The following is a 52,154-nucleotide window of genomic DNA, read 5'->3' as shown; positions in this document are numbered from 1 at the left end:
GCGATCCGAGGCCCGCCGTACTGAAGCCGCCCTGGGGGACGATCCGAGGCCCGCCGTACTGAAGCCGCCCTGGGGGACGATCCGAGGCCCGCCGTACTGAAGCCGCCCTGGGGGACGATCCGAGGCCCGCCGTAATGAGGCCGCCCGGGGCCGCGCCTCGCTCGCGGCCTCCTATTCCCTCCCCCCGAACACCGGCGCCGCCCAGTCCGGCGGTGGTTTCGGCCGTCCCTCCCCCGCCGCCCCGGGGTCCACCCGGGTCCGCGGGTGGCCGGCGCCCGGGCCGCCCGCCGCGGCCGCCCTCAGGTCGGCGACGAAGGCGAGGCAGGTCGGGTGGCGGGCGTCGGGGTTCTTGGCCAGGGCCCGGGCGAAGACCTCGTCGACGCGTGCGGGCAGGTCGGGGCGGGCCCCGGTGAGCGGGGGCGGGTCGTCGTACCGGTGGGCCCACAGCAGGGCCATGTCGTCGTCGCGGCGGAAGGGCGGACGGCCCGCGAGGGTCTCGTGGACGACGCAGGCGAGGCTGTAGACGTCGCAGCGGCCGTCGACGGGGCGGCCGGAGATCTGCTCGGGCGCGACGTAGTCGAGGGTGCCGACGAACCGGCCGACCTGCGTGAAGCCGCTCAGGGACAGCGACTTCTTCGTCAGGCCGAAGTCGGTGAGGTAGACGTGCTCGGGGTGGTCGCTGTCGGTGCCGCGGTCGACGAGGACGTTGCCGGGCTTGACGTCCCGGTGGACGAGGCCGTGCTCGTGGGCGGCGTCGAGCGCGGAGGCCACCTGGGCGGCGATGCGGAGGGCGGCCGGCAGCGGCAGCGGGCCCCGGCTGTCGAGGAGGTGGCGCAGGTCGCGGCCGGCGACGTGGCGCATGGCGATGTACAGGACGCCGTCGGTCTCGCCGGCCTCGAAGACCGGCACGATGTGCGGGTGGTCGATCGCGGCGGCCGTCTTCGACTCCTGGACGAAGCGTCTGCGGAAGGTGTCGTCGCGGGCCAGTTCCGGGGCGAGCAGTTTGAGGGCGACGGTGCGGTCCAGGCGCAGGTCATGGGCGCGGTAGACGACGGCCATGCCGCCGCGGCCGATCTCCTGCTCGATGCGGTACCCGGCGATGCGCCGCCCGGTCAGTTCGCCGGGCGGGCCGGAGAAGAGGCCGGCCTCCCCTGCCATCAGGGGTCACCGTCGGAGGCGACGGTCCGGGTCTGGGCGGGCCCGTCGTCGGGCGGGCCGTCGTCTCCCGCCGTACGGGGCGGACCGTCGGCCGGGTGGGGCGGATCGTCGGCCGCGTAGGTGCTCAGGCGGGTGCCGTCGCCGTACGCCCACCGCCCCCGGTCGGCGTCGTAGAGCCACATGGACTCGCCGTCGACGACGACCCCGATGCGCAGGCCCTGGGTGCGGCGGTGGAAGGTCTCGCCGTCGAGGGCGCCGCCGGCGAGGTCCTCGACGGCGGCCCGGTAGCGCGCGAGGGCCCGTTCGGCACCGCCGAGGAGGGGACGCGGGTCGGTGACGGCCGTGAGGTCCTCGGCGAGCGGCGGGTCCTGGGGGACGGCCACCAGGTACCGGCCGTCCACCCAGGCCGACCAGCCGTTGGCGCACAGCACGCGTCCCCAGTCCCCGCGCCGTTCGACGAGCCGGACGGGCAGCAGCGGGTCGAGGGGCACGGTGGGGCGGGCGGGGTCGGGGGCCTCCCAGGAGGGCATGCCCCGCCGGGGGACGACATGCGTGGGCCGGAAGCCGGGGATCGTCATGGTGCGCCTACTTCCGCATCACGGCGGGTTCGTGCCGGCGCAGCAGCCGGGCCACGACGTGGCAGAAGACGGCGGAGAGCACCACGAGCATCCCCACGTCCAGCAGCCACGTGCCCGCCGTGTGCCGCAGGAGGGGATCCGCGGTCACCTCGCCGGGCACGGTCCGGGCCAGGTCGAGTGTGCCGGCCATCGCGCCGAACGCCCAGCGGGAGGGCACCAGCCACGCCACCTGCTCCAGGCCGGGCACCCCGTCCAGCGGCAGCAGCGCGCCGCAGAACACCACCTGGACGACGGCGAGCAGCACCAGCAGCGGCATCGTCACCTCCTCCTTGGGCACGAGCGCGGAGATCACCAGGCCCAGCGTCATCGCGGTGAAGGCCAGCAGGGCGACCGCCACGGTGATCTCGGCCAGCGGCGGCATCAGCACGCCGTCGCCGCCGGGCGCGCCGAGGTCGACGCCGGCCAGGGCGACCAGGGTCAGCACGACGGCCTGCACCACGGTCACCGTGCCGAGCACGACGATCTTCGACATCAGGTACGCCGATCTGGACAGGCCGACGGCCCGCTCGCGCCGGTAGATCACGCGTTCCTTGACGAGTTCGCGCACGGCGTTGGCGGCTCCGGTGAGGACGCCGCCGACGCACAGGATGAGCAGCGTGTTCATCGCGGTGTCCCGGGTGAGCGCGCCGCCGGCGAGGGCGCGGGCCATCGCCCCCATCACGAACGGCAGGGCGATCATGACGGTCAGGAAGGTGCGGTCGGCGCCGAGGGCCGCGGTGTAGCGGCGGACCAGGGTGCCGAGCTGGGCGAGGCGGCTGCGGGGCCGGGCCGGCGGCGGCAGGATCACCGGGCCGTAGCGGGGCGGCGCGGGCTGGGCGCCGGAGTCGGTGACGTACCGCCGGTGGAAGGGCGAGTGGGCGTACTCGCCCGCCCAGTCGCGGTCCGGGTCCCGGTCGAAGGCCTCGAAGGCCTCGGGCCACTGCCGGAACCCGAAGAAGGGGAGGGCGTCCTCGGGCGGGCCGTAGTAGGCGACCTTGCCGCCGGGGGCGAGGACGAGGAGCCGGTCGCAGACGTCCAGGCTGAGCACGCTGTGGGTGACGACGACGACCGTGTGGCCGTCGTCGGCGAGGCCGCGGAGCATGTGCATCACCGAGCGGTCCATGCCGGGGTCGAGGCCGGAGGTGGGCTCGTCGAGGAAGAGCAGGGACGGTCTGGTCAGGAGTTCCAGGGCGACGCTGACGCGTTTGCGCTGGCCGCCGGAGAGGCTGTGCACGTGCTGCCCGGCCCGCTGTTCCAGGCCCAGCTCGCGCATGACCTCCTCGACCCGCCCGCGGCGCTCGGCGCGGGCGGTGTCCTGCGGGAAGCGCAGTTCGGCGGCGTAGGTGAGGGCGCTGCGCACGGTGAGCTGGGTGTGCAGGATGTCGTCCTGCGGTACGAGGCCGATGCGCTGGCGCAGTTCGGCGTAGTCACGGTAGAGGTCGCGCCCGTCGTAGACGACCGTGCCGTGGTCGGCGGGGCGCTGTCCGGTGAGGGCGCGGAGCAGGGTCGACTTGCCGGCGCCACTGGGTCCGACGACGGCGAGCAGGCACTTCTCCCCCACCGGGAACGACACGTGGTCCAGGAGGACGGTACGGCCCCGGTCGACGGCGACGGTGAGGTCCTCCACGTCGAGGGAGACCTCGCCGGTGTCGACGTACTCCTGGAGGGTGTCGCCGACCAGGCGGAACGCCGAGTGGCCGATGCCGACGACGTCGCCCGGTCCGATCGGGGCGGTGGTGACGGGCCGGCCGTTGAGATAGGTGCCGTTGTGGCTGCCGAGGTCGGCGATCTCGTAGCCGCCGTCGGGCAGGGCGTGCAGTTCGGCGTGCCGGCGCGAGACGACCAGGTCGTCGAGGACCAGTTCGTTGTCGGCGGCGCGGCCGACGTGGACGGTGCGGGCGGGCAGCGGGCGGACGCTCGTGGGCTGCCGGAACGTCCCCGTCACGAGGGGGCCGGACACCACGGACGGGCGCTGCGCCGACGGCGGACGGCCGCTCAGGACGGCGTAGGGGCCGTCGTCGGGGTGGCCGAAGCGGATCACGCTGCCGGGGCCGACGGGGTGCGCATGGACGCGGCGGCCGTCGGCGTAGGTGCCGTTGGTGCTGTGGGCGTCGTAGAGGGTCCAGTGGTCGCCGTCGGGCCACAGGACCGCGTGGCGCCAGGAGACACGGTCGTCGTCGAGGACGATGTCGCTGAGGGGGTCCCGGCCGATGTGGTAGGCCCGGGTCGGGGTCATCACCGTGGAGCCCGTCTCGGTCTCCAGTCCGAGCTCGGGCGCCGTCGGGGCGGCCGACCGCTCCACCATGCCGGAATTCTATCGATTCGCCCTCTTCCGCGCCCCGCCGGGGAGCGCCGGTGCCCCACCCTGTCCCGCGTCAGCCGATGTCCCGTGTCGGCCGATATCACGTGTCAGCCCATGTCCCGTGTCAGCCGACGGGAAGGACGAGCGCCGGGACGACGCGCTGCATCCGCAGGGCGTCGACGGACTCGGCGAGCAGTTCGTACTCGGTGGTGTCGTCGCTGGCGGCGATCCGCACCAGCCGTCCGCCGGCCAGTTCGTCGGCGACCCGTTCCTGCTGCTCCACGTCGGCGCACCAGGCCCGCAGCAGGACGGGCACGTCCGGCACGGTGTCGGCGACCGGCACGAGGGCGCCGGTCGGGAAGGGCGTTCCCTCGGGCCGCGGGTCGAGCCGCTCGGCGATCCAGGAGGCCCGGTCCCGCAGCCACCACAGGGCGAGGGCCAGCGTCGGCGCACGGTAGGTGCCCAGCGGCACGCCGATGCGGCGGCCGTCGCAGACACCGTACGCGGTGACATGGCACAGGAATTCGTCGTGCACGTTCTTCTCCCCCGGTCGCTCTCCTGCCGGTGCGGCCTCGCTTTCCGTGCGGCTCGAGTGGGATGAACTGCCCCTGACATCCGAGTATGTTGACTACTGAAACACTGTCACCATGGATTTCCGGCCACTCTCCTGGCATATTCCGCGCCGTTCATGGCCGAATTCCGGCGGGGGTCCCGGACGTCATGACGCCGTCCGCCGCTTCCGGGGAGCCGGCGGTGGACGCACATCGGCCCGGCGCGCGCGACGAGGTCCGTCACGCGCGCCGGGCCGTCGGAAGCCGGGAGCCGCGTCGATCCAGGGCTCAGCCGTCGATCACCGCGCCGGTCCAGGGCTCAGCCGCTGATCACCGCGCCGGTCCAGGGCTCAGCCGTTGATCACCGCGTCGATCCGCTTCAGCTCGTCCGCGTCGAAGTCGAGGTTGTCCAGCGCGCCGACGCTGTCCTCGATCTGCCGGGCACTGCTCGCGCCGACCAGGGCGGAGGTGACCCGGCCGCCGCGCAGCACCCAGGCCAGGGCCAGCTGGGCCAGCGACTGGCCCCGGGACCTGGCGATGTCGTCGAGGGCGCGCAGCCTGCCCACCAGTTCCTCGGTGACCGCCTCGGAGTTCAGGAAGGGGCTGTCGCTCGCCGCACGCGAGTCCTCCGGGATGCCGTCGAGGTAGCGGGCGGTGAGCAGGCCCTGCTCCAGCGGGGAGAACACGATGGAGCCGACCTCGAGCTCGTCCAGGGCGTCGAGCAGGCCCTCGCTCTCCGGGCGGCGGTCGAGCATCGAGTAGCGCGGCTGGTGGATGAGGAGCGGGGTGCCCAGCTCGCCGAGGATGCGGGCCGCTTCCCGGGTCTGCTCCGCCGAGTAGTTGGAGACGCCGACGTACAGCGCCTTGCCCTGCTGGACCGCGGAGTGCAGGGCGCCCATCGTCTCCTCCAGGGGAGTCTCCGGGTCGGGGCGGTGCGAGTAGAAGATGTCGACGTAGTCCAGTCCCATCCGCTTCAGGCTCTGGTCCAGCGAGGACAGCACGTACTTCCGGGAGCCCCACTCACCGTACGGGCCGGGCCACATCAGGTAGCCCGCCTTGGTGGAGATGACCAGCTCGTCGCGGTACGCCGCGAAGTCGGTCCGCAGGAAATCGCCCAGCGCGGACTCGGCGGCGCCGGGCGGCGGGCCGTAGTTGTTGGCGAGGTCGAAGTGGGTGATGCCGAGGTCGAAGGCGCGGCGCAGGATGGCGCGCTGGACCTCGGCCGGGCGGTCCGGGCCGAAGTTGTGCCACAGTCCGAGCGAGAGCGCGGGGAGCTTGAGGCCGCTGCGTCCGGTGCGCCGGTAGGGCATGTCCGCGTAGCGGTCGGGGTGTGCGGTGTACAACGCGACTCCAGGAGGGGGTGGGCTCGGCGGATCGGTTTCACGGGAACCGCCGACCACTCTGGCCCTACCTGCGGGTAGTGGTCCAACAGAAGAATGCGATGGGATTCAGCGGCTACGCTTCTCAATCATGGAACTGCGCCATCTCCAGCACTTCGTCGCGGTCGCCGAGGACCAGCATTTCACCCGGGCCGCCGAACGCCTGATGGTCTCCCAGTCGGGCCTGTCGGCGTCCATCCGGACCCTGGAGCGGGAGCTGCGGGCACCGCTGTTCGTGCGCACGACCCGCCGGGTGACGCTCACCGAGGCCGGGCGCGCGCTGCTGGCGGAGGCGGAGCGCATCCTGGCGCAGGTGCGGGCGGCGCACGAGGCGGTGGCCGCCGTGCAGGGCGTGGTGCGCGGCACGCTCTCGGTCGGCACCGAGCAGTGCATCGCGGGCGTGCACGTGGCGGGGCTGCTGGCCGCGTTCCGGCGGCGGCACCCGGACGTGGAGATCCGGCTGCGGCAGACCGGCTCGGGGGCGCTCGCCGACGAGGTCGCGGCCGGCCGCCTCGACCTCGCCTTCGCCTACCGAACCCGCGGGGACGGCGACCAGCCGCGCTCGGTGCCCCTGGCCGGCGAGCCGATGTACGTGCTGTGCCACCCCGACCACCGCCTGGCCGGAGCGGCGGCCGCGCTCACCCCCGCCGACGTCGCCGGCGAGGTGTTCGTCGACTTCCACCCGGACTGGGGCCCGCGCCGCGCCACCGACACCGCCTTCGCCGCCGCGGGCGCCCACCGCACGGTCGCCCTGGAGGTGAACGACGTGCACAGCCTGCTGGACCTGGTGGACGAGAACCTCGGCATCGCCGTCGTGCCGCGCCACTTCCGGCACAAGCGGCAGGCGCTCACCGCGCTGCCCCTGAAGGGGGTCGGCGAAGTGGTCTACGAGACGGTCGCCCTGCTGCCGCCGCCGCAGGCGACCAGCCCGGCGGCCCGGGCGCTGATGGCGCTGCTGGAGGCGGGGGACGCCGCGTAGGGTCCGGCGGTCCGGCGGTCCGGCGGTCCGGCGGTCCGGCGGTCCGGCGGTCCGGCGGTCCGGCGGTCCGGCGGGCAAGGGTCCCGCCCCAGCGGGTAGGAGTCGGGCGGTCTCGGTCGCCGAGGGCCGACCGAACGGCCGACGGGGGCGGGTGGCCGACGGGGGCGGGTGGCCGGTGTCGGCCGGAGAAGCGGCACGCGGGCGCGGGGTGCGCCATGGTGGACGTATGCATGCCAAGGACATCCTCATCGACGGGTACGACCGCATCCGGGAAGAAGTCCACGCCGCCGTCGAGGGCCTGGACCCCGACGACCTCAACGCCCGGCCCACCGCCGAGACCAACTCGGTCGCCTGGCTGGTCTGGCACCTCACCCGTGTCCAGGACGACCACGTGGCGGACGCCTTCGGGCTCGACCAGGTGTGGCTGTCGCAGGACTGGGAGAAACGCTTCGGGCTGGACCTGCCCCGCCGTGACACCGGGTACGGGCACAGCGCGGCGAAGGTCGCCCGGGTGCGGGTCGACTCCGCCGGCCTGCTGACCGGCTACCACGACGCCGTCCACGCGCAGACCCTCCAGGCGCTGCGCGGGGTGAGGGCGGCGGATCTGGAGCGCGTCGTGGACGAACGGTGGGATCCGCCGGTCACGCTGGGCGTCCGGCTGGTCAGCGTCCTGTCCGACGACCTCCAGCACGTGGGGCAGGCGGCCTATGTGCGCGGGCTGCTGGCGAGCTCGGGCGCGTAACCCGGCAGTACGACGTCCTCGATGAGCGCCCGGCGCTCGTCGAACGGGATGAACGCGCTCTTCAGGGCGTTCACGGTGACGGTGCGCAGGTCCTCGGCCGTCCAGCCCGCCTCCGCCACCAGCAGGGACATCTCCCGGGTCATCGTCGTGCCGGAGACCAGCCGGTTGTCGGTGTTGAGGGTGACCCGGAAGCCGAGGTCCTTCAGCGCGGTGATCGGGTGCCCGGCGATGGACGGGGCGGCCCCGGTCTGGAGGTTGGAGGTCGGGCACATCTCCAGGGCGACACGGCGGTCGCGCACCCATCCGGCCAGCCGTCCGAGCTTGCCGTCGACGATGTCGTCGGTGATCCGCACGCCGTGGCCGATGCGCTGGGCCCCGCACACCTGGAGGGCCTGGTGGATGCTGGGCAGGCCGTGGGCCTCGCCGGCGTGGATCGTGAACGGCACGTTCTCGCGGCGCAGGTGCTCGAAGGCGTCCAGGTGGTCGGCGGGCGGGAAGCCGTCCTCGGCGCCGGCGATGTCGAACCCGACGACGCCCGCGTCCCGGAAGGCGACGGCCAGATCGGCGGTGGCCCGCGTGCGGTCGAACATGCGCATGCCGCAGAGCAGGGTGCCGACCCGGACCGGGGTGCCGGCCGCGGCCGCCTTCGCCGTACCGGCCGCGAGCCCCTCCTGGACGGTCTCGACGACCTCCGGCAGGCTCAGCCCGCCCTTCAGCATCAGCTCGGGGGCGTAGCGCACCTCGCCGTAGACCACGCCGTCGGCTGCCAGGTCGAGCACGTACTCCTCGGCGGCGCGCAGCAGGCCCTCGCGGGTCTGGAGGACGGCGAGGGTGTGCTCGAAGGTCCCTATGTAGCGGACCAGGTCGCCGGAGCCGGCGGCCTCGACGTACCAGGCGGCCAGCTCTTCGGGGTCCCTGGTGGGCAGGGCGTGGCCGGCGTCCTCCGCGAGCTCGACGACGGTGGCGGGGCGCAGGCCGCCGTCGAGATGGTCGTGCAGGACGGCCTTGGGGAGCCGGCGGAGGGTGTCGGTGTCGAGGCGGGGGGCGGTCATCGGCGGTCTTTCCCGGCTTTCTTTCTCGGAGGTCTGTGGAGGGGTGTGGAGGTCTGGAGGTCTCAGTGCCGGGCCGGCTGGAGCAGGTCCCAGCGGTTGCCGTACAGGTCCTGGAAGACGGCGACGGAGCCGTAGGGCTCGTGGCGGGGCTCCTCCAGGAAGGTCACCCCGGCGGCCAGCATCCGGGCGTGGTCGCGGGCGAAGTCCTCGGTGTGCAGGAAGAAGCCGACGCGGCCGCCGGTCTGGTCGCCCACCCGGGCGCGCTGGGCGTCGTGCGCGGCGCGGGCCAGGAGCAGTCCGGTGCCGTCCTGGCCGGTCCCCGGGCGCACGACGACCCAGCGCGAGCCGCCGGGGCGGGGCTCGTCCTCGGCGAGGCGGAAGCCGAGGGCCTCGGTGTAGAAGCGGATCGCCTCGTCGTAGTCGTCGACGACGAGGGTGACCAGGTCGATGCGGGGCATGGGGGCCTTCCGGGAAGCCGGCGGGGGTCGGAGGACCGGGCGCGGCGGGGGTGGTCAGGGGTGATGGCGGGAGAGGTTATACGTAAAACGTCACGGACGCCAACGTCGGTGCCGGCCGGGCGGCCCCGGCCACGTGGTGCTGGGCCCAGTGACCGAGGGGGTGGTCGGACCCGGGCCCGAGGAGGGGGTGGGATCACCCGCGGCGTCCGCGGTGGTCCTCGCGGTGGTCATCCGTGGAGTGTCGTTCCACACACCGCGGACGCCGGCACGGGCAGGCCGTGGTCCTTCACACGGGCAGGCCGTGGTCCTTCACACGGGCAGGCCGTGGTCCTTCAGCAGGCCACGGTCTCCTCGCACCTGCGCAGCGCCTCCTGCACGTCGCGGCTCCAGTGCCGGGCCGTGCGGGGGGTGGCCGACGACACCGTGTGCACGGCCGGCTCCCGGCGTGAGGGCAGGGAGGCGGACCGGGCCCGCCGGCGTTCCCCGGCGGGCGGTGTGCCGCGCGCGACGACCTCCTCCACGATGTCGGCCAGATCGCCGTCCGGCAGGGGGAGTTCGAGGTCGTCGTCGACGAAGCCGACCACCGCCGGCACGTACTCCACCAGCGCCCGCAACGCCTTGGGCAGCCCCCTGCGGCCGCGTCGCAGCCCGCGCAGCACGTGCAACGCCGTGGCGATCTCCAGCTCGGTGGCCTCCCTGCTCAGCGTGGCGGGAGTGATCTCGGTGTGGCTCAGCCACCAGTCGGCCTCCTCGTCCTCCCCCGTGGAGCGGTGGTGGAGGTAGAGGCAGTACGAGGAGACGGTGTCGGAGGCGCCGGCGCCGTACTGCCACCAGAAACGGGCGCTGTCCTCGCAGCCGGCCAGGTAGAGGATGCCGCCGAGGAGGCGCGCGCCCGAGGGCTCCGGCAGCGCGCTGCCGAGGAAGTTGCCGAGGTCGTGCAGGGCGCCGGTGTGGGTCAGCAGCGCCTCGCACAGCGCCCGCAGGTCCCGGGCCGCGGGGTGGACCCCCGGGGCGTGGCGGGTGGTCGCGGTGTGCCGGGGGCAGGCTCGGGCGGCGACGGGCTCGTCGCCGGCGCGGGCCGCGACCCGGGCGGCGACACGGGCCTCGGCGGCCTCGATGTCCGAGCGGCTGTAGGGGGCCGTGGGCACGAGGCGCGCCCTGGCCAGCAGGGTGTCCATGTCGCTCGCGGTGTCGAAGGTCATGAGTGCTCCGCCTCCTCCTCGGCGCACGATGCGTAGATCTCCCGCAGACGGCGTTTGGCGTAGCGCTCGGTGGAGCGCACTCCGGCTTCGGTGATGCCCAGGTGGAACGCCACGTCGGCGGTGCTGTAGCCCTCGCAGTAGCGCAGCCGGATGACGTCCCGCTGGCGCTCGGGGAGGCCGGAGATCGCGCGGAACAGCCGGAGGTTCTGTTCGATCACCTCGAAGGCGTCCTCGGCGCACTGGAGGGTGACGGTCTCGAAGACCGCGGTGTCCATGAGGGTGGGCCGCCGCCCGCGGGCGCGGGCGTGGTCGATGACGCGGTTCTTCATCACGCGCCAGGCGTAGGCGGCGGGGTTCTCGGCGCGCAGTATCTGCTGCCACTCCCGGGCGAGTTGGACGAACGCCTCGTCCACGGCCTCCTCGGCGTCCGCACGGCTGCGCAGACAGCGCTCGGCCTCGCGGACGTAGCGGGGGCGGTGCATCTGGTGGAAGGCGGCGAAGTCCAGGGGCAGTTTCTCCGGCGCCCGTGGCCTTCCGGCCGGCCGCAGCTCCTCCTGGGTCACCGATCGCCTCCCGGGAGCCGGTGGTCCATCTCGCGGACGCCCACCCGCACGAGCGCGGCGGCGACCCGGCGCGCGAGGGCGACGGCGGCGGGCCCGAAGACCCGCAGGGCGAGCAGGGACAGCGCCATGTCCCGGACGAGCTGATCGAACTGGTCGTTCACGGACCCTTCGGTCCTCTCCGCTGGCTGTGCGGGGCTCACGGGCCCCGGAAGGCGACGGTTACACCTTCTGCCCCCACGGCGTCCGGGCGGACGTGTTTCGTGCAGACGAGATTCGAAAGTCCTATGGAATTGGCCGTTTCGGACTACGGAGCGCGCCGTTCCGGACTAACGACCGTGCCGTTGCGACCGACTTGGGACGACTTCCGCCCATGGATGTCCGCTTCCTCCGCTTCCAGGGGTCTCAGACGCGGGACGCGTCGTCCAGCGTCTCGGCGAGGCGGCCCAGCAGGGCGCGCAGCAGTTCCTCGTCGTCGTCGCCGCGGGCCGGCCAGGCCGCGTGCACCGCGCGGTCGACGCGCCGCCAGTACTCCTGGCCGCGCGGGGTGAGGTGGGCGAGGATGCGGCGCCGGTCCAGGGGGTCGACGCGGCGGTGGACGAGGTTCTGGTCCACGAGGTGGTCGACCAGCTTGGTCAGGGTGGGCGCCGGCAGGAAGGCGGCCTCGGCGAGCGCCGTCATGTGGTGGCCGGCGCCGTCGGAGAGCCGGGCGAGCACCCGCCAGGCGTCCAGCGAGCAGCCCTCCTCGTCCAGGGCGGCCCGCAGCCGGCGCGCGGCCAGCCGCTCGGCCCGGGTGAGCAGCTGCATCAGGTCGTGCGGGCCGCGCGGCGACGAGGTGGGCATCCCGGAATCGCTCCTAGGGCGTGTCTTTCGGATCAGCCCGACTCTATCTGCGGTGCACTGTGGATGCCGGTGAGCGGGGCGTGGTGCGTGCAGCTGCAAGGCGGAGGAGGGCGTCGACGCGATGGGGGCACCTCCCGCGCGAGCGCAGCCGAGCGTGGGGGAATCGGCGACCGACGACAACGCCGCTGGGGGCACCCCCTCTGGGGGAGCGCGTGCCACGCCCCGCGGCCCCGGGGTGATCCGAAGGACACGCCCCAGGTCACGAGGTGCGCACATCGTAGGAGACGGGCTGGAGTTCACCCGGCGGACCGGCGAGCATGACGCCATGTTCCGGCGTCCTTCCCCCGACTCCGGCCGGTTCACGGCCGACGACTCCGTGCTCGGTGTGGCCCTGGTCTTCCCCCAGCAGGGGCCGGCGGGGATCTTCGGGCCGGCCTGCGAGCTGTGCGCGCTGCTGGCGGTGGAGGAGGTCAACCGGGCGGGCGGGGTGCTCGGCCGGGAGCTGCGGTTGCTGCCGGTGGACGGCGGGGCGCCGCCGCGCGAGGTCGCCGACCGGGTCGAGGCGCTGGTGGACCTGGGCGCCGTACAGGGTGTCACGGGCTGGCACATCTCCTCGGTGCGGCAGGCGCTGGCACCGAGGATCGCCCACCGCGTGCCGTACGTATACACCGCGCTGTACGAGGGCGGTGAGCACACGGCCGGGGTGTTCCTGACGAGCGAGACGCCCCGCGACCAGCTCCGGCCCGCGATGGTGCTGCTGGCGCACGAGCGGCGGGTGCGCCGGTGGTTCGTGGTCGGCAACGACTACGTGTGGCCCCGGCGCACGGCCCGCGCGGCGCACGCGTACGCGCGGGAGGCGGGCGGCCGGATCGGCGACGAGGTGTATCTGCCGCTGGGGACGCACGACTTCGAGCCGGTCCTGCGGCGCATCGAGCGCTCCGAGGCGGACGCGGTGCTCCTGCTGCTCGTCGGCAGCGACGCGGTCCGCTTCAACCGCGCGTTCGCCGCCCGCGGACTGGACGCGCGCTGTCTGCGGCTCAGCACGCTGATGGACGAGAACATGCTGGTGGCGAGCGGCCCTTCGGCCACCGTGGACCTCTACAGCACCGCCGGGTTCTTCGCCTCGCTGGCCAACGCCGACACGCTCGACTTCCACGGGCGCTACGCCCGCCGCTTCGGGGTCGAGGCGCCCGCCCCGGGCAGCCTCGGCGAATCCTGCCACGAGGGCGTCCTGCTGCTGGCCGCGCTGCTCAGGCGGGCGGGCACGCTGGACGTGACGGCGATCGGCGCGGCGGCCGGCACGGTGTCCTACGAGGGTCCGCGCGGGCTGCTCCGTCTGCGGGGCAGCCACGTCCGCCAGCGCATCTACCTGGCCCGCGCGGACGGGCTCGACTTCGACGTGGTCACCGAACTGGACCCGCGCGGTGCGCACCCTTGACACCTCCCGAGCCTCCCAAGATACTTCCCACAGAAAATAACTAGAATGCCTCGGGCGAATTGTGAATTCAGCTGACGCACTGCTCCATTGAGCAGTGCTGAATGCCCCTCACAGTGCACCGGGGCCTTTTTGTTGCCTGCGGGAAAGTCCCGCGAAACACCGCTGAAACAGGGCGACTTGAGGCTGTGGACCGCGCTTCAGGAGGTTCACTCCTCCCTACCCGAGGGGGTTGTCTTGTCCAGCGGTTCACCCTTTCCCCGTCGCCGTTTCCTGGCCGGCGGTGCCGCGCTCGCGGCCGTCGTCGCCCTGTCCGCGTGCGGCGCCAAGACCGACGCGGCCGGCTCCTCGTCCGACCGGGCCGCCGAGATCGACGTCAGCGGCGACACGGTCAAGGTCGGTCTGCTCAACTCGCTCTCCGGCACCATGGCGATCAGCGAGGTGACCGTACGCAACGCGCTGCTGCTGGCCGTCGACGAGATCAACGCCTCCGGCGGGGTGCTCGGCAAGAAGATCGAGCCGGTCAGCGAGGACGGCGCCTCCGACTGGCCGACGTTCGCCGAGAAGGCGGCCAAGCTCATCAAGGAGGACCAGGTCGCCGCCACCTTCGGCTGCTGGACCTCCGCCAGCCGCAAGGCCGTCAAACCGGTCTTCGAGAAGAACCGGTCGCTGCTGTTCTACCCGGTGCAGTACGAGGGGCTGGAGGAGTCCCCGTACATCTTCTACACGGGCGCGACCACCAACCAGCAGATCGTCCCGGCGCTCGACTACCTCAGGAACCAGGGGAAGAAGAGCATCTACCTGGTCGGCAGCGACTACGTCTTCCCGCGCACCGCCAACAAGGAGATCAAGGCGTACGCGAAGGCCAATGGCATGACGGTCCTCGGCGAGGACTACGCGCCGCTGGGCTCGACGGAGTTCAGCACGATCGCCAACAAGGTGAAGGCGTCGAAGGCGGACGCCGTCTTCAACACCCTCAACGGCGACTCCAACGTGGCCTTCTTCAAGGAGTACAAGTCCGCGGGCCTGACCGCGCAGGGCATGCCGGTCGTCTCGGTGTCGATCGCCGAGGAGGAGGTCAAGTCGATCGGACCGCAGTACCTCGCGGGCCAGCTGACGGCCTGGAACTACTACCAGACGACACCGGGCGCGGCGAACGAGAAGTTCGTGGCGGCGTACAAGGCGAAGTACGGTGCGGACAAGCCGACCAGTGACCCGATGGAGGCCGCGTACACCTCGGTGTACCTGTGGGCGGCGATGGTGCAGAAGGCGAAGTCCTTCGATCCGGAGAAGGTGAAGGCCGCCTCCGACGGCATCACCTTCGACGCGCCCGAGGGCAAGGTCACCGTCGACGGCGCCTCGCAGCACCTCCACAAGACCGCGCGCATCGGGAAGATCGGCACCGACGGCCTGATCACCGAGGTGTGGAACTCCGGGGAGCCCGTCAAGCCGGACCCGTTCCTCAAGAGCTACTCCTGGGCCTCCGGCCTGTCCTGACCGCCCGTCGCGCGGGGGCCCGTGCGCACGGGCCCCCGGACGTCCGCCTCCCCCACGGAGCCGCCGTATGACCGTCGTCCTCGGTCAGACCTTCACCGGCATCTCGATCGGTGCCGTCCTGCTGCTCATCGCGCTCGGCCTGTCGCTCACCTTCGGCCAGATGAACGTCATCAACATGGCCCACGGCGAGTTCATCATGGCGGGCGCCTACACCACGTACGTCGTGCAGAAGTCCCTGTCGAGCGCCGGATGGTCGCTCGTCGTCGCCCTGCCCGTCGCCTTCGTCGTGTCGGGAACCCTCGGGGCCCTGCTGGAGTGGCTGCTGATCCGCCGTCTGTATCTGCGGCCGCTCGACACGCTCCTCGTCACCTGGGGCGTCTCGCTGATGCTCCAGCAACTCGCCCGGGACGTCTTCGGCGCGCCGAACGTCCAGACGCGCGCGCCGGACGCGCTGACCGGGAACGTCACCCTCATCGGCGGCGACGATCCGCTGACCGTCGCCGAGAGCCGCCTGTTCATCCTGGCGCTGGCGGTCGCGGCCGTGGTCGCGCTGTCGCTGACGCTGCGGCTGACACCGCTGGGCCGGCGGATCCGGGCCGTGGTGCAGAACCGGGACCTGGCGGAGGTGTCCGGCATCTCCACCGCGCGCGTGGACCGCACCGCCTTCTTCATCGGCTCCGGACTCGCCGGGGTCGCCGGGGTGGCGCTCACCCTGGTCGGGCCCATCGGGCCGACGATGGGCACCAACGTGATCATCGACGCCTTCCTGGTGATCGTGGTCGGCGGGATCGGCCGGCTCAGGGGCAGCGTGATCGTCGCCTTCGTCCTCGGGGTGCTCCAGTCGGTGCTGGAGTACTCCACCACCGTCTCCGTCGCGAAGGTGCTGGTCCTGGTCGCGATCGTCGCGTTCCTCCAGTGGCGGCCCCAGGGGCTGTACACGCTGCGCACGAGGAGTCTCGTATGACTGTTCCCACCGGACGCACGACCGTTCCGGAAAGGCGTTCCGCGCGGGCCGCCGCCGGATTCGCCGGTGCCGCCGTCCTGCTGTTCGCCGTCGCCCCGGTCGTCCTGTCCGACTTCCGGCTGGGGCTGCTCGCCAAGTACCTGTGCATGGCCATGGTGGCCGTCGGCGTCTGCCTCGCCTGGGGGCGCGGCGGCATGCTGACACTGGGGCAGGGCGTGTTCTTCGGGCTCGGCGGCTACGCCATGGCCATGCATCTGAAGCTCGCCGACGCGGGCCCCGGCAACCTGCCGGACTTCATGCACCTGTACGGCACCGCCACCGAACTGCCCTGGTGGTGGAAACCGTTCGAGAGCCCGGTGTTCGCCCTCGCGGCGACCGTGCTGCTGCCGATGGCGGTCGCGACCGTGCTCGGCCTGTTCGTGTTCCGCCGCCGGGTCAGGGGCGCCTACTTCGCGATCCTCAGCCAGGCGCTCGCCTCCGCCTTCGCGATCTGGCTGGTCGGCCAGCAGGCCACCACGGGCGGCACCAACGGCCTCACCGACATCCAGGGCTTCTTCGGCTACGCCCTCGACGACCCGGTCAACCAGCGGATGGTGTACTTCGTCATCGCCGCCGCCCTGCTGCTCCTGATCGCGCTCGCCCGCCAGCTCGTCCACAGCCGTTACGGCGAACTCCTCGTCGCCGTACGGGACTCCGAGGAGCGGGTGCGTTTCCTCGGCTACGATCCGGCGAACGTCAAGCTCGTCGCGTACGTCGTCGCGGCGGGCATGGCCGGACTGGCGGGGGCGCTGTTCGTGCCGGCCGTCGGCATCATCTCGCCCGCGCTGATCGGGATCGTCCCGTCGATCGAGTTCGTGATCGGCGCGGCGGTCGGCGGGCGGGCCAGCCTGGCTGGCGCGGTGCTCGGGGCGCTCGCGGTCGCCTGGGCGAAGACCGCGCTGTCGGAGGAGTTCCCGGCGGCCTGGACCTACTTCCAGGGGCTGCTGTTCGTCGTGGCGCTGGCGTTCCTGCCGGGCGGTCTGGCCTCCCTGGCCGGGGTCGTCCGCCGGCGCCGGTCGGCGCGCACGGAGCAGCCCGCACCCGTCGTTCCCGTGGGAGAAGCGGCATGAGCGGAACCGCGGGACTCGAGATACGCGGACTGCGCGTCGCCTTCGACGGGTTCACCGCCGTGGACGGGGTGGACCTGGACGTGCGCCCCGGCGATCTGCGGTTCCTCATCGGGCCCAACGGCGCCGGCAAGACCACCCTGGTGGACGCGGTCACCGGGCTGGTGCGGGCCCAGGGGTCGGTGCGGTTCGGCGGCGAGGAACTGCTCGGGCGCAGTGTGCACCGGATCGCCCGGTCGGGGATCGGGCGGACGTTCCAGACCGCCACCGTCTTCGAGGAGTTGACGGTCCTCCAGAACCTGGACATCGCGGCGGGCGCGGGGCGCGGCGCGTGGACGATGCTGCGCCGCCGCAAGGGCGTGCCCGAGCCGGTGGCGAGGGCGCTGGAGACGGTCGGGCTGGCGGAGCTGGCCGGCTCCCCCGCCGGGACGCTCGCACACGGGCAGAAGCAGTGGCTGGAGATCGGCATGCTACTGGTGCAGGACGTACGGCTGCTGCTGCTGGACGAGCCCGTGGCCGGCATGAGCCACGACGAACGCCGGGCCACCGGCGAACTGCTCCGGCGCATCAGCGAGGACCGCACCGTCGTCGTCATCGAGCACGACATGGACTTCATGCGCTCCTTCGCCCGCAGCGTCAGCGTGCTGCACGCCGGCCGGGTGCTCAGCGAGGGCACCGTCGCCGACGTGCAGGCCGACCCGAAGGTGCAGGAGGTGTACCTCGGGCACACGGCCACCGAGGACACCGCGGACGCGGCCGTACGGGAGGCGTGATGCTCCAGATCGAGGACGTCCGGGTCGGCTACCACCGCAGCACCGTCCTGCACGGCGTGCGCGTCGAGGTGCCGGAGGACGGGGTCGCCGCGGTGCTCGGGCACAACGGCGCCGGCAAGAGCACCCTGCTGCGGGCGGCCGTCGGCCTGCTCACGCCGACGAGCGGCACGATCCGTCTCGACGGCGAGGACATCACCCGCCGCCCGCCCCACGAACGGGTGGCGCGCGGCATGGCGTACGTACCGCAGGGCCAGCAGGCGTTCCCGCACCTCACCACGGCGGAGAACCTCCAGCTCGTCGCGGACGGCCGCAGGCGGGGCCGGGAGTCGGTCGCCGAGGCCCTGGACCTGTTCCCCGCGCTCCGGGCGCTCTCCGGCCGGCGCGCGGGCCTGCTCTCCGGCGGCCAGCGCCAGCAACTGGCCATCGCCCGCGCCCTGGTGACGGAGCCCCGGATCCTCCTCCTGGACGAGCCGACCGAGGGCATCCAGCCCTCGGTGGTCGCCGAGATCGAGGAGACGGTCCTCGCGCTGGCCGCCCGCGGCGGTCTGTCGGTCCTCCTCGTGGAGCAGCACGTCGGCTTCGCGATGCGGGCGGCGCGGCGGTACTACGTCCTGGAGGCGGGCCGGGTCACCTCGTCCGGCACGGGCGGCCGGGAGTCGGAGGCCGCCGTCCGTGAGGCGCTCAGCGTGTGAGCGCACGGCGGCGCCGGGCGCGCGGCGGGGTACGCACCTCCGCCGTGGCCCGGCCCGTCGGCGGGCGGGCGCGTGACCGCACGGCGGCGGTGTCGGCGGCAGGCCTCCGACGGCGTCCCCGCGGCACCGCTCCGCACTCCGTGCTCCGTGCTCCGTGCTCCGTCCTCCGTCCTCCGTGACGGACGCCCTTGTCGCTGTGGGCAGTTCGGCCGAAGGTCTCACCCATGGGGAGAACGCCTCCCGCCTCGTGCCGCCGCGCGCCCCCCTGAACCCGCCCGCACTCCGGGGCGTGGGATGGTGATTTACGGTATGTATCAGGCTATGGGAGTTCACCTCATCACAGGTGCCGGATCGGGCATCGGCGCGGCGGTGGCGGCGCTCTTCGCCGCGCGGGGACAGGAGTTGTGGCTGCTGGCGCGGGACGAGGCACGGGCGGGGGAACTGCGCGCCCGGTTCCCGCGGAGCCGGACGCTGGTGGCCGATCTGTCCGCGCCGGGGGCGATACGGGACCGGCTGGCGGCGCAGGTGCTGCCCGAGCGGCTGGACTCGCTGCTGCACGTGGCCGGGGTGGTGGAGTCGGGCCGGGTGGAGGAGTTGAGCGCGGAGGTCTGGCAGGACACGCTCGCGGTGAACCTGATCGCGCCGGCGGAGCTGACGGGACTGCTGCTGCCCGCGCTGCGCGAGGGCCGGGGACACGTCGTCTTCGTCAACTCGGGGGCGGGCGTGCACGCGCCTCCGCGCCTGAGCGCCTACGCGGCGTCCAAGTTCGGTCTGAAGGCGCTGGCCGAGTCCCTGCGGGCGGAGGAGTACGCGCACGGGGTCCGGGTCACCACCGTGTACCCGGGGGAGACGGACACGCCCATGCAGGTCAGGCTGCACCGGCAGTTCGGTCTCCCCTACTCGCCGGAGGCCCACATGAGTCCCGCGTCCGTGGCGGCCGCCGTGCTCACGGCGCTGGATCTGCCGCGGGACGCGACGATGAGCGACCTGATGCTGCGCCCGGGCTGCTGAGCCCGTCCCCGGTGCGGCCGGCCCCGGCCGCACCGGTTCCCCAGTGGCCCACCAGGTCGGCGTAGAGCGGGACGTCGGCCAGGAGCGTGTCGTGGGTGCCGGTGTGCGCGCCGGCCCCGTCCAGGAGGAGGACCCGGTCCGCGCGGCGGGCCAGGGACATGCGGTGGGCGATGGTGACGACGGTGCCGGGCCGGCGCCGGAACGCCTCCTCGACCCGCCGCTCGGCCGCCGCGTCGAGGTGCCGGGTGGCCTCGTCGAGGACGATCAGCCGGGCGTCGGAGAGGTAGGCGCGCGCCAGGGCGACGAGGGCGCGTTCCCCGGAGGAGAGCGCGGCCGGGTCGACAGGGCCGTCGAATCCCCCGAGCCGTGCGGCCAGGGTGTCCATCCCGAGGGCCGACACGGCGTCGGCGAGGACGGCGTCGGGGGTGTCGGGCGCGTGGTAGCGGAGGTTCTCCCGCAGGCTGCCGGCGAACACGTAGGGGTTCTGCGGCACCAGGATCCGGGCGTGTGCCAGGTCGTGCCGGGCGACGCGGTCGAGGGGCGCGCCTCCGAGGACGGCCTGTCCGCGGTCGGGCGGCAGCATGCCGGCGAGCACCTCGGCCAGGGTGGACTTCCCGATGCCGGAGGGGCCGACGACCACCAGGTGGTCGCCGTCGGCGAGGGTCAGATCGATGCCGTCGAGGACGGGTTCGGCCTCCGGGCCGTAGGCGAAGACGATTCCCGACAGCGCGGCCGACCCGTCCGCGGGCCGCGGGGCGGAGCGGGGGGCGGGGGGCGGCTCCGGACGACGGGCGGCCTCGTCGAGCCGTTCGGCCGCCACGGCCAGCCGCAGCCAGGAGGCGCCGAGTCCCTGGACCAGCAGGCGGATCGCGGGTTCCAGGGTGGCCAGGACGTAGGCGAGCACCCCCACGATCTCGCCGGCGGTCATGCCGCGGGCGTGCAGGCCCGGCGCGGCGAGGACGACGAGCAGGAGGGGGCTGTGCGCGCCCAGCGCCACGATCAGCCGCCGCACCGCGGACACGGAGGCGAGGGCCCGTGAGGTGCGCAGGTGGTCCCGGACGGCGTCGAGGGCCTCGCGTTGCGCGTGCTCGTGGGCCCCGCAGGCGACGATGTCGCGCAGGGCCGTGACGGTCGCGACCGTACGCCCCGCCAGCCTCTCCTCGGCGTCGAAGGCCTCGCGCTGTCTGCGGACGGTCGCGGGGGCGAGGACGGCGAAGAGGCCGAGTGCCGTCAGGAGAGGGGCGGCGACGAGGGGGACGGCGGCGGGGGCGAGGACGGCGGTGCCCGCGACGACGGCGGCGACCGTCAGGACGAACTGCCACAGCAGCATCAGCTGGCCGGCGAGCGCGTCCCGGACGGCCTCCACCTGCCGGGTGAGCCGGGCGACGGCGACGGCCGCGCAGTCGTCCCGGGCGGCGCCCGGTGCCACCGCGCGGTGCAGGGTGCCCGTGACGACGTCGCGCAGCAGCCGGTCCCGCAGCGGCTCGACGATCTCGGCGAGCCAGGGGTAGGTCTGCCGGCCCGCCCAGGCACCGCCGAGGGTGCTCAGGGCGAACAGGCCCAGCCCGAGGGCCGCCGTGCGGGGCCGGTCCATCAGGAAGCCCCGGTCGACGGCGAGGGCGAGGGCCTTGCCGGAGACGAGGGCGGGCGCGGCGGAGAGCAGCGTCCACCAGGTCAGCCGGAGCGCGGCGGCACGGCGGTGGGCGAGGGCGTCACGGACCAGGCGCAGGGCGGTGCCGTGGGCCGCGGTGAGGGACCGGGCGGGCGGGCGCGGGTGGGGGCGGGCTGGGCCGGTGGTGCGGTCCGCCATGGTCGTGTGTCCTTTCGTGGTCGGTACGGCGCGTCGGTCCCCTGCGTCGTCGGTGGACCTCGGTCCGCCGCGCCGTCGGGGGGGCGTCGGTCCTCCGCGTCCTCGGGGGGCATCGGTTCTCCGCGTCTTCCGTGGGCGTCGGTTCTCCGCACCGTCGGTGGGGGGCGTCAGTCCTCGGCGTCCTCGGTGGACGTCGGTCCCCCGCGTGCTCGGTGCGTGTCGGTCCCCCGCGCCGTCGATGGGCATCGGTCCTCCGTCCTCGGTGGGCATCGATCCCCCGCGTCCTCGGTGGACGTCGATCCGCCGCACCGTCGGTGGGCGTCGGTCCTCCGCGCCGTCGGTGGGGGGCGTCAGTCCTCCGTGTCCTCCGTGTCCTCCGTGCCGCGGAACATGCTGCGGTAGGCGGGTTCGTCCCACAGTTCGTGGTGGGGGGCGAGGGCTCTGACGCGTCCTTCGTGCAGCCAGGCGACGAGGTCCGCGCGGGCCGCCGTGGCCGTCCGGCGTGTCACGACCAGGCGTGTGCGGTCCTTGTGGGAGTCGTCCAGGGCGCGCAGGACCGCGGCCTCGGTGGCGGAGTCCAGGCTGGAGGTGGCGTCGTCGAGGACGAGGAGCCGGCTGTCGCGGGCCAGGGCGCGCGCGAGTCCCAGGCGCTGCCGCTGGCCTCCTGAGAGGGGCGCGTCGTCGAGGAGGGTGTGGTAGCCGGCCGGCAGGCGGCGTACGAAGGTGTCGGCCTGCGCGGCTCGCGCGGCCGCACGGACCCGGTCCTCGGGGAGCGGGTCGGCGGCGGCGCGCAGGGCGTCGAGGACCGTGGGGCCGGTGAGGTGCGGGTCGCAGAAGGCGTAGGCGACGGCGGCGCGCAGGTCGGTGGGGCCGATCTCGTCCAGGGGGGTGCCGTCGAGCAGCACGGTGCCCCGGTCCGGGGTGAGGAGGCCGCCCGCCACCGCCGCCAGGAGGGACGTGCCCGCGCCGGAGCGTCCGACGAGGGCGACGCAGCTCCGTGCGGGCAGGACGAGGTCCAGTTCGTCGAGGACGGTGCCGCCCGGGGTGCGCACGGTGATCCCGCGCAGTTCGACGCGTCCGGGTCCGGCCGGCAGGCCGCGCAGGCCCGGCGGCTGCCGGGGCACGGCGAGGACCTCCAGGACGCGCCTGCGTCCGGCCCGGGCGCGCGCGAGGTCCAGGAGGCTCTGGGCGGTGCCGAAGCCGCCGAGGCCCAGCGTGGCGTAGCCGAGCGCGGCGACGAGGTCTCCGGGGCCGAGGGCGCCGGTGGAGAGTTCGTAGCCGGCGACGGCGATCACGGTGATCTGTGTCGCGGGGGCGAGCAGTCCGGTGGACCAGGCGACGCGGCGCTGACTGTCCCACAGGGCGCGGCCGTGCCGGGAGAGTTCCGGGACCGGTCGCAGGACCCGCTCGATCTCGCGGTCGACCGTTCCGGCGGCCGCGATGGTGCGGTGGCCGGCCAGCGCGTCCAGCAGCCGGGCGGCGACGGCGGCCTGCGCGCTCTGGTAGCCCTCGCCCCGGCTGACGGTGTGCCGCAGGTGGCGGCGCAGCAGCAGCCAGCCCGCGGGGGCCGTGACCAGGAAGGCGGCGGCGAGTTCCGGCGCGAGCAGCCCCAGCGCGAGCACGGAGCCGGCGGCCATGGCGAGCTGGGCGACGGCGTAGACGGCGGCCTGGACGCTCAGTCCGGCCTCGGCGGCGCTCGCGGTGAGGCGGGCGACCAGGTCGCCGGTCGGCGTCCGCCGGGCGGGATAGGGGCCGGCGGCCATGATGTGCCGCACCAGGGCGGCGCGCAGCCGTGCCGTCGCCTCGGCGGTGGCGCGCGGACCCGCGTACTGGGCGAGGGTCTCGGCGGCCGTGAGCAGGCCGAGGGTGGCGGCGAGCGGTACGAGGCTCCGGCCGGCGCCACCGGACAGGGCTTGGTCGACGGCCGCGGCGAGGACGGTGGGCAGAACCAATGCGGCGACCGAACTCGTCGTCACCGACAGGGCGAGGAGGGCGGGCCACCCCCACGGGACGGCGCCGTCCCGTGGCCCGGCGCCGTCCCGTCGGCCGGTGCCGTCCCGTGGGCCGTTCCGCGGCGTTCGGCTGCCGCGTGCGGCCCTGCGGGAAGCCGTACGATCGACTGACCCGCTCCGCTGCGGCTGCTGTCGGTGGTCCTGTCCCATGCGGGGCTCCTGCGGGCGAGGGGCGGGCGGTCGGCGGGGCGGCACGAGAACGCCGGCCCGGGCTGTCCCTCAGCCCGGGCCGGCTCTTTTCACCAGGTCATCCGAGCGCGGGGCGGACGGACGGCCCGGGTCGTGCGACTACAGGCACAGCAGCGTGCTGACGGTGCTGTTGGTGCAGTTGACGACGGAGAGGGAGCTGAGCACCGACAGGTACTCGGTGGTCTCCTCGGGGGTCTCCAGGGCCTGCAGGCTGAGGATGGACATGGTGCTCTCCTGTCACTGTGGTGGTGCTTCCCGGCGGTCGCCGGAAACTTGTGGCCGCGACGGTGTGCGTCGCAGGGAGGGGTGCTGCCGCCCGCCGCGGTGGTCAGGGCGTCCGCGGGACGGCGAGGGGCGCGGGCGCCGCGACCCGTCGGCCGGTCCAGAAGGGCAGCGCCGGGGTGTCGGCGAGGGCCGACCCGAGGGCGAGCAGGATGCCCGCGGATCCGGTGGCGAGGTCCATCGACAGGCGCAGGAGCTGCTCGCCGGGGAAGGCCGCGTGCCCTTGATGGGGGACGAGGTGCCAGACGAGGCGCCGGATGTGCCGTCGGATCACCGCTCGGTGGACCGTGGTGCCGTCCTGGAGCAGGTGGAGCAGCAGGATCAGTCCGGCTCGCCCGTTGAACAGGCCGGGCTGGACGATGAACTCGGGCTCCGCGGCCCCGCGCATCTGTTCCAGGCTGCGCTGTCGCTCCGGGTCGGGGCGGTGGCGCAGCGCGGTGTGGAGGACGGCGGCGATGCCCGCGCTGCCCGACTCCAGGTACGGCAGCACCCGGCTGCCGTCGTCGACCTGGAGGGTTCCGTCGTCGCCCAGGACGCAGCGGGCGAGGTCGAGGCCGAGGGCGTGGTCGGCCGCGTCGAGCAGGCCCGTGTCGCCGGTGCTGTCGTACAGGCCGAGGAAGAGCAGGGCCGCCCCGGAGGGGCCGTGCAGGAGGCCGGGACGCCGGCCGGGGGCCGGGCCGCCGGAGCCGGCCTTCAGGCGTGCGGCGAGGCGTTCGGCGACGTCGACGGCGGCGGCGTGCAGGGAGGCGTCGGAGGTGGTGCCGGCGAAGTGCAGCAGCGTCAGTCCGATGCCGGGCAGTCCTCCGGCGAGGTCGTCCCCCTGGCCGTCCGGCGGGTCCTTGAGGAGCCGGTCGAGGAGGTTGTGCGCCTGCCGGGGGTGGCCGAGACGGTCCAGGGCGAGGGCCACGCCGTGGGCGCCGGTGTAGAGGCCGGGCCGGCAGGGCTCGCGGGCGACGGCGTCCAGGAGCCATTCGACGTGGTCCGGGTCGACGGGGGCGCCCACGGTGTGCAGGGCCCACAGCACGCCCGCCGCGCCGTAGGCGAGGCCGAGTCCGTCATGGGTGAACTGGTTGGGGTCCCCCGGGAAGAGGCGGTCGGTGCGCTCCGGGGTGGCGCTGGCGGTGATCGCCGCGGCCATGGAGTCGCGCAGCGCCGGCCAGTCCGCGCGGTCGCCGCTGAACAGCGCCGCCGGATCGTCGGGTTCGCGGGATGCGGGGGGTGGTGCGGAGGGCCGGCCGTGGTCCGGCCGGGCGGGCAGTCCGAATCGTCTGGAGGCGGCCCGGGCGAGCTGGTCGCGTTTCTCCGGGTCCAGCGAGACCAGCTGGAGCAGCGGCATGAAGATCCACAGCCGGAGCGCGTCCAGCGCGTACTCGTCGATCGCGTAGCCCTCCAGGTCGGCGGGGGCCGCGAAGCCGGCGGCGCCGAGCCCGGGTCTGACGAAGTCGTCGGCCGGCGAGGCGAGTTCGAAGTCCACGAAGCAGACCCGTCCGTCCGGGCGGACGATCAGGTTGCGCGGGTGGAGGTCCCCGAAGACGACTCCGCGGGCGTGGATGGCGCGCAGCCCTTCCTCGATCCTCGCGAGGACGGCCAGCGCCTCCTCCCGGTAGTTCTCGATCGTCTCGGGGGCGGGGTCGGGATGGACCAGGGGGTAGCGCCGCCCGAACCATCTGTTCAGGGGCTCGCCGGGCACGTACTCCTGCACCAGGAAGTGGTGTTCCCAGGCGGTGAGGCAGCCGAGGGCGGCCGGTACGGCGGGTACGCCCTCCAGGCGCCGCAGGATGTCGTGCTCCCTGCCGAGCCGGGAGACGGCGTCGTCGCCGCGCTGGTCGAGGCCGGCGTGCGGGCGGGCCTCCTTGAGGACCACCTGGTCGCCGCCGGCGGCGGGCCGGGCGATGTAGATGCCCCCGCCGTTGGAGAAGTGCAGGGCCCGTTCCACCGTGTACGGGAAGTCGGCCGTGCTCGTCGCGGCCCGGTCGGCGAGTGCCTGTGCCAGGACGGCCGGTACGGGAGCCCAGTCGGGCACCTCGAACACGGCGCGCCGCACGTCCGGGCGGAGCCGGCCCGACGGTTCGCGCAGGGCGAGGACGAGCTCACCGGTCTCCGACCGGCAGAACTGCTCGGTGAAGCCGCCGTAGCGCAGGTACAGCGGTCCGTTGCGCCAGCGCAGGTCGCTGAGGATGTACGGTCCGCGCTGGCCGGCGAGCGCCTCGTCGAGGTCGGTGAGACATCGTTCGAGTGCGGTCTCGTCGACCGGGTACAGGGTCATGAACTTGCCGCTGGACCCGCGGGAGGCGTATTTCGCGTTCTGCGTCTGCACCAGGGCCGGGCTGCGCAGGAACTTGTAGGCCACGCGCTGCCGGACGCAGTACGCGCCGACGACGGACAGGATGTGCTCCGCGTTGTCCATACAGGCGGACACGTGGATCTTCCAGCCCTGGTCGGGCAGTTCGACGTCGGCGGGCCGGCGGCCCACCCACACCTCCCTCGCGGATCCCAGCCAGCCGTGGGGTAACGATTCGCCGACTGCCGCGAATTCCTGGACGGTCGCCCAGCGGACCGGTGAGTCGTAGAACATTTTGTCGGCGTACGAATACGCCTCGTAGCGCATGTCCATAACTCTCCCCCATCACAGCGACAGTCGTTTCCCGGACGGATTCAATGAGCGCGGTGTTTCCGTCCCACTTCCTTGCGGAGTGATACGCTGACCGCTTTTTGTCCTGCGCTGAGAAGGTAAGGTACGTCCGGCTCCGGCAGGCAGAGCGCATGCAGCGCGCACAAAGGGGCGCGCGAAGCCCCGACGCCTCCGCGTTCTGCCCCTCAATTGCACCGCGCATATGCGTTCGATCCTCGCCCGGGCGATTCCCGTACGTGATTTCTTCGAACTCGCGTACCGTCCGTATCCCTGGACCGGGAGCGCGCGCCGGCCGGATTCCCCGCGGTATGTCGGTTGCCGCCGCCCGGGTCAGCGTTCCCGCACCGTTCCCACGGCCCGGAGGGTTCGTACCGCCGCGCGTTTCAGCGCGGGCTGATCACGCAGCAACCCGTGGACGAACCTCTTCGGTTCGCGGCGCAGCCAGTGCAGTGCCGCGCCCGGACCGGGTGTGCGCAGGGCTCCTTCGTGGACGACGAGGTCGCCCGTCTTGAAGGAGTTCTTGTACGGGGCGTCGCCCCGTCCGAAGTCGACCAGGTGGATGCCGGACGCGGCGGCGGCCTCGATCATGCGCAGGTAGAGGACGCGGCCGGGCGAGAACGTGGCGACGGTGCGGTCGTAGGAAGGGAACCAGCAGGAGAGGACCGTGCGGGAGCGGAGGCCGAAGTGGGCGGCGACGGGTGCGTCGGCCGCGTAGAGCACCGACAGGATGCCGGAGCAGTCGGGTGAGGTGGTGCCGGAGAGCAGGTGCACCAGTTCGGTGATCCACCGCTGGGCGAACGGATCCCGGCGTCCCGTCCTGCGGTACTGGGCGGACTTCCACGCGATGAGGGTCCGCAGGGCCGCCGGATTCCGCTCGTCGTGGACGAAGCGCAGCGGACCGAGGCGCCGGCTCATGCGGCGTTCCTGGGCCAGCGTCGCCTTCAGGAAGCCTCGCGCCTGTGCGCGGAGGTGGTTCTCGTACTGGTCGAAACCGCCGGTCAGGTCGACGACGGGGGAGGCGAACCGGCCCGTCGCGTAGGGCAGGAAGATTCCCTGGCCGCTTTCGAGGTGGTTGAAGTCCCATGCGGTCAGGGAGCAGGCGCGCATGAGGTGCTGCGGGTCCAGCCGTACGCCGTCGGGGTGCAGGATGGCGCCCTGGCAGTCCGAGACGCCCAGGCCGACCGCGCGGCCGTGGCCCCATCGTCCCCGTTGGTAGGGGAAGTAGCCGACGGGTTCCGGCTTCCGGCGCAGGACCGCTACCCGGGTGTCGGGCCGTACACGGCCGACGGCGCGGGTGAACTGCGCGGTCATGAAGGGGTTGGCGACGGCCGCGGTCGTGGTCCGCAGCTCGTTCCAGAGGCCGAGGTCCCCCGGTGTCAGGTCGTCGGGGTGCACGACGTCGATGCGCGGTGCGTTCATGGCAGCTCCTGGTGTCGCGGGGTGGCGAGTGACCCGGCCCGGCCGGGTGGTGCGCGCGGGCGACCGGCTCGGAGGGCGGTCGCCCGCGGGTGGGGGGCAGGCAGGTGCCGAAGTGCCCGTCAGGGGTCGGCGAGCGGTTCGGCGGTGCCGGAGCGTGGCGTCACGTACGGCACCGCGCCCGTCCGGCGGAACATGCCGTGCGCGCGGGAGCCGGGTGCGAGCCGGCGGTCGCGCGCGCCGTCGCCGATACGGCGGGGCCTGTGGCCGGCAGCACTCCCGGGCCGGCCGTGCCGCCCACGGGCGGGCGGCCGGGCTCGGGGGGAGGAAGTGGGTGCGCGGTCATACTCGTCCATGGTCGACGAGACGCGTGACCAGGACCTCGAAACGGGGAAACTGCGGTATATGAACGTTCGGTCGGGTGGTCACATCCCCGGGTGAAGGGGCCGGGAGGGGGCGCCCGCCGGCTCCCGGGCGGGCGGCAGGCTCGCTTCGAGGTCGTCGAGGGCCGCTCTCGCCGCGGCGATACGGGCCCGCAGTTCCTGGTCCGGGGCAGGCACCGGCTCCGCGCCGTCGGCGGTCTGCTCCCGTTCCAGTTCGCGGGCCTCCTCCAGGGAGCTGATGACGACTCCGATGAGGACGTTGACCAGGACGAAGGAGGCGATCAGGACGTAGGAGGCGTAGTAGACGATGCTCCAGCGCGATATCTCCAGTCCGGCGTGGACCGCGTCGCCGAGGCCGTCCAGGGTCATCAGCAGGAAGAGGGTGAGCACGGCGCGGCCGATCGAGCCGTACTGCTGCGGGTCCTGTCCTCCGAAGAAGACCCAGCCGACCATGGCGTAGACGTACAGCAGCAGGGCGCCCACCAGCAGGAAGCTGACCGTGCCGGGCAGGCTGCGGGCCACCGCGACCATGACGATGCGCAGTTGGGGCAGGAAGCGGGCGGTGCGCAGGACGCGGGCCAGGCGCAGCAGGCGCAGGACGGTGGTGTTCTCGCGGACGACGGGCAGGACCGCGCAGGCCACGATGGCGAGGTCGAACAGGTTCCACGGGTCGCGGAGGAAGTCGCGGGGACGGTCGGCGTGGGCGCAGGCGCGCAGGAGTATCTCGACGGTGAAGGCGGCCAGGCAGAGGTGTTCGGCGAGGCGCAGCCAGCGGTGCCAGTCCTCGACCAGGCCGCCGTAGGTCTCCGCGCCCAGCAGTGCGGCGTTGACGAGGATCAGGGTGAAGACGGCGAGGGCGAACCAGCGGGCCTCGGTGACGGCGCGGGCCCGTTCCGCCAGGACGCTGCGGGCGGGTCGGGGCGCGGCGCCCGCGGGAGCGGGGCGGTCGGTCATCGTGCTCAATCTGCTCCTCGGCACAGTGGGCCGTGCCCGCCGGTCGCGGTGATCGGCGGGCAGGCTCAGTGATCATGCTTCAGGACAGATGTCTACAGCACCGTGGACAGGTGCGGCCAAGTCGCCCGCGGCCGGAGGGCGGCGAACCGGCCTATCGCCAAGGGCACTTGTTGATTGTCCGCCACCCAGCGATACTTCTACAGACCTGTAGATACGCTGGGGTCGCCGGTGGGCACGCCGTGCCGGTCGGGTGGGCACCATCGAGAGAAAGCGGACCGGATGTTCGGCCTGAGCGAGCTTGCCGTGATCCTCATCGTCGTCGTCGTGTTCCTGGGGATCAGGAAACTGCCGGAACTGACGCGTTCGGCGGGCAAGGCGGCACGCATCTTCAAGAGCGAGGCCAGGGCGCTCAAGGAGCAGGACACCCCGCCCCGCTCCTGACGGCAGGGACGTCCGCCGCTCACCCGGCGGCCGCCTTCAGGCCGGTCGCGAGATCGGCGATGAGGTCGTCGACCCCTTCGAGGCCCGCGGAGAGCCGCACCAGGCCCGGCGTCACCCCCGCGGCCGCCTGCTGCTCCGCGTCGAGTTGGGCGTGGGTGGTGGACGCGGGATGGATGACCAGGCTGCGCACGTCGCCGATGTTCGCCAGATGGCTGAACAGCCGTACGCCTTCGACGAAACGGCGGCCGGCTTCCAGTCCGTCCACGAGGTCGAAGGCGAGGACCGCTCCCGCGCCGCGCGGCAGGTACCGCTCGGCCTGGCTCGCCCAGGGGCTGGACGGCAGGCCCGCGTAGTGGACCCGTCCGACCTGCGGCTGTGCCTCCAGCCACGCGGCCACGGTGCGGGCGTTGGAGACGTGCCGCTCGATGCGCAGACTGAGCGTCTCCAGCCCTTGGAGGAGCAGGAAGCTGTTGAAGGGCGAGACGGCCGGCCCCAGATCCCGGACCAGCCGGGTGCGCAGGCGCAGCGCGTAGGCGAGACCGAGGTCGGAGAACCGGTCCCAGAAGGACAGCCCGTCGTACGTCGGATCGGGGTGGGTCAGGCCCGGCCACCGGTCGGGGTCCGCGCCGAAGTCGAAGCGGCCGCCGTCGACGACGACCCCGCCGATGCCGGTGCCGTGTCCGGACAGGAACTTGGTGGTGGAGTGCACGACGATGTCGGCGCCGTGCTCGAAGGGGCGCAGCAGGTAGGGCGTCGGCACGGTGTTGTCGACGACGAGCGGCACACCGACCTCGTGGGCGATACGGGCGACCGCCTCGATGTCGAGGACGTTGCCCCGCGGGTTGCCGACGCTCTCGCCGAACATCGCCTTCGTGCCGGGGCGTACGGCCGAGTACCAGGCGGCCAGGTCGTCCGGGTCGTCGACGAAGGTGACCGCGATGCCGAAGTCGGCGAAGGTGTGCTCCAGGAGCGTGCGGGTGCCTCCGTAGAGGGAGGGGGAGGCGACGACATGGTCTCCGGCGCGCGCCAGGTTCAGCAGGGCGAGGGCCGTCGCGGCCTGTCCGCTGGCCACGGCGACGGCGGCGGAACCGCCCTCCAGCGCCGCGATGCGCTCCTCGGCCACGGCGGTGGTCGGATTGGACAGCCGGGTGTACGCGTGCGTGGTGAGGTCGTCGAGTGCGAAGGCCGCCGCGGCGTGCGCGGTGTCGCGGTAGACGTAACCGGCGGTCTGGTGGATCGGCACCGCCCGCGCGCCGGTGCCCGGATCGGGTACGGCGCCGGCGTGGACCTGACGCGTCTCGAACTCCCAGGCCTTCGGGTCGCCGCTCATCGGCTGCCTCCGCGCTTCGCCAGGACGTCGGACCACCAGCGTGCGGCGACCCGTGGGTGCGAGCGGAGCCAGCCGACCACGGCGTTCTCCCCGAAGGCGGCCAGGAGGGGGTTGTCCGGGTCGTCGGTGACACCGCGGCTGCGGGCGGCGAGCTCCGGCGGCAGCCGGAGGGGCTCGACGACCGCGTCGAGCCGCGGACCGAGGAAGAAGGGGACGGAGTAGCGGTCGACGCCCGGCCGCGGGCTCACCACCCGGTGCCGGGTGGCCTTCAGATAGCCCTGTGTGGCGATCTCCAGCATCTCGCCGATGTTGACCACGAAGGCGTCCGGTACGGGCACGGCGTCGATCCAGCCGCCGTCCTCGCGCCGGACCTGGAGCCCGCCGACCTCGTCCTGCTGCAACAGGGCGAGGTAGCCGTAGTCCTTGTGGGCGCCCACTCCCTGGCCGGCGTCCTCGGCGGGGCGCGGCGGATAGTGCACGATCTTGACGTGCACGGCCGCCTCGTCGTCGAACCACTGGTCGAAGTGGCCCTCGTCCTGCCCGAGCGCGGCCGCCAGGGCCCGCAGCACCTCCCGGCTCACGCGCAGCGCCTCCGCCTGCCAGCGCAGCACGATGCCGCGCAACTCCGGCAGCGCGGAGGGCCACTGGTTCGGCCCGACGAGGCGGAGGTAGTCGGGATCGCCGGGGGCGACGTCCAGGGCCGCCCGCTCCGGACCGATGTCGATCTGCTCGCGCCAGTCGGCACCGCCGGCCGTGTACTCGGTCCCGACGCGCGTGTACCCGCGGAACTGCGCCGAGTTGACGTTCTCGATCTCCAGCCGCCGCTCCTCCGGAAGCGCGAAGAAGGCGCGGGCCGCGTCCAGGACCTCGTCCCGCAGGGAGGCGGGAACGCCGTGTCCGGTGACGTAGAAGAACCCCACGTCGTGGGCGGCGTCGCGCAGTCCGGCCAGGAAGGCGTCCCGGTCGGTGCCGGGATCGCGGAAGCGGGAGATGTCGACGACGGGGAGGGCGGTGGGCTGTGCCATGGGATTCCTTCGCGGCGGCAGCGGACTTACGCACGGCGCCGGGTGGGGCAACGGGCTTACGGGAGCGGCCCGTTGCGGAGGAGCGGTCGAGTGCGCGCCGAGAGCGGTTCGGGGAAGGGAGGGACGGGATCGCGGGCCGTCACACGGCGGTCAACGACAGATCTGGTCGAACTGGTCGGCGCGGCGGCTCACCCAGAACGGGTCGAGCAGCACCGTGTGTGCCTGGCCAGTGGTCTCCATGGCCGGATCAAAGCACACGTTCGCGGGTGCGTCCACCGAGTGTCTCGGCGGGTGTGCCGACGGGTGTCCCGGCGGGTGTCCCCACGGGTGTCCCTCACGGGTGTTCCCCCCGGGTGGGACGGCTGCCGGGACGACGGCCGGGCGGACGCCCCGTGCACGCTCGGCGCACGCCCGGCGGACGGCCCCGGCGGACGGCCGGGTGAGGCGCCGACGTGCGCCGTCTCCCTCTCCGGAGTGCTGGTGCGCCGTCACCATTCTGTGGTTACCTGACTCCATGACCGTGCTCGTGACCCGCCGCCACGTGGACTACGTGCGTGTCACCACCACGTGTTGTTCCGCCGCGAGCTGACGCCGCGCTCCGGCCTTCGATCCCCCTCTTCACCACCGCACCGCGCTGTCCTCAGCCCTGCCTCCTTCCGGTCGGACGGCAGCCACGCGGTGTCCTCACAGCGCCCCGCACCGCCCCGCACGAGGGAGAACCATGACCCAGCCCATCGACTCCGTCACCGCCGGCCACACCCCCGAGGACGAACCGGCCGGGCCCGACACCTCGGCCTGGTCCTTCGAGACCAAGCAGATCCACGCCGGCGCCGCACCCGATCCGACGACCGGGGCGCGGGCGGTGCCGATCTACCAGACGACGTCGTTCGTGTTCCGCGACACCCAGCACGCCGCCGACCTCTTCTCGCTCGCCGAGCCGGGCAACATCTACACCCGCATCCACAACCCGACCCAGGACGTCTTCGAGCAGCGGATCGCCGCGCTCGAGGGCGGGGTGGCCGCGGTGGCCCTGGCCTCCGGGCAGGCCGCGGAGACCCTCGCGATCCTGACCCTGGCGAGCGCGGGCGACCACATCGTCTCCAGCACGTCCCTGTACGGCGGCACGTACAACCTGCTCCGCCACACCCTGCCCCGGTTCGGCATCGAGGTGTCCTTCGTCGACGACCCGGACGACATCGACGCCTGGCGAGCGGCGATCCGGCCGAACACGAAGGCCCTGTTCGCCGAGACGCTCGGCAATCCGCGCGGCAACGTGCTCGACGTGCGGGCGGTGGCGGACGCGGCGCACGAGGCCGGCGTCCCGCTGATCGTGGACAACACCGTGCCGACCCCCTACCTCCTGCGGCCCATCGAGCACGGCGCCGACATCGTCGTGCACTCGGCCACCAAGTTCCTCGGGGGACACGGCACCACCATCGCCGGTGTCGTCGTCGACGGCGGCACCTTCGACTTCGGCGCGCACGCCGAGCGCTTCGCCGACTTCAGCGAGCCGGACCCCAGCTATCACGGCCTCCAGTACTGGCCCGCCCTCGGCCCCGGCGCCTTCGCCGTCAAGCTGCGGGTGCAGCTGCTCCGCGACATCGGGCCCGCCCTCTCCCCGCACGCGGCCTTCCTGCTGCTCCAGGGCGTGGAGACGCTCAGCCTGCGCATCGAGCGGCACTCGGCCAACGCCCAGGCGCTGGCCGAGTGGCTGGAGCGGCGCGACGAGGTCGCCGCCGTCCACTACCCGGGGCTCGAGTCCAACCGGTGGTACGCGGCCGGGCAGCGCTACCTTCCGCGCGGCGCCGGGGCCGTGCTGTCGTTCGAACTGCGGGACGGGGTCGAGGCGGGCAAGCGGTTCGTCGACGGCGTCGAGCTCTTCAGCCATCTCGCCAACATCGGCGACGTGCGCAGCCTCATCATCCATCCGGCGTCCACCACGCACAGCCAGCTGAACGAGGAGCAGCTGGCGGCGACCGGCACCTCGCCCGGCCTGGTCCGCCTGTCGGTCGGCATCGAGAGCCTCGCCGATCTCAAGGCGGACCTGGAGGCGGGGTTCCGCGCGGCGAAGGGCGCGTCCTGAACGCCGTAGCAGCCGCTGAGGTTCCCCTCCCGCCGGTCTCCGGGGCCTGGCGGGAGGGGGACCCGCCGGGCCGCCGCCGATGGCACGTGCGGGAGAAGCCACTGCCGTTGGAGGCAGGGGGCGAACTGCCCGGGGTGCGGCTCGCGTTCGAGACCTGGGGGCGGCCGGCACCGCGCGGCTCCAACGCCGTGCTGGTACTGCACGCGCTCACCGGCGACAGCCATGTGGCCGGACCGGCGGGACCCGGTCACCCCACGCCCGGCTGGTGGGACGGGCTCGTCGGGGCCGGTCTGGCACTGGACACGGACCGCTGGTTCGTCGTCGCCCCCAATGTGCTGGGCGGCTGCCAGGGCAGTACCGGACCGTCCTCGACACGTCCCGGCGGACGGCACTGGGGTGGGGCCTTCCCCCGGCTGACACAACGCGACCAGGTCGCCGCGGAGGCCGGTCTGGCCGACGCGCTCGGCATCGACCGCTGGGCCCTGGTGGTCGGCGGTTCCATGGGCGGCATGCGCGCCCTGGAGTGGGCCGTCGCGTACCCGGAGCGCGTGGGCGCGCTCCTCCTGCTCGCCACCACGGCGGCGGCGAGCGCGGAGCAGATCGCCTGGGCCGGCATCCAGCTCCACGCCATTCGCGGTGACCCGCACTGGAACGGCGGCGACTACTACGACAGGGGCCGGGGTCCGGACGCGGGACTCGGCCTGGCCCGCCGCCTCGCCCACGTCACCTACCGCAGCGAGCCGGAGTTGCAGGTCCGCTTCGGCCGCGCGCCCCAGGGGGCGGAGGACCCCTGGAACGGCGGCCGGTACCAGGTCGAGTCCTATCTCGACCACCAGGCCGCCAAGCTGGTGCGCCGCTTCGACGCGGGGAGCTACGTCGTGCTGGCGGACGCCATGAACACGCACGACGTCGGTCGCGGTCGCGGCGGTACGCGCGCCGCCCTGCGCCGGGTGAGCGCCAGGACGCTCGTCGCCGGGGTGAGCTCCGACCGTCTGTACCCCCTCGGCCAGCAGGCGGAGCTGGCCGCCGGGATCCGCACGGCGGACCGCCTCCGGGTGATCGAATCCCCCTACGGGCACGACGGCTTCCTCATCGAAGGGGAGCAGGTCGCCGCGCTCGTGCGGGAACTCGTCGGGTGACGGCGGCCGGAGTCGTCGGGCGACGGCGGCGCGACTCGTCGGGTGACGGCGGCCGGAGTCGTCGGGCGACGGCGGCGCGACTCATCGGGTGACGGCGGCGCGACTCATCGGGTGACGGCGGCGCGGTGTTCGGCCGGGCGCGGCGCGCGGGCCGGGTGCCCCGGGCGCCGCTCGGCCCTCACCCCGTCAGGAGCGGCAGCGTGCGGTCGGCCGTCCACTCCTCCAGTGAGCCGTCGTAGACGCGCACGTCCTCGACCCCGGCCAGGGTGAGGCCCAGCGCGGCGAGGGTGGCGGAGATGCCGCCGCCGCAGTAGACGACCACGGGGCGCGTGGCGTCGGCGGGCAGGCCGGCGGCGTAGGCCTTCAGCAGCCCGTCGGGGACGACGTCGCCGTGCTCGGTCAGGACGCCCCGCGCGGGCAGGCTGACGCTGTGCGGGATACGGCCGCGCCGGGTGTAGCGGGTCGGGGCCGTGCCCTCGAAGTGCTCCCGGCCGAGAGCGCAGACCAGCGTGCCCGGCCGGCGGCCGAGGCTGATGTCGTGGACGAGCCGACGGTCGGCCCAGAGGTCGCGCCCTCGCTCGGGCCAGGCGTCCGGTGCGGGGTGCCCGGCCGTGGTGGGGCGCGCTGTGGTGGGCAGCGTCGTGGTGGGGTGCGCCGTGGTGGGGTGCGCCGTGGTGGGGTGCGCCGTGGTGGGGCGCGCTGTGGTGGGGTGCGCCGTGGTGGGGCGCGCCGTGGTGGGGTGCGTCGTGGTGGAGCGTGTCGTGGTGGGGCTCGTTGTGGTGGCGTCGCCGGTCTCGACGGGCAGTCCGAGCCGCCTCCAGCGGGCCAGGCCCCCGTCCAGGACGCGGGCGGCGACGCCGGCGTTGCGCAGTGTCCACCACAGCCGGGTCGCCCACTGCATGCTGCCCGCGTCGTAGACGACCAGCTCCGTGGCGGGGCCGGCGCCCAGTGAGGCCAGTTCCCGGTGCACCGCCGCCGGGCCGGGATCGGCGAAGTGGAAGGGCGCCGCCGGGTCGGTGAAACGGGTGAGCAGATCGACGTGGAGGGAACCGGGCAGACGGGCCTCGCGCCAGGCCGACCGGCCCGACTCGGCCCGGTAGTCCCCGTCGTGGCGGGGCGGGGCCAGCAGCACGGTGGCGTCGACGATCAGACGGTGGCCACCGGGTGGTGTGGCCGCCGCCAGCTCCTCGGGGGTGACCAGCACCTGGGTTCTGTCCGTTCCGCGCTCCTCGGCCACCGCGCCATGACTCCTCACCTGGTCCTCCTCGGGCGCCCGGTCGCATCGGTCCGGCGCGCGCGGCCCACACCGGCCGGGTGGGCACCGCGATGCTAGCCCGACACGTATGCGTGTGTCGACACGCGTATACGCTGGTGTACAGAGGGCGGGTCGGTGGTCTAGGCTGCGGACGTCGCCGAGGCGGCGCATCGTCGTTCCGGAGCAAGAGGGAGTCATGAGCACAGTGCGCAAGGCGGTCGGTCCGCCCCCGCCCGACCCCGACCGGGACCAGCCGGAGCAGCACGGCTCCGAGCACTACTGGCGGCTGCGGCAGGACATCCTCAACGGCCGTTTCCCCAAGGACGCACCGCTCCTGGAGACCGCCCTGAGTACCGCGTACGGCATCTCCCGGACCCCCGTCCGGGAGGCACTCGGCCTGCTGGAGCACGACGGTCTGCTGGAACGCGCCCCCCGCGGCTACCGCATCCGCTCGGGCACCTCCGAGGACGTCGTGGAGATCTACGAGGCGCGGATCGCCCTGGAGTCGGAGGCCGCCGCCTCGGCCGCGCTGCGCCGTACCGACCTGGACCTGGCGCGCCTGCGCCACCAGCACGAACTGATCTGCGATCCCGACAGCGAGCACGCCGCCCGGGCCGCCAACTTCCGTTTCCACGAGGTCCTCTGGCAGGCCGGCCACAACGCGACCATCGCCGAGCTGCTGGTGAAGCTCACCGCCAGGCTGCGGATCTACGACAGCGGTCCGCCCTCCTCCTTCGGCGACCCCGACGTGCTACGCGAGGAACACGAGCGGATCCTGCGGGCCCTCCAGGACCACGCGCCCGACGAGGCGCGCGCCGCGACGCGGGCCCACCTCAAGCGCAGCCTGGACCAGCGCATCCGCGTCCTGGTCAGCGGCGGGGACACGGACTCCGGCGGCTGACCCGCCCCGCACCCACCCCGCGCGCGTTCCCACCCCCGCGCTCACCGGCCGAGCGGCCACCACCGCACCGGCCGGCCCCAGCCCCAGCCCCAGCCCCAGCCCCAGCCCCAGCCCCATGCTCCGGAGCACTGCACCGGACGAGAACCGGGACCTTCCCGGCGAGACCCGACGAGAGGAGACCACCGTGGCTGGCCACCCGTCCCGTCTCCTCGCGCCGCGACGGCACGGCGACCCGCACCCGAACACCGACTGTCGCTGTCTCGGTTGTCACTGTTGTCACTGTTGTCACGGTTGTCGCGTCCCCTCCGCCTCTCGCCGTCCTCCCCCGTCACTCCCGTCCGCCGGCCCCGCCCCCGCCGCGTCGGCCACCGCACCAGGAGCAGCACCGCATGAGCAGCAGCACCGACCGGCGCATCCGCCTCAACGCCCTCCGCCAGTCCACCGTCGGTCACACCGCCGCGGGACTGTGGCGCCACCCCGACAGCCAGGCCCACCGCTACCGCGACCTGGGCCACTGGACGGAGACGGCCCGCATCCTCGAACGCGGCCGCTTCGACGCGCTGTTCATCGCCGACGCCCTCGGCCCGCTGGAGGTCTACCAGGGCCGGGTCGACGCGGCCCTGCGGGACGGGATCAACACCCCCACCGACGACCCGCTGCTCCTGGTCAGTGCCCTGGCGGCGGCCACCCGGCACCTCGGGTTCGCGGTCACCGTCTCCGCCACCTACGAACTGCCCTACGCGTTCGCCCGCAAGATGACCACCCTCGATCACCTCTCCGGCGGCCGGATCGGCTGGAACGTCGTCACCTCGGCGCTGGACAGCGCGGCGCGCAACCTCGGCCTGACCGAGCAGATACCGCACGACGAACGGTACGTGCGCGCCGAGGAGTTCATGGAGGTCGTCTACAAGCTGTGGGAGGGCAGCTGGGAGGACGGCGCCGTGGTGCGTGACGCCGGGGCGGGAGTCTTCGCCGACCCCGCGCGCGTCCACCCCATCGTCCACCGGGGCACGTACTTCGACGTGCCGGGCATCGCCCTGTCCGAGCCGTCCGTGCAGCGCACGCCGGCCCTCTACCAGGCGGGCACCTCACCCGCGGGGCAGGCCTTCGCCGCCCGGCACGCCGAGGGCGTCTTCCTGTCGGCGTACCGCCCCGAGATGGCCCGCGGGCTCGTCGACTCCATCCGGGCCAGGGCCGCCGAGGAGGGCCGCGACCCCTCGGACCTGAAGTTCTTCGCGGGCGTCACCGTGATCACCGCGCCCACCGACGCCGAGGCCCGCGCGAAGTACGAGGACTACCGCGGGTACGCCTCGCTGGAGGGGAGCCTCGCCCGCTACAGCGCCCTCCTGCACATCGACCTCTCGCGGCTCGACCCCGACGTACCCCTGGAGTACGTGGACACCGAGGGCATCCGCGGCATGGTCGAGGTCTTCACCCGGCTCGACCCCACCCGCACCTGGACGCCCCGGGAGATCGCCGACTTCGTGGGGGTCGGCGGCGGGGGGCCGGTCATCGTGGGCTCCCCGTCCACCGTCGCCGACGAACTCGAACGCTGGACGGACGCCGCCGGCGTCGACGGCTTCAACATCGCCGACCCGGTCACCCCCGTCACCCTGCGCGACTTCGTCGACCTCGTCGTCCCCGAACTCCAGCGCCGGGGACGGGTGTGGACCGAGTACGAGGGCGCCACGCTGCGCGAGTACCTCGGCCGGCCCGGACAGCCGCGGCTGCCCGCGGACCACCCCGGCGCCGCCCACCGCCGTCCCTGATCCCACCCCGTCCTCCCCGGGGGACGCGCGCGCCGGCGCCCCGTACGCCCCGGGCCGCGCGCCCCGCCCTCCGTCACGCCGTCCGCCCCTGGAGCCACCCGTGTCCCAGATCCGCGTCATGCTCGACTACTTCCACCCCTGGCCCAACGCGGCCGGCTTCTACACCGCCCGCGACCGCGGCTGGTACCGCGACGCCGGCCTCGACGTGGAGCTGGTCGTGCAGGACCCCGGAGTCGGCGACACGCTGGAGTACCTCACCCGCCGTCGCGTCGACTTCGGTGTGTTCCCGCCCAACCGCCTGCTGGCGCGCCGGGCGCGCGGTGAACGCCTGATCGGCGTCGCCGCGGTCAACCACCGCGGACTGGAGGCCGTCCAGACCGTCACCGGCAGGGGCATCGCGCGTCCCCGCGACCTCGCCGGCCGGCGCATCGCCTTCAACCCGACCCCGCGCGGCCGGGCCATGCTCCGCCACCTGATAGCCGCCGACGGCGGTGACCCCGACTCCTTCGTCACCGTCGACGCGGGCTTCCGGGAACTGACGGTGGACGACATCGAAGCCGGCCGTGCGGACGCCACCTTCGGCAACTACTGGTCCTGGGACGCCCTGCGCGGCGAACTGCCCGACGCACGCCGGATCACCTGGCCGGTCGACGAGATCGGCGCCCCCCGCTACCACAGCTACCTCCTCGGCGCCCACGAGGAACTCGTCGACGCCAACCCCGTCCTGGTCGGCGCGTTCCTCGCGGCGACCGCCCGCGGGTACCACGCGGCCGCCGAGGACCAGGAACGCACCCTCGCCCTCCTCGAACGCGTCATCCCCTACTTCCCGCAACCGCTGATCGCCCGCTCCCTCGCGCTCGTCGCCCCCACGTGGACCGACCCGCAGGGCCACTGGGGCGTCGTGGACGCCGACCGCACCGGCCCCTACGCACGGTGGCTCGCGGCCCACGGCGCCCTCCCCTCCGCCGAGGGCTGGCAGGCGTCGTACACCAACCGGCTACTGCCGCTCGCCCCGGCGGTCGCCGCGTGAGGCCCCGCCTGACCCGGCGGGTACCGGTCGACCTCAAACGCACGTGCAGCGCGCTCTGTCGCACGGCCGCCGTACCGCACCCCGTACCGCACCCCGTTCCGATCACCGCCGTGCCCGCACGAAGAGAGCCCCCGCCATGATCCGCCGTTCCCCGCTCCGCCGCACCGCCCTGCCCGCCGCGGCCGCCGCGCTCCTGTTCGCGGTGACCGCCTGCTCCGCCGGCGCCGAGGCGACCGCCTCCGACCCGTCCGCCACCACGGTCACCCTGGCCCTGGACTGGACGCCGAACACCAACCACACCGGCATCTACGTCGCCGAGGAACTGGGCTGGTTCGAGGACGCGGGCATCGACCTGAAGATCCTCCCCTACGGCTCCACCGACCCCAACACCCTCATCGCCTCCCACAAGGCGGACTTCGGCATCTCCTACCAGGAGGGCGTCACCGTCGCCCGAGCCGCCGGCCAGGACATCACGTCGGTGTACGCGGTCACCCAGAAGACCAACGTCACCATCGCGGTCTCCGCGAAGCGCGACGACATCCGCACCCCCAAGGACCTCGACGGCAAGACGTACGCCGGCTTCGGCGCCGCCTACGAGAAGCCCCTCCTCCAGGAGGTCATCCGCAACGCGGGCGGCAAGGGCGAGTTCACCTCGGTCGCGCTCAACACCTCCGCCTACGCGGCCCTCTACGCCGGCCAGGCCGACTTCGCCATGCCGATGCCCACGTGGGAAGGGCTGGAGGCCGAGCTCACCGGCAAGCCGCTGAAGAACTTCGCCCTCTCCGACTACGGCTTCCCGGAGATCTACTCCACGCTGATCGCGTCGTCCGACGCCTATCTGAAGAAGAACACCGGCACCGCGAAGAAGGTCGTCGCCGCCCTGTACAAGGGCTACGCCTACGCCGCCGCCCACCCCGAGAAGGCCGCCGACCTGCTGATCAAGGCCAACAAGAGCGAGCTGACCAACACCGAGCTGGTGCACGAGAGTGCCCAGCTGCTCGCCGACGACTACTACCGGGCCGCCGACGGCACCCTCGGCGGCCAGTCCGCCGAGCGCTGGCAGGACTTCGCCGACTTCGAGTTCCAGGCGGGCCTGCTCAGCGACGCGAACGGCAAGAAGCTGACCGAGGCGCCCGACGCCTCCTCCTTCTTCACCGACGACTACCTGCCGGAGCAGTGATGGACGCCCCCACGGCCCCGTCCGCCGCCTCCACCGCCTCCACCAGCCCTACCGCCTCCACCGGCTCCACCGGCTCCACCGGCCGGGTGGCCGCGACCGCCGCCGACCCCGCGGCGGCGCTCCGCCCCGCCGCATCGCCGGCCCCGGGCCGCGTGCGCGGCCGAGCCGCGGCCGTCCTCGCCACCGTCTGGCCACCCCTGCTGGTCCTCGGCGTCCTCGTCGCCGGCTGGCAGGCCTACACCGAGGTCACGGCCATGGACCCCACGGTCCTGCCCAGCCCCGGCCGGGTCCTCGCCCAGGGCTGGGAGAACCGGGCGGACCTGTGGGCCAACACCGTGCCCACGCTCCAGGAGACCGCCGCCGGCTTCGCCCTGTCGTTCGCCCTGGCCTGGGCGGTGGCGGTGCTGCTGGACTTCTCCACCGCGGCCCGCCGCGGCCTGTACCCACTGCTGGTCGCCTCCCAGACCGTCCCGATCGTCGCCGTCGCCCCCCTGCTGATCATCTGGTTCGGCTTCGGACTGCTGCCGAAGATGCTCGTCGTCACCCTGGCCACCTTCTTCCCGCTGGCGGCCAACCTCGCCGCCGGATTCGCCTCCGCCGACCGCGAGGCGATGCGACTGCTGCGCTCGCTGGGCGCCGGCCGTCTGCGCACCTTCCGGCTCCTGCGGGTCCCCAGCGCCATGCCGTACTTCTTCGCCGGACTGCGGGTCAGCATCACCTACGCGGTCGTCGGCGCGGTCTTCGCGGAGTACGCGGGCGCCGAGAGCGGGCTCGGCATCTACATGCAGGCCCAGAAGAGCGCGTTCCGCACCGATCTGGTGCTGGCGGCCGTCACGGTGACCGCCGCGCTCAGCATCGCCCTGTTCGCGGCGACCTACCTGCTCGAACGCCTGCTGCTGCCGTGGCAGCGCATTCTCCGGAACGAGGATCCGTCATGAGCGCCGTAGATCCCGCGCCCTCGCACCGCGGCGGACTGGAGGTGCGCGGCGTCGGCAAGTCCTTCGGCGCCCTGGAGGTGCTGCGCGACCTGCACCTCACCGTCCGCCCCGGTGAGTTCGCCGCCGTCATCGGCCCCAGCGGCAGCGGCAAGTCGACCCTGTTCGACCTCGTCTCCGGCCTGGAGCGGCCCACCGGCGGCACGGTCCTCGTCGACGGCGAACCGACCGGCCCCCGCTCCCGCCAGGTCGCCCACATGCCCCAGAAGGACCTCCTCTTCCCCTGGCGGACCGTCCTGGACAACACCGCGCTCGGCCTGGAGGCGGAGGGCGTGCGCCGCAAGGAGGCCCGGCGGCGGGCCGGCGAGCTCTTCGAGGCGTTCGGCCTGGACGGCTTCCAGCGGGCCTACCCCGCCCAGCTCAGCGGCGGCATGCGGCAACGCGCGGCGCTGCTGCGCACGGTCGTGCTGGGCCGGCCGGTGCTGCTGCTCGACGAACCGTTCGGCGCGCTGGACTCGCTGACCCGCACCGACATGCAGCTGTGGCTCGCCCGGATGTGGCAGCGCTACCGCTGGACGGTCGTGCTGGTCACCCACGACATCCGCGAGGCGGTCCTACTCGCGGACACCGTGCACGTCCTCTCCCCGCGCCCCGCGACCGTCGTCGAACGCATCGAGGTCCCGCGCGGCGGACCCCGCGGACACGCCGGCCTCACCGAACCCGCCCTGGCGGCCGTGGAGCAGCGCGTCCTCGCCGCCCTGCAACGCCGTACGGCGCCCGCCGGCGCGGCCCCCGACGGCGGCGGCGCCCCTTCCAGCCCCGAGTACGAGGAGTCCCCCGCGTGAGCACCCTGCTCGCCCACGGCCTGGGCCACGAGCCGGTGCGCCCCGACTGGGAGCCGCTGACCGAGCAGGAGGTCGCCGACGTCCTCGGACGGTCCGCCCGGGTGCTGTGGCGCAGCCCCCGGCCCCTGTCCGCCGCCGCGCTCGTGGACGCCGGACGCCCCCTGTTCGTCAAGCGCCACCATGTGAGCGTGCGCACCCTGGACGGCCTCGCCGAGGAACACGCCTTCCTGCGCCACCTGCGGGCCAACGGGGCCCCGGTGGTGGACGTCGTGTCCGCCACCGGCCGCGGCGAGTGGGTGTACGAGGTGCACACCGCCGGCACCGGCACCGACCTGTACCGGGACGCCCTGTCCTGGTCGCCGTTCACGTCCGCCGGGCACGCGCGACAGGCCGGGGCGGCACTGGCCCGGCTGCACCTGGCCGCCGTCGGCTTCGACGCGCCGCGCCGCCGGGTGCAGCCGCTGGTGAGCTCCTTCACCGTGTTCGCCGACCGCGACCCGGTGACGGCCCTGCACCGCTACGTCGACGCCCGCCCCGCGCTCGCCGACGCCCTCGCCGGCCGGCCCTGGCGGGACGACCTGGAGCGCCTGCACCTGCCGTACCACCGTGAACTGGCGCCCCACCTGGACGCGCTGGAGCCGTTGTGGACGCACAACGACTGGCACGCCTCCAACCTCCTGTGGGACGCCTCGCGCTCCCCCGCGACCGTGTCGACCGTCCTGGACGTGGGCCTCAGCGACCGCACCACCGCCGTCCACGACCTGGCCGTGGCGCTGGAGCGCAACATCGTGCAGTGGCTGGACCTGCCGTCCGGGGAGGTCCGGGTCCACCTCACGCACCTGGACGCCCTGCTCGACGGCTACACCGCCGTGCGTCCCCTGACGGCCGCCGAACGCGCCGCGCTGCCGGCCCTGCTGCCCCTGGTCAACGCGGAGTACGCGCTCTCGGAGATGGACTACTTCGGGGGCGTGACGCGATCGGAGACCAACACCGCTCTGGCGTACGCCTATTTCACCGACCACACCGCGTGGTTCGGCGGCCCCGCGGGCCGTCGGCTCCTCGACCGCCTGCGCGACCGCCTGGGCCCGACCGGCTGACCGCGACCGCCCGCCGGACGGCACCCGCACCCGGGCCCGGACTCCGGATCCGGGCGGCTGGGCTCTGCCCGTGGTCGCAGCGCTCCCGGCCCAAGGCCCACGCCCCCAAGGCCCACGGCTGACCCGAGGCCCACGCCTCTCACCTCCGGGGCGCGACCGGAGACGGCTTGGGCGCGACCGGGGGAGGCCGGGGTACGACCGGAGACGGCTTGGGCGCAACCGGGGGAGGCCGGGGCACCACCCGGGGGGCGGGAACAGGGCCCGCCCCGACGCGGATGGCGGGCGGGCCCTGTCCGCCGGATCGATTGTCCGGTCCGCCAGCGGCCCGGACCACGCGTGCGCGGGGGCGGCCCGGGTGAACCGTACACACCCCGTGTGCGGTGCCCTGCGCTTCTTCCCCAGGGCGGGGGTGGGTCCCCAGGCGCTTCTTTCCCAGGGCGGGGGTGGGTCCCCAGGCGTCCGGCGCGACGCCCGCCATCGGCCCGGGGCCGAGCCTGGCCGGGCCGGGCCGGGCCGGGCCGGGCCGAGCCCACGGCGGTGCCGCGCCGATGTCCTGGGCGGAACCGATCACCAGTGCGGTGCGTTCTTCGAGAGCCGGATTCATCCGGGTGCGCCCCCGGTGGCGCGGCCGGGCGCGCTGTCCGTGCCCCCATGTGGCCGCACCGGCGCGCGTGGCCCGTCCCGCAGGTGGGAAGGCGCTACGCGACCCGGTCCGCACCCGACCCCCGCTTGATCGCCCACCCGCCGCGACGACGATACTGACTACTCCCCCGTCGTCCCCGCTCTCTCGAATGGACCCATGCTCACCTCCCCGCCCGCCCCGCCCACGACTCCGTCCACCGTGTGGCTGGCCCGCGGCCGGCACACCGGGCCGACCGCGCCGGACGTCCTGCGCAAGAACCTCCGGGCGCTCAAGGACGACGCGACGATCCTGGACTTCCTGGAGCTGCCCGAGGAGGACACCGCCGACGGCGAGCTCGCCTTCGAGGCCCGGTGGCTGCTGCCCGACGACGTGACCGTGCGTGCCCGGCTGACCCTCGCGGAGTGGTCGGGGCGCGGGCAGGAGTGGACGCTCGTCGCGGAGGCGGAGCGTCCGTGGGACCTGCGCGGTCCGTCGCCCGCGGCCATGTTCTGGCCCTGGGCCGCGGACGCGGACGCGCCGTGGGGCCACGAGACGGTCACCGGGCAGCGGTACCTCGACATCAACCCGCTCCCGGCGGACGACAAGGAACTGCGGCGCACCCTGCGCGACGCCTGCCGGGACACCTGGACCGTTCACGTGGTCGTCCACGAGGCCATGACGCCCGACGAGCGGGGCCGCCGGTCGCTGGTCCCGCTGCTGCCCGCCGGCCTGCACCACCGCGTGGTGGAGCACCGCGCCGCGCCCCACCAGCTGCGCACGGTGAACTGGGCGCTGCGGGACTTCGCCGTGGAGCTGCCGCGCGGCGGTGCCCTGGTGCTGCCAGGATCGCCCGCTCCGGAGGCGTACGAGGCGGGATCCTTCTCGGTGCGCAGCGTGTTCCTGGACGGTTCGCACCCCACCGAGCTGCTGGACGCGGTGACCCGGTTCGCCGTGCTGCCCAAGCCGCTGCCGGAGGGCGGCGAGGCGGCGCTCACCGTGCTGCGCGAGCAGTGGCGGCTGCTGACCCTGGAGGAGGAGCTGGCCCGCGAGCGCTCCCTGGTGGTGATGTACAAGGAGGCGCTCGAGGCGATGACCCAGTCCCGGGACCTGTACCGGGAGGCCGCCGAACAGGCCCACGAGGCGCTGGCCGCCTACCGCGAGGCGGCCGACATGGGCGAACGCCCGCAGCCGCAGCCGAAGCCCGGCGGCGGCTCCCCCTTCCAGCAGCTGGGCCGGACCCTGGAGCGGCTGAGGGAGACCGCGAAGGGCCTGCGGCCCGCCCTGCCGGCCGGGGGCGGCTCCCGCGAGCCGGACCGGGAGGGGCCGGAGGAGCAAGTCATGAAAAAGGACAGTGGCGCGGAGAAGGCCGGCTCCGGGCAGGACGGCGGGACGCGGGGCGGCGCGGCCTAGCGGACGACGCTGCGGAACAACGCTGCGGGTCAGACGCCCAGGGCCCCGGGGCGGCAGAACTGCCGCGCCCGTCTCGGCAGGACAGCGGCAGCCGCTCGGCGTCCGCTCCCAGCGCCTCCCGTTCCCGCGGGCTGAGCGGCGCCCGCCCGGTCGCCACCCGCGCGTACCGCGCGTCGTCCGGGTCCGGGGGGCGCCGGCCGGCCGGGCAGACCGTCCGGCGTCTCCGTACGGCCGCCGGCCCGGCGGTGGCCGGGTCGGGCGCCCAGTCCCGCCCGTAGGTGACGGCGTCGCGGTCGGGAGGGGCGGAGGCAGGCGAGCGCGGGGCCACGAGCGCGCGCTGGGCGTCCGCGAGACACAACCGTTCCGTGTCCCTCGCATGGCGCTCTCCGCCGCTTCCGCCTCGTCCGTCCCCTTCGTCTCCTTCCGTGCCGGTACGTGTGGCGCGGCGTGGACTGGATACGCGGTCCCCACGGCATGACGGATCTTCCGGAAGGGATCCATCCCATGGGCAGCGAGCACGGCTCCACGGGCGGCACCACCGCGTCGCCTCCCCACCGCTCCGACACGAGGCTGCGGGTCAACGGCAAGCCGCACACCCTCTCCGTCGACCACCGGCGGGTCCTGCTGGACGTCCTGCGCGAGGACCTGGACCTCACCGGCGCCAAGAAGGGCTGCGACCACGGTCAGTGCGGCGCGTGCACGGTGCTCGTCGACGGCCGGCGCGTCAACAGCTGTCTGCTGCTCGCGGTGTCCCTGGACGGCTGCGACGTGACGACCGTCGAGGGCCTGTCCGGCGACGGTGAGGCGCCGCACCCGCTCCAGCGGGCCTTCCTGGAGCGCGACGCGTTCCAGTGCGGGTACTGCACGCCGGGCCAGCTCTGTTCCGCGGTCGGCGCGATCGCCGAGGCGGAGGCGGGCCACCCCTCGCACGTCACGGACGTCCGGGCGGCCTCGGGGCCGGTGGCGCTGAGCCGGGAGGAGATCCGTGAGCGGCTCAGCGGCAACCTCTGCCGGTGCGGCGCCTACCCCCGCATCGTCGACGCGGTCGAGGACGTGGTCCGGTGAAGCCCTTCGCCTACGTGCGGGCCGGCAGCCTCGCCGAGGCCGCCGACGCCTACGCCTCCCACCCCGGCGCGCGCTACCTGGGCGGCGGCACCAACCTCGTCGACCTGATGAAGCTCGGCGTGGAGGAGCCCACCACCCTCATCGACGTCACCCGGCTCCCGCTGGACCGGGTGACGGAGCTGCCGGACGGCTCGCTGCGGGTCGGGGCCCTGACCCGCAACAGCGACCTGGCGGCGCATCCGCTGGTCCGTGACCGCTACCCGGCCCTGTCGCAGGCGCTGCTCGCGGGGGCCTCGGGGCAACTGCGCAACGCCGCCACCACCGGCGGCAACCTGCTCCAGCGCACACGCTGCCCGTACTTCCAGGACGTCTCCAAGCCGTGCAACAAGCGCGCGCCCGGCAGCGGCTGCGGCGCCCGCGACGGCGTGCACCGCGACCACGCGGTGCTCGGACACTCGGAGCGGTGCATCGCCACGCACCCGTCGGACATGGCCGTGGCCCTGGCCGCGCTGGACGCGCAGGTCGAGCTGTACGGTCTGGCGGGCGTGCGCCGGGTGCCCGCCGCGGAGTTCCACCGGCTGCCCGGCGAGCACCCGGAACGGGACACCGTCGTCGAACCCGGGGAACTGGTCACCGGCGTGCTGCTGCCGGCGGCCACGGCCGGGCTGCCGTCGGCGTACCGCAAGGCCCGCGACCGGGCCTCGTACGCCTTCGCGCTGGCCTCCGTCGCCGCGGTGCTGGAGGTGGCGGACGGTGTGGTCGCGCACGTCGGGCTAGCCTTCGGGGCGCTGGCGCACCGGCCCTGGCGGGCCGGGCGGGCGGAGGAGGCGCTGCGCGGCGCGGCGCCGACCGCGGCGGCGTTCGAGCACGCCGTCGGCCTCGAACTGTCCGCCGCCCGGCCGCTGCGCGACAACGCCTACAAGGTGCCCCTCGCCCGCAACCTCGCCGTCGACGTCCTGACACGGCTCGTGCAGCCCCGGGAGGAGTCATGACAGCCGCCGCCGTGGGTGCGCCCGTCGAACGGCGGGACGGGCCGGAGAAGGTCACCGGCACCGCCCGGTACGCCGCCGAGTTCCCCCTGCCGGGACGGCTGTTCGCCCGCCCCGTGCCGGCCACGGTCGCGCGCGGGCGGGTGACGGGCGTCGACGTGTCCGAGGCGTCCGGGGTGCCCGGCGTCGTCTGCGTCCTCACCCACGAGAACGCGCCGCGCCTGGCCGATCCGGACGACGCCACCCTCGCCCTGCTCCAGGGCCCCGAGGTCCCGCACCGGGGCTGGTTCGTGGCCCTCGTGGTGGCCGACGGCCCGGAGGCGGCCCGGGCCGGCGCCGCCGCCGTCCGCGTCTCCTACGCCGAGGAGCCGCACGACGTCACCCTGTCCGCCACGCACCCGGCGGCCTACGTGCCCGAGGAGGCCAACGGCGGCTACCCGGCCGTCCGGGAACACGGCGACCCTGAGGGTGCGTGGGCGGACGCGGCCGTGCGGGTCGACGCCGGCTACCGGGTGCCGCCCCTGCACAACCACCCCATGGAGCCGCACGCCAGCACCGCGCACTGGGACGGCGAGCATCTGACGGTGCACACCTCCAGCCAGGGCACCACGGTCGTGCGGGCCGTGCTCGCGGGGATGTTCGGGCTGGAGGAGGAGCAGATCTCGGTCGCCGCCGAGTACGTCGGCGGCGGTTTCGGGTCCAAGGGCACGCCCCGGCCGGACGTGGTGCTCGCGGTGATGGCCGCGCGGCACACCGGACGTCCGGTCACGGTGGCGCTGCCCCGCCGTTTGCTGCCCGCGGCCGTCGGGCACCGGGCGCCCACCCTGCACCGGATCCGCCTCGGCGCGGACGCCGACGGCCGGCTGGCGTCCCTCGTCCACGAGGTCACCACGCACACCTCCCGGGTGAAGGAGTTCGTGGAGCAGGCGGCGGTCCCCGCACGGGTCATGTACGCCGTGCCGCACAGCCGCACGGTGCACCGGGTGGTGCCGCTGGACGTGCCCACGCCGTCCTGGATGCGGGCGCCCGGGGAGTGCCCGGGCATGTACGCCCTGGAATCGGCCGTGGACGAACTCGCCGTCGAGCTGGGCCTGGACCCCGTCGAGCTGCGGATCCGTAACGAGCCGCGGGCCGAGCCGGACACCGGCAGGCCGTTCAGCAGCCGGCACCTCGTGGAGTGCCTGCGCGAGGGCGCGCGCCGGTTCGGCTGGGAGGGGCGGGATCCGCGCCCGCGCTCCCGCCGCGAGGGGGCGCTGCTGATCGGCACGGGCGTGGCCGCCGCCACCTACCCGGTGCTGGTGCTGCCGTCGACCGCGGCGGCCCGCGCGCTGCCCGACGGGAGCTTCCTCGTCGAGACCAACGCCACGGACATCGGCACCGGGGCCCGGACGGTCCTGGCGCAGATCGCCGCGGACGCGCTCGACGTCCCGCCGGAGCGGGTCCGGGTCCGGGTGGGCAGCAGCGACCTGCCGGCGGCGTCGCTGGCCGGCGGCTCCTCCGGCACCGCCTCCTGGGGCTGGCCGGTCCACGAGGCCTGCGCCCGTCTCGCGGAGCGCCTGACCGAATTCCCCGGCCCGGTGCCCGAGCAGGGCCTGGTCGTGCACGCCGACACGGCGGGCCGGGCCGACGCCGACACCCCGTACGCGCGGCACGCGTTCGGGGCGCACTTCGCGGAGGTCGCCGTCGACACGGTGACGGGCGAGGTGCGGGTGCGGCGCCTGCTGGGGGTGTTCGCCGCGGGGCGCATCCTGAACGCCAGGACCGCCCGTTCCCAGTTCGTCGGCGGCATGACCATGGGACTGGGCATGGCCCTCAGCGAGGGCAGCACCCTGGACGCCGCCTTCGGCGACTTCACCGAGTCCGACCTGGCGTCGTACCACGTGCCCGTGCACGCGGACGTGCCGGACATCGAGGCGCACTGGGTGGAGGAGGACGACCCGCACCTCAACCCCCTGGGCGGCAAGGGGATCGGCGAGATCGGCATCGTGGGGTCGCCGGCCGCCGTCGGCAACGCCGTGCACCACGCCACGGGGGTCCGGCTGCGCGAACTCCCCCTGACACCCGACCGCGTGCTGGCGGCACTGTCGGCGTCCGCCCGGTGAGCACGTCCGGCCGATGAGCACGCCCGGCCGGTGAACGCGTCCGGCCGATGAGCACGCCCGGCCGGTGAGCACGCCCGGCCGATGAGCACGCCCGAACGGTGAACGCGTCCGGCCGGTGAGCACGTTCGGCCTGTCAGCAGGTCCGGTCCGTCAGCAGGTCCGGCCGGTAAGCGCGTTCGGCCAGTCGGACCGCGCGGCCGTCGGACCCGGCGGCCGTCAAACCGAGCGGCCAAGGACCCGGCGGCCCCGGACCAGCGCCTGGAATGCCCCCGCACGCCGGTCCGGTGCACCTCCTGCGCCCCCCTCGGCGCGACGTGCGAGGGAACCCTGCCTTTACCGGGAACGCCGGTACGTTGCGCCGCTCGGGCGTGGCCGTCGCGTGGAGCGGCGAGATATTGCCGTCGGAAAGGGGGCATTCGGGAATCGAAAACGGGGAAATCGATGACCGGGGGAACCACCGCACACCGCGCGGCGGACCGCGCACAGGGAGGGCCCGTGGATGCGACGACCACGCTCATCGCCGTCGCGGTGGTGCTGGCGGCGGCGCTGTTCGCCGTGGCCGCCGTCGTGCTGATCCGGCTGGTCCGGGCCCGGAGAGGGCTGCGGCGGGCGGGTCTGCCGACCGGACCGCGCTGGGTCTTCTGGGGCGCCGTCGCGTACTTCGTCCTCCCGACCGATCTGATCCCCGACCCGGTGTACCTCGACGACATCGGTGTCCTGCTGCTCGCCCTGCGGTCCCTGCGCCGCACCCCCGACCGCGCCGGAATCGCCGACTGACCGCCCGGTCACGAGTTTTCGTCCCGCCCGAGGCTCATCCTCCCTGCTCAGCTCCCCGCGCCGCGCCCCACAGCCGTGTCGAACACGGAGAGTAAGGAAACCATTCACCCGTTCGATTCGTATAAGTGACTGAAGGTCCGGCTGACGGGCCGAAGGTCGCACCACACAGCGGGCCCGAGTGACGTCGCACAGCGGCACCGCTTGATCGAGGCAGTACCGACGAGGGAGAGACGATGCAACCGTTCGCGCTCAGCTACGCACGCCCCGCGGCGGAGTTGGAGTTCGCCACTCCGTACGCCTACGACCCAGGACTGCAGTTGAACGTGCTCCTCGACGGCCGGGTCGCCGCCCGCGACCACGCGCTGCTGAGGGAGCTCGGGACGACGACCTCGACGGCGGGTTCCAAGACGCACTTCGACGACTGAGCACGGGCCGACACGATGACCGTGCTCATCCTGACCTGTGAAGAGGACGTCACGGCGGACATGGTGGTCGTCCACCTGAACGCCGCGGGCGTCCCCGTCGTGCGGCTCGACCCGGCCGACCTCACCCAGACCGTCGCGCTCTCCGCGGAGTACGTGCACGGCGGCTTCCGGGGCCATGTGTCGTCCGCGGGGCGGCTGGTGAGCCTGGACGCGCTGCGGTCCGTCTGGGTCCGCCGGCCGGGTGCGGCGGCGGCCCGGGCCCCCGAGCCGTCCGCGTGGCTCACGGAGGAGGCCTCGCAGGCGCTGTACGGGATGCTCCGCGGCGGCGGGGCGCGCTGGATGAACCATCCTGACGCGGCCCGCCGGGCCCGGCACAAGCCCTGGCAGCTGAGACTGGCCCAGCGCAGCGGCCTGCCGGTGCCGGCCACGCTCATCACCACGTTCCCGCAGGCGGCGCGGGACTTCGCGGAGCGCTACCCGGACCTGGTGGTCAAGCCCGTCTCCGGGGCGCATCCGCAGGACCCGCCCCGGGCGGTGCCCACCACCCGGGTGCCGCCGGGCACCGACTTCACCGCCGTCGCCTACGGTCCGACCCTGCTGCAACGGCGGGTGGCCAAGCGGGCGGACATCCGGCTGACGGCGGTCGGCGACCGGCTGCTGGCCGCCCGCAAGGAGACCCCGGACGAGGGCGACTCCGACGTGGTGGACGTGCGCTTCGCTCCGTCCGGCGCGCCG

46 protein-coding genes (1 of these 46 cut by a window edge) are annotated in these 52,154 nt (G+C 73.9%); 26 read left to right on the top strand and 20 right to left on the bottom strand.

All coding sequences use genetic code 11. The annotated features are described in order from the left end of the window. Positions 1-171: 171 nt before the first annotated feature. From ACFYWQ_RS20590 to mgrA, 5 genes are all read right to left on the bottom strand, one after another. Positions 172-1,158, bottom strand: coding sequence for a serine/threonine-protein kinase (locus tag ACFYWQ_RS20590; RefSeq protein ID WP_389518248.1), 987 nt, complete (start codon positions 1,156-1,158; stop codon positions 172-174). Then, the gene (locus ACFYWQ_RS20585; protein WP_389518247.1) at positions 1,158-1,736 is read right to left on the bottom strand and encodes a hypothetical protein; all 579 of its coding nucleotides are present in this window, start codon (positions 1,734-1,736) and stop codon (positions 1,158-1,160) included. Before ACFYWQ_RS20585 ends, ACFYWQ_RS20590 begins: the two co-directional genes overlap by 1 nt. Before the next feature lie 7 nt (positions 1,737-1,743). Then, positions 1,744-4,080: an FHA domain-containing protein gene (locus ACFYWQ_RS20580; protein ID WP_389518246.1), complete on the bottom strand. Its 2,337-nt coding sequence runs from the start codon at positions 4,078-4,080 to the stop codon at positions 1,744-1,746. A 121-nt stretch (positions 4,081-4,201) separates the two neighbouring features. After that, positions 4,202-4,612 (bottom strand): hypothetical protein, encoded by a 411-nt coding sequence (locus tag ACFYWQ_RS20575; RefSeq protein WP_389518245.1) that lies wholly within the window; start codon positions 4,610-4,612, stop codon positions 4,202-4,204. A 366-nt stretch (positions 4,613-4,978) separates the two neighbouring features. Then, positions 4,979-5,971 carry an L-glyceraldehyde 3-phosphate reductase gene (gene mgrA / locus ACFYWQ_RS20570; protein ID WP_389518244.1) on the bottom strand — a complete coding sequence of 331 codons (993 nt, stop codon included), beginning with the start codon at positions 5,969-5,971 and terminating at the stop codon, positions 4,979-4,981. A gap of 127 nt (positions 5,972-6,098) precedes the next feature. Between mgrA and ACFYWQ_RS20565 the strand changes: the two genes are divergently transcribed. Continuing rightward, positions 6,099-6,986 (top strand): LysR family transcriptional regulator, encoded by an 888-nt coding sequence (locus ACFYWQ_RS20565; RefSeq protein WP_389518243.1) that lies wholly within the window; start codon positions 6,099-6,101, stop codon positions 6,984-6,986. A gap of 226 nt (positions 6,987-7,212) precedes the next feature. Beyond that, positions 7,213-7,728, top strand: a complete 516-nt coding sequence (locus ACFYWQ_RS20560) for a DUF664 domain-containing protein (protein WP_389518242.1) — start codon at positions 7,213-7,215, stop codon at positions 7,726-7,728. Here ACFYWQ_RS20560 and ACFYWQ_RS20555 read toward each other — a convergent pair. From ACFYWQ_RS20555 to ACFYWQ_RS20530, 6 genes are all read right to left on the bottom strand, one after another. Beyond that, the gene (locus ACFYWQ_RS20555; protein WP_389518241.1) at positions 7,692-8,780 is read right to left on the bottom strand and encodes an adenosine deaminase; all 1,089 of its coding nucleotides are present in this window, start codon (positions 8,778-8,780) and stop codon (positions 7,692-7,694) included. The genes ACFYWQ_RS20560 and ACFYWQ_RS20555 overlap by 37 nt on opposite strands. Before the next feature lie 62 nt (positions 8,781-8,842). Continuing rightward, complete coding sequence (locus ACFYWQ_RS20550) at positions 8,843-9,238, bottom strand: VOC family protein (protein ID WP_389518240.1); 396 nt, start codon at positions 9,236-9,238, stop codon at positions 8,843-8,845. 332 nt (positions 9,239-9,570) lie between these two features. Further along, positions 9,571-10,440 (bottom strand): hypothetical protein, encoded by an 870-nt coding sequence (locus ACFYWQ_RS20545; RefSeq protein ID WP_389518239.1) that lies wholly within the window; start codon positions 10,438-10,440, stop codon positions 9,571-9,573. Beyond that, the gene (locus ACFYWQ_RS20540) at positions 10,437-11,003 is read right to left on the bottom strand and encodes a sigma-70 family RNA polymerase sigma factor (RefSeq protein WP_389518238.1); all 567 of its coding nucleotides are present in this window, start codon (positions 11,001-11,003) and stop codon (positions 10,437-10,439) included. The genes ACFYWQ_RS20545 and ACFYWQ_RS20540 overlap by 4 nt, the downstream gene beginning before the upstream one ends. Further along, positions 11,000-11,164, bottom strand: a complete 165-nt coding sequence (locus tag ACFYWQ_RS20535) for a hypothetical protein (protein ID WP_385074466.1) — start codon at positions 11,162-11,164, stop codon at positions 11,000-11,002. Before ACFYWQ_RS20535 ends, ACFYWQ_RS20540 begins: the two co-directional genes overlap by 4 nt. 241 nt (positions 11,165-11,405) lie before the next feature. Continuing rightward, positions 11,406-11,843, bottom strand: coding sequence for a MarR family winged helix-turn-helix transcriptional regulator (locus tag ACFYWQ_RS20530; protein ID WP_389518237.1), 438 nt, complete (start codon positions 11,841-11,843; stop codon positions 11,406-11,408). A 325-nt stretch (positions 11,844-12,168) separates the two neighbouring features. Here ACFYWQ_RS20530 and ACFYWQ_RS20525 point away from each other — a divergent pair, with 325 nt between their 5' ends. From ACFYWQ_RS20525 to ACFYWQ_RS20495, 7 genes are all read left to right on the top strand, one after another. Then, positions 12,169-13,281, top strand: coding sequence for a substrate-binding domain-containing protein (locus ACFYWQ_RS20525; protein ID WP_389518236.1), 1,113 nt, complete (start codon positions 12,169-12,171; stop codon positions 13,279-13,281). Positions 13,282-13,515: 234 nt separating this feature from the next. Beyond that, the gene (gene urtA / locus ACFYWQ_RS20520; protein WP_389518235.1) at positions 13,516-14,775 is read left to right on the top strand and encodes an urea ABC transporter substrate-binding protein; all 1,260 of its coding nucleotides are present in this window, start codon (positions 13,516-13,518) and stop codon (positions 14,773-14,775) included. Positions 14,776-14,842: 67 nt separating this feature from the next. Then, positions 14,843-15,739, top strand: coding sequence for an urea ABC transporter permease subunit UrtB (gene urtB, locus ACFYWQ_RS20515; protein ID WP_389518234.1), 897 nt, complete (start codon positions 14,843-14,845; stop codon positions 15,737-15,739). Beyond that, positions 15,736-16,848 carry an urea ABC transporter permease subunit UrtC gene (gene urtC, locus ACFYWQ_RS20510; protein ID WP_389518233.1) on the top strand — a complete coding sequence of 371 codons (1,113 nt, stop codon included), beginning with the start codon at positions 15,736-15,738 and terminating at the stop codon, positions 16,846-16,848. Before urtB ends, urtC begins: the two co-directional genes overlap by 4 nt. After that, positions 16,845-17,618, top strand: coding sequence for an urea ABC transporter ATP-binding protein UrtD (urtD, locus tag ACFYWQ_RS20505; protein WP_389518232.1), 774 nt, complete (start codon positions 16,845-16,847; stop codon positions 17,616-17,618). Before urtC ends, urtD begins: the two co-directional genes overlap by 4 nt. After that, positions 17,618-18,310 (top strand): urea ABC transporter ATP-binding subunit UrtE, encoded by a 693-nt coding sequence (gene urtE / locus ACFYWQ_RS20500; protein WP_389518231.1) that lies wholly within the window; start codon positions 17,618-17,620, stop codon positions 18,308-18,310. Before urtD ends, urtE begins: the two co-directional genes overlap by 1 nt. A 321-nt stretch (positions 18,311-18,631) precedes the next feature. After that, positions 18,632-19,321, top strand: a complete 690-nt coding sequence (locus ACFYWQ_RS20495) for an SDR family oxidoreductase (protein ID WP_389518230.1) — start codon at positions 18,632-18,634, stop codon at positions 19,319-19,321. On the opposite strand, the gene ACFYWQ_RS20490 is transcribed toward ACFYWQ_RS20495, so the two are convergent. The 6 genes from ACFYWQ_RS20490 to ACFYWQ_RS20465 all read right to left on the bottom strand — a co-directional run bounded on the left by ACFYWQ_RS20490 (position 19,257) and on the right by ACFYWQ_RS20465 (position 28,999). After that, positions 19,257-21,131 carry an ATP-binding cassette domain-containing protein gene (locus ACFYWQ_RS20490; protein WP_389518229.1) on the bottom strand — a complete coding sequence of 625 codons (1,875 nt, stop codon included), beginning with the start codon at positions 21,129-21,131 and terminating at the stop codon, positions 19,257-19,259. The genes ACFYWQ_RS20495 and ACFYWQ_RS20490 overlap by 65 nt on opposite strands. Before the next feature lie 350 nt (positions 21,132-21,481). Then, positions 21,482-23,293, bottom strand: coding sequence for an ABC transporter ATP-binding protein (locus tag ACFYWQ_RS20485; protein ID WP_389518228.1), 1,812 nt, complete (start codon positions 23,291-23,293; stop codon positions 21,482-21,484). Positions 23,294-23,431: 138 nt separating this feature from the next. After that, the gene (locus tag ACFYWQ_RS20480; RefSeq protein ID WP_389518227.1) at positions 23,432-23,557 is read right to left on the bottom strand and encodes a SapB/AmfS family lanthipeptide; all 126 of its coding nucleotides are present in this window, start codon (positions 23,555-23,557) and stop codon (positions 23,432-23,434) included. A gap of 103 nt (positions 23,558-23,660) precedes the next feature. Continuing rightward, positions 23,661-26,222 carry a class III lanthionine synthetase LanKC gene (lanKC, locus tag ACFYWQ_RS20475; protein WP_389518226.1) on the bottom strand — a complete coding sequence of 854 codons (2,562 nt, stop codon included), beginning with the start codon at positions 26,220-26,222 and terminating at the stop codon, positions 23,661-23,663. Between the two features lie 354 nt (positions 26,223-26,576). Then, on the bottom strand, positions 26,577-27,665 hold the full coding sequence (locus ACFYWQ_RS20470; RefSeq protein ID WP_389518225.1) for a GNAT family N-acetyltransferase: 1,089 nt from the start codon (positions 27,663-27,665) through the stop codon (positions 26,577-26,579). 422 nt (positions 27,666-28,087) lie between these two features. Next, complete coding sequence (locus ACFYWQ_RS20465; RefSeq protein WP_389518343.1) at positions 28,088-28,999, bottom strand: ion transporter; 912 nt, start codon at positions 28,997-28,999, stop codon at positions 28,088-28,090. A gap of 279 nt (positions 29,000-29,278) precedes the next feature. Between ACFYWQ_RS20465 and ACFYWQ_RS20460 the strand changes: the two genes are divergently transcribed. Further along, complete coding sequence (locus ACFYWQ_RS20460; protein WP_389518224.1) at positions 29,279-29,440, top strand: twin-arginine translocase TatA/TatE family subunit; 162 nt, start codon at positions 29,279-29,281, stop codon at positions 29,438-29,440. A 19-nt stretch (positions 29,441-29,459) separates the two neighbouring features. Here the strand turns inward: ACFYWQ_RS20460 and ACFYWQ_RS20455 are convergent, their stop codons facing one another. Together ACFYWQ_RS20455 and ACFYWQ_RS20450 are read right to left on the bottom strand one after the other, a co-directional pair. Then, a complete protein-coding gene (locus tag ACFYWQ_RS20455) occupies positions 29,460-30,770 on the bottom strand; it encodes an O-acetylhomoserine aminocarboxypropyltransferase/cysteine synthase family protein (protein WP_389518223.1) in 1,311 nt (436 codons plus the stop codon). Next, entirely contained in the window at positions 30,767-31,795 is a 1,029-nt protein-coding gene (locus ACFYWQ_RS20450) for an isopenicillin N synthase family dioxygenase (protein WP_389518222.1), read from the bottom strand. Before ACFYWQ_RS20450 ends, ACFYWQ_RS20455 begins: the two co-directional genes overlap by 4 nt. A 721-nt stretch (positions 31,796-32,516) precedes the next feature. On the opposite strand from ACFYWQ_RS20450, the gene ACFYWQ_RS20445 reads away from it, so the two are divergent. Together ACFYWQ_RS20445 and ACFYWQ_RS20440 are read left to right on the top strand one after the other, a co-directional pair. Then, positions 32,517-33,878: a bifunctional o-acetylhomoserine/o-acetylserine sulfhydrylase gene (locus ACFYWQ_RS20445; protein WP_389518221.1), complete on the top strand. Its 1,362-nt coding sequence runs from the start codon at positions 32,517-32,519 to the stop codon at positions 33,876-33,878. Beyond that, positions 33,875-35,017 carry a homoserine O-acetyltransferase gene (locus ACFYWQ_RS20440; RefSeq protein WP_389518342.1) on the top strand — a complete coding sequence of 381 codons (1,143 nt, stop codon included), beginning with the start codon at positions 33,875-33,877 and terminating at the stop codon, positions 35,015-35,017. Before ACFYWQ_RS20445 ends, ACFYWQ_RS20440 begins: the two co-directional genes overlap by 4 nt. Before the next feature lie 178 nt (positions 35,018-35,195). On the opposite strand, the gene ACFYWQ_RS20435 is transcribed toward ACFYWQ_RS20440, so the two are convergent. Further along, positions 35,196-36,272, bottom strand: coding sequence for a sulfurtransferase (locus ACFYWQ_RS20435; protein WP_389518220.1), 1,077 nt, complete (start codon positions 36,270-36,272; stop codon positions 35,196-35,198). Positions 36,273-36,468: 196 nt separating this feature from the next. On the opposite strand from ACFYWQ_RS20435, the gene ACFYWQ_RS20430 reads away from it, so the two are divergent. From ACFYWQ_RS20430 to tgmB, 14 genes are all read left to right on the top strand, one after another. Further along, positions 36,469-37,173: a GntR family transcriptional regulator gene (locus ACFYWQ_RS20430; RefSeq protein WP_389518219.1), complete on the top strand. Its 705-nt coding sequence runs from the start codon at positions 36,469-36,471 to the stop codon at positions 37,171-37,173. 389 nt (positions 37,174-37,562) lie between these two features. Continuing rightward, positions 37,563-38,942, top strand: a complete 1,380-nt coding sequence (locus ACFYWQ_RS20425) for an LLM class flavin-dependent oxidoreductase (protein WP_389518218.1) — start codon at positions 37,563-37,565, stop codon at positions 38,940-38,942. Positions 38,943-39,042: 100 nt separating this feature from the next. Continuing rightward, complete coding sequence (locus tag ACFYWQ_RS20420) at positions 39,043-39,972, top strand: ABC transporter substrate-binding protein (protein WP_389518217.1); 930 nt, start codon at positions 39,043-39,045, stop codon at positions 39,970-39,972. A gap of 136 nt (positions 39,973-40,108) precedes the next feature. Next, complete coding sequence (locus ACFYWQ_RS20415; protein WP_389518216.1) at positions 40,109-41,152, top strand: ABC transporter substrate-binding protein; 1,044 nt, start codon at positions 40,109-40,111, stop codon at positions 41,150-41,152. Beyond that, entirely contained in the window at positions 41,152-42,090 is a 939-nt protein-coding gene (locus ACFYWQ_RS20410; protein ID WP_389518215.1) for an ABC transporter permease, read from the top strand. The genes ACFYWQ_RS20415 and ACFYWQ_RS20410 overlap by 1 nt, the downstream gene beginning before the upstream one ends. Next, positions 42,087-42,932: an ABC transporter ATP-binding protein gene (locus ACFYWQ_RS20405; RefSeq protein WP_389518214.1), complete on the top strand. Its 846-nt coding sequence runs from the start codon at positions 42,087-42,089 to the stop codon at positions 42,930-42,932. Before ACFYWQ_RS20410 ends, ACFYWQ_RS20405 begins: the two co-directional genes overlap by 4 nt. Further along, a complete protein-coding gene (locus tag ACFYWQ_RS20400; protein WP_389518213.1) occupies positions 42,929-44,029 on the top strand; it encodes a phosphotransferase enzyme family protein in 1,101 nt (366 codons plus the stop codon). The genes ACFYWQ_RS20405 and ACFYWQ_RS20400 overlap by 4 nt, the downstream gene beginning before the upstream one ends. A 799-nt stretch (positions 44,030-44,828) precedes the next feature. Beyond that, a complete protein-coding gene (locus tag ACFYWQ_RS20395; RefSeq protein ID WP_389518212.1) occupies positions 44,829-46,061 on the top strand; it encodes a hypothetical protein in 1,233 nt (410 codons plus the stop codon). A 504-nt stretch (positions 46,062-46,565) separates the two neighbouring features. Further along, positions 46,566-47,126, top strand: coding sequence for a (2Fe-2S)-binding protein (locus ACFYWQ_RS20390; RefSeq protein ID WP_389518211.1), 561 nt, complete (start codon positions 46,566-46,568; stop codon positions 47,124-47,126). Next, positions 47,123-48,118, top strand: a complete 996-nt coding sequence (locus tag ACFYWQ_RS20385; protein ID WP_389518210.1) for an FAD binding domain-containing protein — start codon at positions 47,123-47,125, stop codon at positions 48,116-48,118. Before ACFYWQ_RS20390 ends, ACFYWQ_RS20385 begins: the two co-directional genes overlap by 4 nt. Continuing rightward, complete coding sequence (locus ACFYWQ_RS20380) at positions 48,115-50,217, top strand: xanthine dehydrogenase family protein molybdopterin-binding subunit (protein ID WP_389518209.1); 2,103 nt, start codon at positions 48,115-48,117, stop codon at positions 50,215-50,217. Before ACFYWQ_RS20385 ends, ACFYWQ_RS20380 begins: the two co-directional genes overlap by 4 nt. Before the next feature lie 495 nt (positions 50,218-50,712). Next, positions 50,713-50,994 carry a DUF1232 domain-containing protein gene (locus ACFYWQ_RS20375; protein ID WP_389518208.1) on the top strand — a complete coding sequence of 94 codons (282 nt, stop codon included), beginning with the start codon at positions 50,713-50,715 and terminating at the stop codon, positions 50,992-50,994. A 233-nt stretch (positions 50,995-51,227) separates the two neighbouring features. Continuing rightward, positions 51,228-51,419: a putative ATP-grasp-modified RiPP gene (gene tgmA, locus ACFYWQ_RS20370; protein WP_389518207.1), complete on the top strand. Its 192-nt coding sequence runs from the start codon at positions 51,228-51,230 to the stop codon at positions 51,417-51,419. A gap of 15 nt (positions 51,420-51,434) precedes the next feature. After that, positions 51,435-52,154: the 5' portion of an ATP-grasp ribosomal peptide maturase gene (gene tgmB / locus ACFYWQ_RS20365; RefSeq protein ID WP_389518206.1), read on the top strand. The gene runs 267 nt beyond the window's last position; only the first 720 of its 987 coding nucleotides appear in the window; it begins with the start codon at positions 51,435-51,437; its stop codon lies off the right edge, out of view.

Origin of the sequence: Streptomyces sp. NPDC003247, from assembly GCF_042888135.1 — a bacterium.
In the GTDB taxonomy this organism is placed as follows: domain Bacteria; phylum Actinomycetota; class Actinomycetes; order Streptomycetales; family Streptomycetaceae; genus Streptomyces.
The sequence above is the reverse complement of the archived record's forward strand: the minus strand, read 5'-3'. Positions and strand labels throughout refer to the sequence as shown.

Coding starts and splice junctions, on each gene's coding strand:
- ACFYWQ_RS20525 (WP_389518236.1), top strand. CDS start 12,169: ATGTTCCGGCGTCCTTCCCCCGACTCCGGCCGGTTCACGGCCGACGAC.
- ACFYWQ_RS20495 (WP_389518230.1), top strand. CDS start 18,632: ATGGGAGTTCACCTCATCACAGGTGCCGGATCGGGCATCGGCGCGGCG.
- ACFYWQ_RS20470 (WP_389518225.1), bottom strand. CDS start 27,665: ATGAACGCACCGCGCATCGACGTCGTGCACCCCGACGACCTGACACCG.
- ACFYWQ_RS20545 (WP_389518239.1), bottom strand. CDS start 10,440: ATGACCTTCGACACCGCGAGCGACATGGACACCCTGCTGGCCAGGGCG.
- urtE (WP_389518231.1), top strand. CDS start 17,618: ATGCTCCAGATCGAGGACGTCCGGGTCGGCTACCACCGCAGCACCGTC.
- ACFYWQ_RS20550 (WP_389518240.1), bottom strand. CDS start 9,238: ATGCCCCGCATCGACCTGGTCACCCTCGTCGTCGACGACTACGACGAG.
- lanKC (WP_389518226.1), bottom strand. CDS start 26,222: ATGCGCTACGAGGCGTATTCGTACGCCGACAAAATGTTCTACGACTCA.
- ACFYWQ_RS20410 (WP_389518215.1), top strand. CDS start 41,152: ATGGACGCCCCCACGGCCCCGTCCGCCGCCTCCACCGCCTCCACCAGC.
- ACFYWQ_RS20585 (WP_389518247.1), bottom strand. CDS start 1,736: ATGACGATCCCCGGCTTCCGGCCCACGCATGTCGTCCCCCGGCGGGGC.
- ACFYWQ_RS20530 (WP_389518237.1), bottom strand. CDS start 11,843: ATGCCCACCTCGTCGCCGCGCGGCCCGCACGACCTGATGCAGCTGCTC.
- ACFYWQ_RS20445 (WP_389518221.1), top strand. CDS start 32,517: ATGACCCAGCCCATCGACTCCGTCACCGCCGGCCACACCCCCGAGGAC.
- ACFYWQ_RS20380 (WP_389518209.1), top strand. CDS start 48,115: ATGACAGCCGCCGCCGTGGGTGCGCCCGTCGAACGGCGGGACGGGCCG.
- ACFYWQ_RS20580 (WP_389518246.1), bottom strand. CDS start 4,080: ATGGTGGAGCGGTCGGCCGCCCCGACGGCGCCCGAGCTCGGACTGGAG.
- ACFYWQ_RS20430 (WP_389518219.1), top strand. CDS start 36,469: ATGAGCACAGTGCGCAAGGCGGTCGGTCCGCCCCCGCCCGACCCCGAC.
- ACFYWQ_RS20565 (WP_389518243.1), top strand. CDS start 6,099: ATGGAACTGCGCCATCTCCAGCACTTCGTCGCGGTCGCCGAGGACCAG.
- urtC (WP_389518233.1), top strand. CDS start 15,736: ATGACTGTTCCCACCGGACGCACGACCGTTCCGGAAAGGCGTTCCGCG.
- urtD (WP_389518232.1), top strand. CDS start 16,845: ATGAGCGGAACCGCGGGACTCGAGATACGCGGACTGCGCGTCGCCTTC.
- ACFYWQ_RS20425 (WP_389518218.1), top strand. CDS start 37,563: ATGAGCAGCAGCACCGACCGGCGCATCCGCCTCAACGCCCTCCGCCAG.
- urtB (WP_389518234.1), top strand. CDS start 14,843: ATGACCGTCGTCCTCGGTCAGACCTTCACCGGCATCTCGATCGGTGCC.
- ACFYWQ_RS20405 (WP_389518214.1), top strand. CDS start 42,087: ATGAGCGCCGTAGATCCCGCGCCCTCGCACCGCGGCGGACTGGAGGTG.
- ACFYWQ_RS20415 (WP_389518216.1), top strand. CDS start 40,109: ATGATCCGCCGTTCCCCGCTCCGCCGCACCGCCCTGCCCGCCGCGGCC.
- ACFYWQ_RS20560 (WP_389518242.1), top strand. CDS start 7,213: ATGCATGCCAAGGACATCCTCATCGACGGGTACGACCGCATCCGGGAA.
- ACFYWQ_RS20485 (WP_389518228.1), bottom strand. CDS start 23,293: ATGGGACAGGACCACCGACAGCAGCCGCAGCGGAGCGGGTCAGTCGAT.
- ACFYWQ_RS20465 (WP_389518343.1), bottom strand. CDS start 28,999: ATGACCGACCGCCCCGCTCCCGCGGGCGCCGCGCCCCGACCCGCCCGC.
- ACFYWQ_RS20460 (WP_389518224.1), top strand. CDS start 29,279: ATGTTCGGCCTGAGCGAGCTTGCCGTGATCCTCATCGTCGTCGTCGTG.
- ACFYWQ_RS20450 (WP_389518222.1), bottom strand. CDS start 31,795: ATGGCACAGCCCACCGCCCTCCCCGTCGTCGACATCTCCCGCTTCCGC.
- ACFYWQ_RS20590 (WP_389518248.1), bottom strand. CDS start 1,158: ATGGCAGGGGAGGCCGGCCTCTTCTCCGGCCCGCCCGGCGAACTGACC.
- ACFYWQ_RS20395 (WP_389518212.1), top strand. CDS start 44,829: ATGCTCACCTCCCCGCCCGCCCCGCCCACGACTCCGTCCACCGTGTGG.
- ACFYWQ_RS20390 (WP_389518211.1), top strand. CDS start 46,566: ATGGGCAGCGAGCACGGCTCCACGGGCGGCACCACCGCGTCGCCTCCC.
- ACFYWQ_RS20455 (WP_389518223.1), bottom strand. CDS start 30,770: ATGAGCGGCGACCCGAAGGCCTGGGAGTTCGAGACGCGTCAGGTCCAC.
- ACFYWQ_RS20555 (WP_389518241.1), bottom strand. CDS start 8,780: ATGACCGCCCCCCGCCTCGACACCGACACCCTCCGCCGGCTCCCCAAG.
- ACFYWQ_RS20490 (WP_389518229.1), bottom strand. CDS start 21,131: ATGGCGGACCGCACCACCGGCCCAGCCCGCCCCCACCCGCGCCCGCCC.
- tgmA (WP_389518207.1), top strand. CDS start 51,228: ATGCAACCGTTCGCGCTCAGCTACGCACGCCCCGCGGCGGAGTTGGAG.
- ACFYWQ_RS20480 (WP_389518227.1), bottom strand. CDS start 23,557: ATGTCCATCCTCAGCCTGCAGGCCCTGGAGACCCCCGAGGAGACCACC.